Raw genomic sequence first — 57,312 nt, 5'->3', positions numbered from 1 at the left:
TTCGGTGTTACACGGAGAACTCGAACGACCACGAAGGGCGGGTCATCCCGTTGCGCAAACCCGAAGCAGACAGCGGAGCCGGTGTGTTCATGCGAGGGGCCGGTCCCCGAGCGGCGGTGTCAGCCCTGATCCTGGCCCCTGTCCTCACCATGGGGGCTTCGGCGCAGGCCGCACCGGATCCCGCATGCCTGGGTGAGGACGGTGCCACGATCGAGGAGGCACGGGTCACCGAGGCCGTCCCCCAGGAGATCCTGGACCGCTCCGGGCTGACCCCGGAAACAGAAAGCTTCATCCGGGAGCTGTGCGCGGCGCTCGACCTCGAAGCGGCGGGGGCGGTCGTCGAGCGCCACGGTGACGCGCTCTGGCGCACGGCGGTGGACCGGGTCCAGGAGGCCGGCTACGCCGAGGGCGACCTGAGCGCCGGGGACGACCGGCCGCTCTACTGGGCGCGGCTCACGATGACCTCGGCCCTCAACCGCTGGGAACCGGGTTTCGAACTGGACGCCGGAGACCGGGCCGCGCTGGTGGCCGACCTGGAGCGCCGCTCCCGGGGGCACCACGACGCGGACTTCCCCGAGGTCTCCGAAACGGCGGCAGAGCCCGGGAGGGCCTCTGAGGTCTCCCGCGTCATCGTGACCGGGTTCGACCCGTTCGGCCTCGACGACGACATCCGCCAGGCCAACCCCTCCGGCGCGGCCGCCCTGGCCCTGGACGGAGCCATCCTCGAGACCGGTGAGGGCGTCGCGGTGGTCGAGGCCGTGCTCTTCCCCGTGCGCTGGCGGGACTTCACCGACGGCATGGTCGAACACGCCCTCCTGCCGTACTACATCGGTGACCGACCGGTCGACGCCGTCATCACCCTCAGTCAGGGCGGTGCCGACTGGTTCGACCTCGAAGCCCACAACGGCGCCTGGCGCGGCGGTTTCCCCGACAACGAGACGGCCGAGGCGCTGGAGACCATCCCCGTGCCGGACGGCGTGCCCACCCTCACTCCGCAGCCGCAGTGGTCGGACTCCTCACTGGACCGCCCCGCCATCGTGGCGCAGACCCGCGGGGCACCCTTCCCCGTGTTCGACAACACCATGGTGGTGGAGATCCCCGAGGGGGAGAGCGAAGCCGTGCTGAGCCCGGACGGCCCCACCCCCGGTTCCACGGCACGGGCCGGAAGCGGGGGCGACTACTTGTCCAACGAGATCGCCTACCGCAACACCCTGCTGCGCGACGCCACCGGCCGCGACATCCCCGCGGGCCACGTGCACACCCCGTTCCTGGCGCTCGGCCCCGGGGACGCCATCACCGACCCGCAGTTCGAGGAGAACCGCGCGGCCCTCATCGGCCAGATTGAGGACATCATCGCGGCGGCGGTACGCGCCTGACCCCGGACTGAGACCGACCTGACTCCGGAGGAGAAGGCGCACGAAGGCACGGGTGGTGGGTGAGGAAAGCGGGAGGGCACTTTTGGGCAGCAGTCATCACCGAAACCGGAGCCACCACCCCTGAAGCCGCCACCAAGCCAGGTCGTGCCCCTACACCTCTCTCACGGGAGCCCGCTGATCGCGCAGCCGGGCCCGGACCCGGGACACGAACCAGACCGCGGCGACCGAAACCACCAGGCAGTAGACACCCAGCACGGTGACCTGGGCCGGATATCCCGCCCCCGCGTCGATCAGCAACCCCGCAGCACCGGGACCCGCCGCGGAGGCCACGACCAGCACCGCCACGATGACCGACCGGATCGACCCCAGGTACCGGACCCCGTACACCTCGGGCCAGACCGCGCCGAACAACCCGAGGGACAGCCCGTTCGTGACCCCGTACAGGAACATGAACACGGCGATGCTCCACGGGCCCTCGACCGTTCCCAGAACCAGCAGGCCCAGGCCGAGCGGGGTCAGGAAGAGCGGGACGAGCCGGAGCGCGGTCAAGCGGTCCACCAGGAAACCGCCGACGATGTTGAACACCACGGTCGTGACCGCGTACAGCGAGAAGGCGGAGGCGAACAGTGCGGGAGCCCAGCCGCGCAGCTCCGTCAGGTGCGCCTGGTGGAAGAACACGGTGTTGCCGACGAGGGCGGGCGCGGCCATGGCGGTGAGCAGCAGGTAGAAGTAGGGGTCGCGCAGCGCCTCGCGTCGCGTCCAAGCGCGGATGGCGCCCCTCGACCGCTCGTCGGCGGCATCCGCCGGGGCGCGCTCCCGGCGCATCAGAGCCGACATCGGCCAGGTCAGGACCAGGAGCAGAACGACCACCAGCCACTACGCCTCCCGCCACCCGGCCAGGGCCAGGACCGCTACCACCGCGAGCGGCAGCAGGGCCTCCCCGGTGTTCAGCCCGAGCGCGGCCACCGAGGTGGCGCGACCGCGCTCCCGGACGAACCACCGCCCGGTCAGAGTGAAGGAGGTGTGGCTCATCATGCCCTGCCCGAACAGCCGCAGGATGAACAGCGCCAGGAAGAGCACCCACACATGGAACGTCACCGCCATCAGCGCTGCACCCAGCGCCAGCATCAGCATGAGCGCGGGAACGACCCGGTGGGCGCCGTACAGGTCCACCGCCCGGCCCACCTGGGTCATGACCAGGGCGGCGGCCAGCGTCGCGGCCGTGAACAGGGCACCGAACTGCCCGTGGCTGAGCTCGAACTCCCCCCGGAGGTCGGCGGAGAAGAGGGAGACAAAGAAGGTCTGCCCGAACGAGGAGAAGAGAAAGAGCGCGAACCCGCCGATCAGCCAACGCCGGTTCGCGAAGAGGAAGGCCAGATAGGTGCGCATGTCAGGGCGGGGTCCGATCGATCGGTTCCGTTGGGGGGAGCTGAAGCCAAAGGGACCCTACATTCACAGCGCGCAGGGCCGCCGGGAACGGCGGCCCTGCGGCGTTCTCTCGTTCTCCCCTTCCAGGTCCGTGCTCGATCAGGCACGCAGGGGCGTGAAGTCGCGCGCGGCGACGAACCGGGGGCGGCGCTCCCCGGCGGAGAAGGGCTCGACCAGAGGGTTGTCCACGCTGTTGAACACCACGAAGATGTTGGAGCGCGGATGGGGCGTGATGTTGTTGCCGGACCCGTGCATGCTGTTGCAGTCGAACCACAGCGCCGACCCGCTCGGTCCGGTGAACTGCTCGATGCCGTGCCGCCGGGCCAGCTCGGCGATGTCCTCCTCCTGGGGCACGCCGATCTTCTGCGCCTGCAGGGACGACCGGTAGTTACCGTCCGGCGTGCGGCCCAGGCACGGCACGAACGTCCGGTGCGCGCCCGGCATGAGCATCAGACCACCGTTGAAGGGCAGGTTCTCGGTCAGCCCGATGGACAGGCTCACCGCGCGCATCCCGGCCATGCCATCCTCGGCGTGCCAGGTCTCGAAGTCCGAGTGCCAGTAGAAGCCGCTACCCCGGAAGCCCGGCATGAAGTTGACCCGGCTCTGGTGCACGTACACGTCCGATCCCAGGATCTGCCGAGCCCGGTCCAGCACACGCGGCTGCCGGATCAGGCGGGCGATCCGTTCGCTCAGCAGGTGGGCGTCGAACACCGAGCGGACCTCGTCCGTGCCCGGTTCGGTGACCGTACGCTCGTCGGCGAGTACCGACGGGTCCCGGACCATGGCCTGGAGGTCGTCCCGGCAGGCCGCCACCTCCTGGTCGGACAGCAGGTCGCGCTGGATGTGGAACCCGTCGCGCTCGTGCGCGGCCAGCTCCTCGGCGGAGGCGGGCCCTGGGGGCCACCCGGGTGGACAGTGGGCTCCTCGCGTGCGATCCACTCCCGGCCGGTACCGGGGTCCACGCGTGTTGGATAGCGATCCTGGACGGGGGCTTCGACGAGTGTCATGGCAGCCCCTCCTCTCACGTCGTCCGTCGTCTTCCTTTCTGTGGGCGGATTCTGCTGATCTGCCCCTGAGTGCGACACTGCCCTTCGGGGACGCCCGGTAATCATCGCTGGTCGTCAGGTTCCGGTGGCGGTTTCCCTCTTCGGCTTCCGGGCCCCGGGGCCCGCTCACGTTCGGCCATGCACTGGCGCTGGGGACCATTGTGTGCCTGGGATCGGCAGCGGCTGCACCCGACCTGGAAGACCCCCATACAGGTGAGCGCCGCACCAGCGAGCAGCGCCGCGCCGCTCAGCGCCGACCCCGTCCGGCTGCGGCGGCCCACCACCGCACCGACCGCGCCCGTCCGTTGTTCCACGAAGGTGGACACCGCCGTCCCGGCGACCGTCCCGGCGATCGCGAACCAGCGCGCGGGCCCTCTCTGCTCGACCGGTGCGACCAGTAGCCCGATACGGCCTGAGGTGGCTGTGCGGCCCCTGCCTGCGTGGACGGAGCGCTGTGCGGCCACGGGGTCTGGCGGGACCAGGGAGACAGATGATGTTTACGAGATGGACGGTCGGCTAGGTGACCCAGTGCGAGGCAGCCAACGTGAAGGGAGACAGCCATGGTGGACAGCATCGCCGAAGTGATGAACTCGAACGTGCACGCCGTCACCCCGGGCACGACCATTCGGGAAGCCGCCCAGATCATGCGTGACGTCGACGTCGGTACGGCAACTACTGGGTGCTGGCCCTGATCCTGGGCGCGGTCACCCTCTGTGCCGTGGTCCCCTTCATCTGACCCGTCAGAGCGTGCCCTCAGCTGCCCTGGATCTCGCCGCCGGTCGGGGTGAGGGTCTCACCCGTGTAGTAGGACGACATGTGCTCACTCGCGAAGAACACGTAGGAGGGCGCGATCTCGTCCGGATCGGCGGCCCGCCCCATCGGCGCCTGCTTGCCGAAACCCTCCGCCCCCTGCTCACCGAGCGTCGCCGGGATGAGCGGCGTCCACACCGGCCCGGGGGCCACACAGTTCACCCTGATGCCCTGGTCCATCAGCACCTGGGAAAGCGACAGGGACAGGTTCATCACGGCGGACTTGCTGGAGGCGTAGTCGATCAGCGAGTCATTGCCCCTCAGGCCGTTGATGGAACCGGTGATGATGATCGAGCCGCCCTCGGACATGTGCGGGAGCGCCTCACGTACCGTCCAGAAGACCCCCATCACGTTGACGTCGAACGTCCGCCGCAGCTGCTCGGTGGTCAGGTCGGTGAACTTGTCCACCGGGCTCTGGGTGGCGGCGTGCTCCACCAGGACGTCGATTCCGCCCAGTTCCTCCACGGCCCGGCGGACCAGGTGCGCGCAGTGCGACTCGTCGGCCAGGTCACCCCTGACCCCCACGGCCCGGCGGCCCTCCTGCTGGACCAGGCCGACGGTGTGCTGGGCCTCGGCGTCCTCGCTGAGGTAGCCGAAGACCACGTCGGCGCCCTCCTTGGCGAAGGCCACCGCGACGGCCCTGCCGATACCCGAGTCGCCCCCGGTGATCAGCGCTCGTTTGCCCTCGAGGAGCCCCCGACCCTCGTAGCCGCGCATCTCGTCGCGCGGCTGCGGATGCATGGGTTCGGTCCGTCCCGGGTGGGGCTGGCTCTGCGCCGGCGGCTGTCGGTCAGTCATGGCTGTCCTCCTTGCCCTTCTGCCCGGGCCCACCGCTGCCTGGCGCATACCGCTCGCGGCCATGGCCGCGAGCGGCACCCGGTCCGTGTCTTCGCCAACCAGGTCCGATGTGTGGCTGGACGGGGTCGGTCACTCCTCTTCGGTCCTCGCTTCGCGTGGACCACGTTGTGTTCCCTAACCGTCCGCGCCCGCCCGTACACATCGAGAGCACCGTGGACCTGACACGCCCCGAACACTCCGACAGCGACGTGAACGCTGACCGCGAACCCGTGAAGTCCGTCGGTTCATTCCTGGTCACAGCTATAGGTGGGCACTCCTGGCCTGGCTGGCGTCTGCCGTCAGCCAGGGCCGGTCAGCCCGTGCCGCCCCCGGTAGGCGGCGACGGGCGGTACGTTCCACCCCTGCGTGAGAGCGGGGGAGGGGCGGTGGACCTCCACACCCAGGGGACGGCACACGTCGATCGGGTCCCGGGCCTGCGGCCCCCACAGCGGGACCGACAGATCCCCGCCGGGGCAGGTCGAGAGCGCGCACACCAGGTCCTGCTCGGCGAAGAACTCGAAGAAGTCACCCGGCCGGGCGGGGGAGGCCTTCATGAAGTACTGGTCCTGCTCGTTGAGACCGGTGCACTGGAAAACGTTGAGGACGTCGTGCACGTCGAACTCGGTCAGTCCGAAGGGCAGCACCGCGCGGGTCAGGTTCGAGTGGCAGTGCCGGTCGAAGTCCTCCCCGGTCAGCATCCGGTTCACGTATGGATCGCACCTGGTGCCGAGCAGGTCGTGCACCCGGCCGCCGTCCTCGTCCGTCCCGTACCAGTCCAGGCTGTCGCCGGTGATCGTCACCAGGGGGCGCAGGTACGGCAGCGTCGACCACAGCCGGTCGTGCCTGCTCACGTGCGCGCCCTGTAGCTGCCGGGTCCGTGAGGCCCACAGACGCTCACGCGGGTTGTGCCGGTTCCAGATGTTGAGGTCCCCGACCTGTGGGCCCTCCGGCGTGGAGATTCGGCACAGATAACCGGCGGGGACCTCCCAGGCCCGACCGGACCGAATCGGCAGCACGAACCGTTCCACGAGCTCGCGGTCCTCGACGTGTTCGGCGAGCCGGTCGTAGAAGGCGGTGTCGACACTGAAGGCGCTGCCCTCACCGGACTGGTAGGCGGCCTCGGGTGAACCCAATGGAACCCTCGTTTCCAGGCGGGCCCGTGATCCGGGTACGCCCCCAGAGAGCAGATGCGCCTGGGAGCGTACCCCGGTCTCCTTCACGTAAAAGAGGGCCGGTCAGCGGCGGTCGACCAGGAGCCGTCCGTCAGCGGCACTTTCGCCCGCCGGACCGCGGCCGTAGTTGGCCTCGACCCGCGAACGCTCGGAAGCGTTGGGTACGGCGTTGGTGCAGTTCACACCGCCGGTGGAGCCCGACATCAGTGATGAGCACGGGCCGGGTTTGGTGTCGGGCAGGCCCAGGCTGTGGCCGAGCTCGTGCGCGGCGATGCGCACCGCGTCGTAGCCCTCGGCGGTGCCCTGGCGTCCCATCCAGACGGTCACCTGCCCGCCCGGGCGCACCGGCCCCAGGTGGGCGCGCGGCCAGCCGTTGTCGGTGATGATCCGGATTTCGGCGTGCCGGCCGGTGGCGGCGGGCTCCAGGCGGACGTTGTCGACGCTGGCGTTCCACACGTCCACGGCCGAAGAGACGGCGGAGGTGTACTCCGCGGCCCGGCTGGAGTCGTAGTAGAGGATCGTCTGGTTCAGCTGCCGGGCCTGCTCCGAGGGCGCCGCGCTCACCGGCGCGGTTCCCACCAGCGTGAGTGTGAGCGCGCACAGCGCGATGAGTAGGGATGTGAGGAAGCGTCTCAGCATGAGGGGGTCTCCCTGGGGGTGCGGGGCGCTGATGCTTTTAGTGACCCGGTGGGGTCGCGCCGATGCTAAACGTGGTGACTTGACGCCACAAGGAGGGCAAAGCGTCGGATTTCCGGCACTGCGTCCCAGCGGGTCAGACTCCGGGCAGGCGCGACCTGCTGGCTCCGGCGTCTCAGCGGTAGTCGACGGGGGAGGGCCCGCCCTCATGCCGTGCCAGGCTTTCCGCTCCGGACACGCGGTCGGTGTTCTGCGCGGCCACGGCCGTCCAGCCAGTGTCCGACCTGCTCAGCACGAAGGTGAAGACACCTCCGCGGCGGCCGGAAGGGGACCCGTCGGGCAGCACCTGTCCGCTGACCGACCAGCGGCAGTGCACCACGGCCGCCTCCGTGCCGAGCATGCGGGAACGGACGCCTGACACACGCATGGTGGACCCGGGGAAGATGACACGCAGCCCGTATTCGTGGGCATTGCGGATGCTCTCCCGGTCGTGCCACCACAGCCCCACCACGTTCACGAAATCCGCGTCCGGGGCGAACAGCTCCGCGATCCCGTCGGCGTCACCGCGGTTCCAGGCCTGCGCGAAACGGTGCGGGACGCTCTCCGGCCCCTCGTCTCGTTCCATATCTTCCTCTCTGCGATCGCAAGGACGAAGCTCTTCAACGCCCCTGCCAGTGTGGCCCGTCGGTCTCCGGTACATGCTCGAACAGCCGGAGTCGACGGGAAAGCCTGGGGCTGAACAGGATTCGACACTTGTTGACTTCCTACACAACAGGCCCGCCGGATGGTAGGAAGTCAACGCACAGGGTTCCCCCCGTCATCCCCCGCCCGGAGGCTTGCGATGAACCGCCGATGGTCGACCCGTTCACGCACGAAGTCCGCGAGGGCCGCGGTGGCCGCGGGTTCCGCCCTGGTTCTCGTGCTCACCCTCGCTCCGGCCGCCGCCGCGAGTCCCACACACGACGACCCACGCCAACACACCGCGTTCAGCGAGACCGTCGAGATCCCACCGGCTGGCTCGGTCACGCGGGCCGACGCCCCCGAACCCCGGTTGGAGACCTTCAACACCGAACGCCCGGTCGCCCCCGGCGTCACGCTCACCTCGTTCGACGCTTACGGGCCCGACGGGTACAGCGGCACCCCCAGTTGGTTGCAGGCCGACCTGCTGACCACCGACCTCACCGGCGGGGTCAGCGTCGACTACCTCTTCCCCGGCCGGCTGACCGACCCGCAACCGTTGAGTGAACAGGCGGACCGGGCCGAAGCGGTCGCCGCGGTGAACGGCGACTTCTTCGACATCAACGCCTCTGGCGCACCGCAGGGAGCGGGCGTCCAGGACGGTGAGCTGGTCCAGTCCCCGATCACCAACGACTACCGCGAGTCCGCCGCGATCTTCACCCCTGACGGCCTCGGCTCGATCGGCGAGGTGTTCTTCGAGGGCACCGTCGAGCTGCCGAACGGTCAGACACCGTCGCTGGACGCGATCAACAAACCCGCGCTGGGAGCCGATGAGATCGCGGCCTTCACCCCGCTGTGGGGGGAGTACTGCCGCTGCCGGGTGGCCGAGGGCGCGGAGGAGACACTGGAGGTCGTGGTCACCGACGGCGTCGTCACCGAGATCGTGACCGAACCGCGCGAAGGCGAGATCGCCGAGGACGCCTTCGTCCTGGTCGGCCGCGAGGACGGTGCCGAAACACTGTCCGACCTGGCCGAGGGCGATGCGGTCAGCATCGACTACGACGTGCGGGACGGCGCGGACCAGGAGATCCACGCCGCGCTCAACGGCCGCCAGATGCTCGTCGTCGACGGCGAGGTCCAGCGCGCCAGCGAGGGAAACAACGTCCCGGGCGCCCCGCGCATGGCCCTCGGGTTCTCCTCGGACGGCTCCCAGATGTACCTACTCAGCGTCGACGGACGCCAGCCCTCCTTCGCCGAGGGCGTGGGCCTGGACGAGCTGGGTGAGATGATGGCCGAGGCGGGCGCGCACACCGCGGTCAACCTCGACGGCGGTGGCTCGGCCACCATGGTGGCGCGTACCCCCGGCGCGGAGCAGGTGCGGCTGGAGAACCGGCCCTCGGACGGCGAGGAACGACCGGTCCCCAACGGGCTCGCCCTGTTCGCCCCCGAAGGCAGCGGTGAGCTCGACGGTTTCTGGGTCCGGACCCTGATCGAACCCGAACGCACCAACGTCTCCGGCTACGTCGCGCCCAGCCGACCCGACCGGGTCTTCCCCGGGCTGACCCGCACACTCACCGCGGCCGGTCACGACGAGACCTACGCCCCGGCCGAGGCGGACCCGCGCTGGCGCTCCCACGACAGCCGCGTCGGCATCGTGGACCGCGAGGGCGTGTTCACCGCCCATGCGACCGGCACCGCCACCGTCACCGCCATGCAGCGCAGCGCCACCGGCGACATCGAACTGACCGTGCTGGGCGAGCTGGCCCGGATCGAGACCACACCCGAGCGGGTGGGGCTCGCCGACGCCGATGCCGCCACCGCGGTCGAGATGATCGGTTACGACCCGCACGGGTTCGCCGCACCGATCGAACCGGCCGACGTCGAGCTGACCATCGACGAGAGCGTCGCCAAGGCTTCGGTGACCGAGGACGGGCGGTTCGAGATCCGGGCTGCCACCGACAGCGGTGCCACGATCGCCACCGCCCGGGTCGGCGAGGTGGAGACGAGCTTCACGGTCACCGTCGGCCTGGACGAGGTGGTCGTCGCCGACTTCGAGGACGCGGCCGACTGGACCTACTTCGGTGAGCGCGCCGAGGGAGGCGTCGCGGTCACTGAGGGCCGGGACGGCGCCGCGGTGGAGCTGAACTACGACTTCACCACCTCGACCCAGACCCGTACCGGTGGCATCGTGCCACCGGGAGAGTTGGAGATCCCCGGCCAGCCGCAGGAACTGCGCGCGTGGGTGCACGCCGAGGGCAACGGAGAATGGGCCAGCCTGCAGGTGTGGGACGGCGCCGGGCAGCTGCTGCCCGCGCTGCGCGCCGGCTACCTCGACGAACCGGGCTGGCAGGAGCTGGTCTTCCGGGTCCCCCCGGGCACGCAGTACCCGCTGTCGCTGCGCCGTATCTACTTCGCCGAAACCGAACCGGGCGCCAGCTACCACGGCGAGGTGATCGTGGACGAACTGACCGCGATGGTCACGCCCCCGGTGGACGTGCCGCACGCCGAACCGGTCGCCGACCCGATCGTGGCGCCCGGCCGGACGGTGGCCGGCCAGGACTGGCGGTTCGCTGTCCTGGCCGACGCGCAGTTCGTCGCCAGGGACCCCGACAGCGAGATCATCGCCTACACCCGGCGCGCGCTCCGCGAGATCCGTGCCAGCGACGCCGAGTTCCTCATCATCAACGGCGACTTCGTCGACGAGGCCGCGCCCGAGGACTTCGCACTGGCCCGGCGCATCCTCGACGAGGAGCTGGAGGGCGAGCTGCCCTACTACTACGTGCCCGGAAACCACGAGGTGTCCGAGGGGACGCTGGACAATTTCCGGGACGCGTTCGGCGACACCCGACGGGTGGTCGACCACCACGGCACCAGGTTCATCCTGCTGGACACGGCCCGGTTCTCCTACCGGGCCAGCGACTGGTCACAGCTGCCGCTGCTGCGCCGGGATCTCGACGACGCGGCCGACGACCCCGCCGTGACGTCGGTCGTGGTCGCCCAGCACGTGCCCTTCCGCGACCCCCTGCCGTCCAAAGCGAGCGAACTGTCGGACCGCAAGGAGGCGGCCACCGTCGAGGACTGGCTGTCCGAGTTCCAGGCCCAGACCGGCAAGGGCGCCGCTTTCATCGGCGCGCACGTGGGTGTGTTCCACGCCGAACGGGTGGATGGCGTGCCCTACGTCATCAGCGGAAACGTCGGTAAGAACCCCTCTGCGGGACCCTCGGACGGCGGCTTCACCGGCTGGTCACTGTGGGGCGCCGACACCGGCGGAAACCCTGACCAGGACTGGCTGGTGGCCGAGCTGCGCCCCCATGTGGACGGTCTGGAGCTGGACGCCCCGACCTCGATCGGTGTCGGGGAGAAAGCCGAGGTCACCGCGACGGTGGACAACGACGGCACCGACGTCCCGGTCGCCTACCCGGTGAGCGCGGACTGGTCCGGCTCGGAGAACCTGCACATCGGTTCGGCCGATGACGCCGGTCCCGACCACGCGGCCGCCTTCGATCCGGCCACCGGCGAACTCACTGCGATCACGGAGGCCACCATCGTCCTCGACGTGACGGTCAACGGCGTCACCGAAGAGGTCAGCATCGAACTGACCTCCTGATGCCCTGACAGCCTGACCTCCTGTTCGCCGTGCTCGCCCTGCACCTGGTCGCGCCGGGGCCGGTCGGTTTGGACACCTGGGGCTTCGGCCTGCTGATGGCGTCACTGGGATTGGGCGGCCTGATCGGCGCCCTGCTTGCGGGCCGGTTGGCGGCACGGGTGGGCGAGCTCCGCCTCCTCACGCTCTCCTGCGCGCTCATGGCCGCGGACAGTGTCGCGCTGGCTCTCACCACCCAGATCTGGGTGATCGCGGTCGGACTGGTCGTGGGTTCGGCCGCCGCCGCGGTCTTCGGCGTCATGGCGATCACCGCCCTGCAACGCGCGACCCCCGACAGCCACCTGTCCAGGGTGTCGGCGGGCAACCAGTTGATCATGATGAGCGGCACCGCCCTGGGCGGTATCGCCGCGGGTGCCCTGGGGGAGGTCACCGGCGACCTGCGTGTCGGGTTCGCCGTGGCGGCGGTGCTCCTGTTGGCGCTCACTTCGATGCGTGCCGCGATCCCGGCTGCCCCGCCGGTGAGCTTGACCCGGACCGGGTCTGTTGATGGTGGGCGATGGAGCCGCGGCTGACCATCGCCACCCGCGTCCAGGTCAAGTCACGGCGGTGGAACGCAGCCGCTTCGACTCCGATCGCAACGCTGGAGCGGGTGAGGTGTAGGCGCATTGGCCTGAAGGTTGCTTCGGGGTGGTGTTGCGTATCGCACCTGGTCAGGGCGGTTTCAGCCCTGGTCAAAGCCCGGGTCATGACATACGTTGCAGGGGTGAACTTTACTGAACTGATGCCAAAGAGTGTGTTTACCGCGACAACTGGCCTGCTTCTGGCCGGTGGGATCCTCCTGGCGGGGCCGGGTGTGGCCGCCGCCGATGACGGCTCCGACAACCCCGACAAGGGGTGCGCGGCGCTGAGCTCCGACGACAGCGCGAGCGTCTACACCGACGACGACAAGAAGGCCGCCAAGGACCTCAACGGCAAGCTGAGCGACGACATGGCGGGTCACATGGACGGCCACCGCGCCTCCTGCGCCCGTGGCGTGGTCGAAACCGCGAAGGAGCGCGGTCTCGACGAGAAGGCCGCCTCGATCGCGATGGCCACGGTCATCGTTGAGACCCACCTGGAGAACCTCACCGGCGGTGACCGCGACAGTGTCGGCCTGTACCAGCAGCGCGACCACTACGGTTCCGCGGAGTCCCGACTCGACGTCGCCTGGGCCACCGACGCCTTCTTCGACGAGCTGGAGAACGTCTACCCCAACGAGAGCTGGAACGACGCCTCGATCGGTGTCGTAGCCCAGGACGTGCAGCGTTCGGCCTACCCCGACCGGTACGGCTACCAGGCCGATGACGCCAAGGTCATCGTGGACTACTTCTGGTAGAGCGGTCGGCCGGTTCGTTCTGTACCTCGAAGCCCGGTGCCGGGACGGTGGTGGCCCAGTCATCCCCTGGGAAGCAGGGCATGGGACCCGTGCACGTCGAACCGTCCATAATCCTCGACCTGGTCGTCTCATTGCCCCGGTAGCTCCGACGGGGACCCGGTGGCGTTCCCGTTCGGGCTCCTCACGCGTCGACCGCGGCGGCGGACGGCTCAGGGGCTGTCGACGAGGCCGGTGAGCACCCGGCGTACCAACCGTTCGAACAGCACGTGTGTGTCCTGGGGGGCCTCGGTTCCGGTGTCGTGCGCCAACGCGGCGGTGATGAGCGGGTGCCGCTCCTCGGTCGCGGCGGAGGCCAGGTAGGACCCGTGCGCGCGCCGGGGATCGGCGGGCGGGTGCTGTCGGCCGAGTTCGGTTCGGGCGAACAGCGTCACCATCCCGTTCACCAGTCCGATGGTTTCCAGCTGTGCCGGGTAGGGCAGCGATGTCGGGGCCAGGGCGAGCAGCGACCTCTCCAGGTAGTCCATGCCCCTGGGGCCAAGTGTGGGTGCCGCGGATAGATCGAGCAGCCACGGATGGGACAGGTGTACCCGCTTCGCCCGACTCGCGAGCACAGCGAGGTCCTCGACCGGATCCCCGCTCAGCGGATCACCGAGGTCGATCTCCCCAGCGGCGGCATCGGCCATGAGGTCGAGCAGTTCGTCCCTGGTGGAGACATAGCGGTACAGCGATGCGGGACCGGTGCCCAGTCGTTTGGCCACCTGTCGCATGGACACCGCGGCGAGCCCTCCCGCGTCGGCCAGCCCCATCGCGACGGCGGTGATCTGCGCTCGGTCGCGCAAGGGCGCGGGGCCGCGCGTGCCCCGTTCGGGGCGGCTCCACACCGTCCTCGGTTCCTCGGCCACCGGCCCCCCGTTTCGTTCTGTTGCGACCCGCCACCTATCCTAATACTGAGAACGATGATCGCAGTATTAGAAGGGGTGGGCACATGGACCAACGGCAGTGGACCCCGACCAGGTGGGCGCGGAACGGCGATGTCCGGCTGGCATTCGACACACTCATCGGCGCGGACGAGGGCGATCCGCTTCTGCTCATCATGGGTCTGGGCGTCAGTCGACTGTGGTGGCCGGACGGCCTGTGCCGAGTACTGGCAGACCAGCGCTTCGCGGTCGCCCGCTACGACCAGCGCGACGCCGGCGAGTCGACGCTCCTGCCGCCGACGAGGACCCGTCTGCCGGTCACCGCGCTACTGGGCAGACGCGGCAAGGCCTACACGGCCGAGGACATGGCCGACGACGCCATCGCTGTACTGGACGAACTGGGGTGGGACTCAGCACACCTGTTCGGAGTGTCCCTTGGCGGGGCCGTGGCCCAGCGAGTCGCGATCCGCCATCCGCACCGCGTCCGCACCCTGACCTCCATGTCGGCGGTGCCCGCGGACGCGGCGGGGCTGGGCACCTTGCGCTACATCAACATCCGGGCCCTCGCCAGGCTCAGTCGGACGCGTTTCCCCGACACCAGGGAGGGCGCCATCGAAGCCAGCCTCGCTGTCGCCCGGTTCTGTGCCTCACCCCATCAGCCCTTCGACGAGGACGAGGAACGCACGAGGGCCGAACGCCTCGCGGACACCGGGGCCCGCGACGCCCAGGCGCAGAGCCGTCAGATCGGGGCCCAGTGGCACGGCCCGGCGATCAGCACCATCACGGCACCCACCCTGGTGCTGCACGGCCAGGATGATCCCTTGATCCGGCCGCGCGCGGCCACCGCGATCGCCGCTCGTATCCCCGGGGCGCGCCTGGTCATGCTGCCGGGCGTCGGGCACGAGGTCTCCGCGCCGGTGTGGCACACAGTCGCTGCGCAGGTACGCGCGCTCGCGGACAACGCGACGGGCCGGACCGGGCCGGGCTCAGCCGGGACCCTTTGAGGCGCCGTTATCCCACCGTTTCTCAAGGCTGAGCATGGGTTGCACATCCTCGGCCGCGCACCCCGAACGGTCTTGGCCGTGCTGGTTCCCGGCTTACTCAGGCTCCGGGGCGGTGACACGCGTCCTGTGCGTGGTCCGGTCCTGGGAGGCCGGTTTCCTCACGACTCAGTCGTGTGGGTGTGGTCAAGGGTGTGCGGGAGGCCCCGGGCCATCGCTCTGGCGGCAAGGGGGCCCGAACACCGGAACCGCACCCGGTGTCCCGAATCGCACACACCTGGTAACCGCCACTGCGCGGTGCCAGCGGAACCCCCATCGCTGCAGGGACCGCTCATGCACACGTATACACACCCGCACACACTCAACGAAGAGCAGCTCGCAACCCTCCGGGGGCGTGCTGTCCAGGGGCGTGGAGGCGGCTTCGGCAGTATGCTCTTGCACCTTGCGCCCCCGCGCAGCTGCGGCTCCCATGTGCTGCTCCCCTGCGAAGCCCGATGTGGCCAGCGGTTGGCCTGGTTCCACTGGAGGCTGAGGGAGCCCGCGGCGGGCGCTGCGACGACCGAACATGTGACGACCAGGACCCAACGGCCTCGGCCCATGCCGACATGATGGCAGGGACCTCCCCTTCCCTCACCGCCTGTTCCGGCGGTTTGTCCCCCTATGTACAGGGCGTCGCGGGGATGCGCGCACAAGGCCCCGGGTATGCCCGGAGGGACTGTACCCCCGACAACACGTGCCCCCGGCAATCAGGAGAGTGAATGGTGGACACCGGCAGCGAGCCCAGTACGCCCGGTTGGAGCGCGGCGGTCAGCGGGCTGGCCAGCAGGATCCTCGGCCCGGAGCACCGGGCGATCGCCTTTCGTGAACAGGCCGGGCCGGAACGCTTCTTCGAGTACCGCGCCGAGGGCGGGGAACTCACGGTCACGGCTTCCGATGCCGTCGCGGCCGCCGTGGGCCTGCACGCCTACCTGCGCGAGGTCTGCGCCGTCACCGTGGACTGGGACGCGCACCTGCCGCTACCGGTCGCCGAGTTCGCAGACGCTCCAACCACGCGCCGCACCGCCGAGGTCGACCAGGCCTACTACCTCAACTTCTGCACGACCGGTTACACCTCCCCCTACTGGGGCTGGGACGAGTGGGAGCGCGAGGTCGACTGGATGGCCCTGCACGGGATCACCACACCCCTGACCGCGGTGGGGCACGAGGCGGTCCTGCGCGACGCCTACACCCAACTCGGCCTGAGCGACGAGCAGGCGCGCGCGTTCATCGGCGGCCCCGGTTACCTGCCCTGGCACTACATGGGCAACCTGGACAACTTCGCCGGACCGCTGCCCGCCTCCTGGGCCGACAGCCACCTGGAACTGGGCCGGCGGATCCTGAACCGGCAGCGCGAGCTCGGCATGACGCCCGTCCTGCCCGGGTTCACCGGGCACCTCCCGCCCGAGATCGCCCGGGAACGGCCGGGCGAACGCACCCGGACCCGTAGCTGGCAGAAGCTCGTCACCCACGTGCTCGACCCCGCCGACCCCCTGTACGCGGAGATCGGCGCGCAGATCACCCGCAGCCAGATCGAACTGCTCGGCACCGACCACCTGTACGCCATCGACCCCTTCATCGAGATGGTCCCGGTCGACGCCGACATCACCTTCCCCGGAGCCATCGCCGACGCCACCATCGAAGGGCTCGTGCGTGCCGACCCCGAGGCCGTGTGGGTACTGCAGAGCTGGCCGTTCTCCTACCAGCGTTCCTTCTGGAGCGATGAGAGGGTCGCCGCCTTTCTCGACGCCATCCCCGCCGAACGCCTCCTGCTGCTCGACCTGTTCGGTGAGCGCGAGCCGCAGTGGTCGAGATTCGACTCCTTCGGGGACAAGAGCTGGATCTGGTGCGCGCTGCTCAACTTCGGCGGCCGCACCGACCCCATGGCCAACCTTCAGCGCACCCTCGACGGGATCAACGCTGCCAAGGCCGCCCGCAACCGCCCCGCCGGGATCGGGCTGGCCATGGAGGCCACCCGCAACAACCCGGCCTTCTTCGACCTGGTCATCGACCAGGTGTGGCAGCGGAATGAGGGCGTGGCACGGGACTGGCTGCCCGGGTTCGTGCAGCGCCGCTACGGCAGGGGGCACGACCCCGCACTGCTGGAGGGCTGGCGAGGGCTGCTCGCCACCATCCACTCGGTACCGGGAAACTTCCGCTATCCGGCCGACGAGTACGGGGTCCTGGGCCACCGCCCGCACTACCAGGACCTGGCCGACCCCGAGGACCTGCGCGCCCGGGTCAGCGCCCGGCTCTGGTACGACTGGCCGGACCTGATCGCGGCCTGGGAACAGCTGGTCGGCGCGGCCGAGCGCACCCCGGAACTGGCGGAGGGGGCCTTGGGCAGGGACCTGGCCGACGTGGCCATGGCAGTCATGCTCCGGGTCTTCGACCAGCGCTACCTGAACCTCGTCGAGCGGGTGGGCGCGGGCGGTCCCCGATCGGCAGCCGACCCTCGACCGGGAGAGGGGGCCGACCTGACGGAGGCGCCCGGTTTCAAGGAGGAGCTGAACGGACTCCTGGCGGTGGTCGAGGACCTCGATTCGCTCCTGGCCACCCGGCCTGAGTACCACTACCAGCGCTGGGAGGACCAGGCCGTCGCGTGGGCGCAGACCCCGGAGGAGCGACGGGTGCTGGTCGACAACGCCCGCCGGATCCTCACGGTGTGGACCACCATCGGCGACGGAGAGCTCGACGACTACGCCAGCCGCCTGTGGGCCGGGTTGGTCGGCGACTACTACCGTTCCCGCTGGGAGCTGTGGGGCCAGGGGCTGGAGCGGGCCGCGACCGACCGGGCCGGGGCCTCGGACGAGCTGGAGCGGTCCCTGGTCGAGCGGGAGGAAGCCTTCCTGGCGAACGGTGTTCCGCGCCCGCCACAGGCAGACGGTGACGTCGTCACCCGCTCCCGAGCGCTCCTGGACCGCTACGGCCGGACCGAACACCCCTGACCCGGACTCCTTGACCCGGATCCCCTGTTCTCCGGACTCTGCCCCGGTCTTTGGCCCCGGACCCCCTGGTGCGGACCCCTGATCCCGAACCGACTGGTCCAGAGCCGCTGAACTGCTGAACCCGAGCGCCCCCGGCCCCGGGCGTTCGGGTTCAGCCGGAGGGCTCCGGCCCGGGCAGCCCGGAGAAACCGCCCGAGAACAGTCCGGAAAACCCATGGCGGCGGCGCCGGGACGGCACTAGGTTGCCCGCATGGCTGACACTGAACGGACACGGACCGAAGCGGCACCGGTGTGGGACGCCGAGATGGCGCGGAGTTACGACACCCCGGGGGAGGGGATGTTCGCGCCGGAGAAGGTCGACCCGGCGGTCGCCCGGTTAACCGAGCTCGCCGAGGGCGGCGCGGTGTTGGAGTTCGCGGTCGGTACCGGCCGGATCGCGGTGCCGTTGGCGGAGGGCGGGGTCCCGGTCACCGGGATCGAGCTGTCCGAGGCGATGGTCGAGCGGCTGCGGACGAAGGCCGACAAGGACACGGTCCCGGTGGTGATCGGTGACATGGCCACCACCCGGGTGGTGGGTGATTTCTCGCTGGTCTACCTGGTCTACAACACCGTCTCGAACCTGCTCACCCAGGCCGAGCAGGTCGAGTGCTTCCGCAACGCGGCCCGGCACCTGGGGCCCGGCGGACGGTTCGTCGTCGAGCTGGGCGTCCCCAGTCTCAGACGACTTCCGCCCGGCCAGGACGGGTTGGTGTTCGCGCACCGGGACGGGTACGTGGGTCTGGACACCTTCGACCTCAAGCACCAGCACCTGGTCTCGCACCACATTAGCTTCACGAAGGGGCGCGAACCCCGGGTGATCCGGGTGAAGCAGCGGTACATCTGGCCCGCCGAACTCGACCTCATGGCGCACATCGCCGGTTTCGAGCTGGAGTCCCGGCACGCGGACTGGCAGGGGAGCGAGTTCACCGGCGACTCCGGCTCCCACGTGTCCGTCTACCGGCTGCCCGAGCACGAGTCTGAGTAACCGAGTGCGTGCCCGAGCAGGGGCAGGGAGTACTGAGGGCGGCGGAGAGGACCGGGGATCCGTCAGACATCGCGGTGGGTGAAGAGCAGGGCAGCGACGGCTCCCACCGCCAGCAGCCAGCCGCACAGAACCAGGGGCCCGGTCCAGGGCGTGAACACCGTGTCGGCCCCCGGGAGGTAGAGCAGCTGCCCGGCCCGGTCCGGCAGCCAGCGCGCGTGCTCGGTGAGCCCGCCGAGCAGAGGTGAGACGATCAGGACCAAGGCCAGTACCAGTACCAGCGGTGGCAGGAGTGCGCGCGCCACCACCGCGAGTAGGTGGGCCAGCAACCCGAGCAGGGACAGGTAGACCGCCGCTCCGACCAGCCGCCAGGGGGAAGCCCCGCCGAGCAGGCTCCCCTCCGTGACCAGCCATGCGCTTGTCAGCGCGGCACCCACGGCGAGGGCCCCGGTGAGAGCGCTGACCATCAGACAGGCGGCGGACTTGGCCGCCAGCAGTACAACGCGCCGCGGGGTCGCGGCCAGGGTGGTGCGGATCTGGCCACCGGCGTACTCGCTGGCCGTGGTCAGGACCCCCAACAGCACGGTGCCGATCTGGAGGAACACGATCAGACCGAAGACGGTCGAGGCCGCGTCCGCCGGACCGTGCTCAGGGTCGGCTGTGAGCGCTGCCATCCCCGCGGAGACCGCGATCGTGCCCAGCACGGTGGCGCGGGCCGCGGGCAGGGTGACGAGCTTGACCAGTTCGGCGGCGAAGGTGCGCGCGGCCTCGATTCCGGGTTCGGGTTCGGGGAAACGCATGGGTACGGGGACGTGTTCGGCGTCGGAACCCGGCGCGGCACGGCGGCTCATACGTCCCTCCGGTGCAAGACGACGGCGGCGATGACCAGCATCCCGGCTGCCCAGGCCGCCATCACCAGTCCGCCCGGCAGCGGGGCGAGCAGGAGCTCGGGGTCGACGAACAGGTCCGGGTTCGGGCCGAGCATCATGGCGGTCCCGGCGAGGTCCGGCAGGTACCGGGCCAGGCGGGTGACGTCCGACAGCAAGAGCGAGAACGACACCAGGGAGCTGTTCACGATGAGCAGGATCAGCGGAATGATCCCGTTGCGGGTCAGGGTGGTCAGCGCTAGGGCGAGCAGCGCGGTCAGCGCCCAGTAGGCGAAGACGCCGAGCGAGCGGGCCGCGAACTCGTCGGTCCCCACGGTTTCGGTCGCCGCGTCACCGATGACGCTCTGGGCCAGGATGAGGCTGGCCGGGATCGTCACGGCGGCGGTGAGCGCTGACAACGCCGTGACGACGGCGGCCTTGGCTGTCAGCACGGACAGGCGGTTCGGGGCCGCGGTGAGGGTGGCGGTGATCTGCCGCCCGCCACCGGCGTCGCTGCTGTTGGCGGTGTACTCGCTGCTGATGACGACCACCCCGAGGACCACCGCGCCCACGGTGCCCAGCGGTACGGCCGCAAAGACGGTCTCGATCGGCGAGGTGTCGGCGACGAGCTCGGGGTTGCCCGACGCCACGGCGTTGCGGACGCTGAACGAGTTCAGCAGGGTGACCGCGAGCGATCCGAGGATCGCCACCGCCAGCCCGGCGAACACGGCGGGCAGGGTGAGGGCCTTGCGCGTCTCCGCGCTCACCTGACGGAGAAGGTTCACCGGTGGCCCCCGTCGGATGCGTGGGCTCCATCAGTCAGGGCGAAGAAGGCCTCCTCCAGATTCCCGTACCCCGCGGTGACCTCCCGCAGTGGTCCAGTGGTGGCGATCCGGCCGCCGGAGATCACCACGAGGTCATCCGCGATCTCCGCGACCTCGCTCATCAGGTGGCTCGACAGCAGCACCGTGCCCCCGGCGTCGGCGTGTGCGCGCAACAACCGCCGGAGCCACCGGATGCCCTCCGGGTCCAGGCCGTTGACCGGCTCGTCCAGCACCAGAACCCCGGGTTCGCCGAGCAGAGCCGCGGCCAATCCGAGGCGCTGCCCCATCCCCAGGGAGAACCGGCTCACCCGCGTCCGACCCACGTCGGCCAGCCCGACCTGTTCGAGGACCTCCCCGACCCGTTGGCGCGGAATCCCGTTGCTGCGCGCCACCCAGGCCAGGTGGTCGCGGGCGGTCCGGGACCGGTGCGCCCCGGAACCGTCCAGTACCGAACCCACCGTCCGCAGTGGCGAGCGCAGACTCCGGTAGGGGAGCCCGTCGACCAGCGCGCTGCCGCTGGTAGCCCGGTCCAGTCCCAGCAGAATCCGCAGTGTGGAGGACTTGCCGGCGCCGTTGGGGCCGAGGAAACCGGTCACCCGGCCGGGCTCGGCGCGGAAAGTCACGTCGGAGAGGATGACGCGGGACCCGCGCCGTTTGTTGAGGTTGTCTATGGACAGCATGGCGCCATGCAAACACCGCGGCCCGGGGCCGGGCATCGGGCCGTGGACCGGACCTGGCCGCCCGACCAGGACCCCGGTCTCTCAGACCCAGGTCCGATGTCCAGCCGGAAGTGCGCTCCTAGAATCAGGACAGTGCAGAACCTCAGACCGTCCCGAGCCCCGCGCCTGTGGCTGATCCCCGTACTTGCGCTCTGCGCCGTGGCCCTGGTGGCCCTGACCACGGGCAGCAGCGGCAGCGGCACCGCCGTCCTCGCCCTGATGGCGGTGGTCGCCACGGCCGCCACCGGGGTGACGACGTGGACGGTGCTGCGTGCCCGCCGCCAACGTGAGGAGTACGAACAGCGACTGGCGGCCTGGGCGGGGGAGCGGGCCGTCCAGGAGGAGCGGATCCGGATCGCCCGTGACCTGCACGATCTGGTCTCCCACGGGCTCGGCACCGTCACCGTGCGCGCTGCGGCGGCGGCCAGGGCGACCGGCCCGGCGGGTCCCGAGGAGCGGGTCACCGCGCTGGCCGACATCGAGGAGGTCAGCAGGCGCACCACCACCGAGCTGCGACGCATGCTCACCGTGCTGCGCTCCACCGACCCCGAAACTGCCCCGGTACGGCCCGCCGAGACCCTGGAATCCCTGCCCGGGATCGTCCGGGCAGCACAGGAGCAGGGCCTGACCGTCACCCTCGATCTGCCTGAACTCGGCTCGGTCTCACCCGGGGTGCAACTCACACTCTGCGCCGTGGTCCGCGAGGCGCTCAACAACACCGCCCGACACGCGGGACCCACCACGGTCCGGGTGAGCGTGCGCCGAGCGGACCGCTCGATCCTGGTCTCCGTGGCCGACGACGGACCGGCAGCTGACTGGGAACCCCGCCCGGGCGCCGGTTACGGGCTCATCGGCCTGCGCGAACGCGTCCGTGCCCTCGGCGGTACCCTCGACACCACCGGCCCCGGGGGAGAGAGTGCAGCGGGCTCGGACTCCCCGGCCACCAGTTCCGCCGAACTTGATTCCACGGGTACGGCCTCCACGGGCATCGGCTCCTCGAACTCTGGTTCTCCGGAGACCGGTCCTTCGGGCACCGGCTTCGTGCTCACCGCGCGGATCCCCGACCGGGAGGCGTCGTGACCGGGACCGACCTCGACACCAGCACCAGCAGCACCGCGAACCCGGCCCTAAGGGTGCTGGTCGTGGACGACCAGCCCCTGCTTCGGCACAGCCTCACCCTGCTCATCGACGCCGCCCCCGGCATCTCCGTGGTCGGCCAGGCGGGCACCGGGCGCGACGCCGTGGCGCTCAGCCGCGACCTGGCCCCCGACGTCGTCCTCATGGACATCCGCATGCCCGGCGGCGACGGGATCGAGGCCACTCGGTCGATCACCGCCGACCCCGACCAGGCCCGAACCAGGGTGCTGGTGCTGAGCATGTTCGAACTTGACGAGTACGTCCACGCGGCCCTGCGAGCCGGGGCCAGCGGGTTCCTGCTCAAGGACGCCCACCCCGACCAGCTGGTCGACGCCATCCGCCGCACCCACGCCGGGGAGTCCCTCCTGGCGCCCAGCATCCTCACTCGGGTGGTCGAGCATTTTTTGCACGGCCCCGGCGCAGCCCCCGCGCGAGGGCTCGACGGTCTCACCGAACGCGAAACCGAGGTCCTGGCCCTGGTCGCCCGCGGGCTCTCCAACGCCGAGATCGCCGCCGCACTCACCATCTCTGTCAAGACCGTCAAGACCCACATCGGTAACCTGCTCGCCAAACTCGCTGCCCGCGACCGCGCCCAGCTGGTCATCGCCGCCTACGACAGCGGCCTGGTCACCCCGCCCTGAACCGGTTCCCTGTACCCCGGTACGAGGCGACTGCGGAAGGGACGGTGCTGACGCCCCCGGGGTCGGTCACTCCGGTCGGCTGCGCCCGAGGGCGGGGCGCGATCAAGGGGAGTGGACTGACCCTGCCAGGTCGGCCATCCGGCGCGCCGAGCCCAGGTCATTGCGTTCGTTCATGTGTCCCTTCTCGTGAGCGGAGGCGGGAGCGGGCAGCGTGTTTCCCTGGGAGGTGTTCCCCCGGAAGGGGGAGGGGACCCGCTTCCGGGGGAGGCGGGGTAGGGGCCGGGCCAGCACTCTGGGGGCAGATCCGACCACGACCAGGGAGTGAAGAGATGGCGTTCAGTTCCAGGAGCCCGAGCCCCGGAAATCAGGGGTTGCGGGGGCAGCGGCCACACGGGCCGGTGCGGTGGCCCGCGTACACGATGGCTGTGCTGTTCCTCGGGTACGCGCTGGGCAAGGCCGTCCGCGCCGTGCAGGGGCGGCTCGGCTTCCCGGGCGGGCCGGACCCCTCCGCCGGGGACTACGAGCGGTACTCCCAGGTGGTCGATGTGGCCACAGCTCAGTGGATGGCTGTGGCCACGGGACTCTTCGCCGCCGCACTGGTCCTGGCAACGGTGATCACTGCGGGCCGCCGGATTCCGCGCCCGCTGATGCTGGTGCTGCTGGCCCTGGTCCTGCTGGGGGTCGGATCGGGTGCCGTGATGGTCGCGGCCGGAGGGTTCTTCGGCCTCGGCGCGGACTGGGAGTGGTACCAGGCGCTGGCCGGGATCTGTGTGACGGCCCTGTTGGCGGTGACCACCTGTTCCTACGCCAGGGCGACCGCGCCCGTGCCGGGACCCGCCGAAAAGGACCTGACCGAGACCGGCACACCTGGCTAGAGTGCGGCTTTCGGGCCGAGAACGCGGCAAGAAGGCGGGAGCGTGAAGCAGCGGGTACGGGTGCACAAGGTCAGGACGCGCGGTGACGAGCTTCGGGTGCTCCGGGCCGAACCCGGACCGGGGCGATTGGCGCTGCGCGATGACCACTACTGGCTCTCGATGTACGCGGATGGGTTCGGAACAGCGCAGCTCATCGCTTTGTGGTCACTGGCGGCCCGCTCCGCCTACTCACTGGTCTACCTGCCGATCCGGGCCAACCAGGCTCCTGGCGGCGGTGAGAGCGAGAGTGAGCCGGTCATGCTCGACCTCGTCCTGGCCCACCACAGCCTCCAGTTCCCGGCCTCCTCCTGGAAGCGGGTGCGCGCAAGGCTCGGCAGGGGCGTACCCCACACCGCCTCCACCCCGGACGACGACATACCCGGCTACTCTGACATCGACCACGCACGACACTGGTACCGGGAGTACCGGGACCACTTCGACTTCGATATCGCCGCGCACACCCTCTTCATCAAGGGCAGCGCCCGCGCCTTCCGCGAGTACGGCGCCGAACTGCGCCGACTTGCGGACGACGGCCCCGCCCAACTGCAGTACGTCTCGGAAACCGGATACTTCGACGTCGAGCTCTACCACGGCAGTCCGCACGGGTACTCCTGCAAGAACGTCCCCGGAAGCCTGTACATCCATTACTGCGCACCCTGGCAAGTCTGATCGGCACCTTCGCTCCCGGATTCCGGGAACTGACTTCGGGGAAGGGTCCTTGAGGCATCGGACGTCGACGCGAGGGGGCGTGATGGCCAGGCGTGAACAGGCCCGGTACCCGGCCGGGGTGCCCTGCTGGGTGGAGCTCACCGAAGCCAACGGCGAACTCTCGACCTCGTTCTTCGGGGACCTGCTGGGATGGCGGTTCGAGGACCGCGCACCCGAGGGCGCGGCGGCGCCGTACTTCGTGGCGAGCCTGCCCGACCAGGACGGAGACGTCGCGGGGTTCGGCTCACTGCTGGCCGAACCCGTCCAGAACCCGGTGTGGACCACCTACGTGCGGGTGGACAGCGCTGATGAGTCGGCCGAGCGGGTGAGCACGGCCGGTGGCACCGTCCTCCAGGGGCCGACGGACGTCGAGGGCATCGCCCGGGTGGCGGTCTGCACCGACCCCGCGGGGGCCCGGTTCGGCCTCTGGGAAGCGCGGGGGAGCGGCGGCGCCCACCTGGTGAACCGGCCCGATACCTGGAACTTCAGCAACCTCGTGACCTCCGACCCCGAGGCGGCGGCCGACTTCTACGGGAAGGTGTTCGGCTGGCGGACCCAGAACGTGCGGTTCGGGGGCGGGGCACAGGACGCCACGATGCTGCTTCTGCCGGGATACGGCGACTTCCTGGAGGAACTGGCGCCGGGAACCAAGGACCGGCACACCGAGTCCGGTGCACCCGAGGGGTTCTCGGACGCGGTTGGCTGGCTGTCCGCGGTGCCTTACGAGGCTCTCGCCGAAACCGTTGCGCAGTGGGCGGTGGAGTTCTCCGCCGCCGACGCGGAGTCGGTCCTGATCCGCGCGGCACAGCTCGGCGGCACCGTCGTCACACCCCTGGCCGACATGGGCGGTATGCGCTACGGCGCCTTCCAGGACCCGAGGGGCGCGGCCATGGCGATCAACGAGTTCCACCAGCCGCCGACCTGAGCGGGGCGGAGACCCGAGGCGCCGTGTTCAACGATACGCGCGCGGTGTCTCCCGCTGCTCCGCGTCCCGAATCCTGTGGCGCGGGGCTGATCGGCCAGTGCAGGGGCACGAGTCCGGAACCGGGCCGGGTGGAGTTATCCACAGGCGAAAGATCGCCCCTTGCCGCCGGTGAACCCGCTGCGCAGACTTGGATTCGGGAGGGCCGTCCATCCCGCCTCTCCCCTCCATCGAGCAGTAGGGACGGTCATGCCGGAAGCCATGTTCGACACGCACGCCTGCCTCGACGCGGTCGTGATCTACACCGACCGGGTTGAGGAGTGCCGGGACTTCTACGCCTCGCTCGGCCTGTCCTTCGGCGAGGAGCGCTACCCCCTCGCCGACGGGCTGATGCGCTACTCCTGCCGGATGCCCCTGGGCCCCGTCCTGGAGATCCACCCGACCACGCACGACCACCGCACCAGCGACCTTCGGCTGAGCCTCGCCCTGGCGAGGGCTGATACCAACCCACCGCTCTCCCCGGGCGAGCACCTGCTCACCGACCCCGACGGCCGCAAGGTGGACGTGACCGTCCTGTGAGCCCGCGCCCCTGCCCCCGTCCCGTACCCCGACCTCGAACCCGTTGCCCTCCCCGGCACCAGTCCTCGCACCCTCCCTGGCCGCCGCCTCCTCACTGGTATTCGTGCCTGCCTGGGGTCAGCGCTGGGTGAGTTTCGGGGAGACGGTGGTCCACACGTCGGCTCGGCAGGTGAGTCCGCAGGAGCCGGGTCCCGGTGCCGAAACCCGGCCGGTCCTGGGCCGCCGGGTATGTGAGAACGGTCTGACCGCCCACGCCGAGGCCGAGGACCAGGGTGTTCCGGTGGGGCGGACCCGGTGTGTTCGCTGATCCGGGCTCTGGCTATGGTTTCTCGAAGTCAGAGAGTGAGGGGTGGCCATGCCGACGAACACCGGAACCACCGCGGGGGCGCGGGACGTCCACACGCACCAGCGCGGGGCCTGGCGGTCCCTGCTCGTCGTGTGCCTGGGCATGATGATGACGTTCGTGAACATCACCGCCACGTTCGGTGCGCTGGCCTCCATCCAGCGCGACCTCGCCCTGACGCCGACCGCCGTGGTCTGGGTGACCAGCGCCTACTCCCTCGCGGTCGCCAGCCTGGTGCTGTCCGCGGGAACCCTCGGCGACACCCTCGGGCGGCGCGCGGTGTTCGCCGCTGGGGTCACCCTGATGGGGCTGGGCAGTCTGGGCGCCTACCTCAGCGACTCGGCACTCCCCCTGATCTCCGCGCAGGCGGTCATGGGCGCGGGCGGCGCACTGGTCCTCCCCAACAGCCTGGCCCTGGCCGCCCACCCCTTCCGCGAACCCCACCGGCGGACCCAGGCGATCAGCGCGTGGGTGGCGTGCTCGGGGCTGGGCCTGGCCGCCGGCCCGGTCGTGGCGGGCGCGCTGATCGCCCTGTACACCTGGCACGAGGTCTTCCTCATCAACGTCGTCCTGGCCGTGGTCGTCCTGGCCCTGATCCCGTTCCTGGTGCTGGACAGCCGTCAGCCCGGGCGGACCCTGGACCTGCCCGGACTGATCCTGGGCACCCTCACGGTCACGGCGCTGACCTACGCGGTGATCGAGGGCGGCGAGGCCGGGTACGCGTCCGCGTGGGTGCTGACCGCCTCCGCCGTCTTTGCTTTCGCCCTGGCCGGGTTCGTGTCGGTCGAACTCCGCCGCCGCGGCCCGATGCTCGACCTGGGCCTGTTCCGCTCGGCGTCGTTCAGCACCGTGATGGTCACGGGTGCGACCGCGATGTTCGCGTTCACCGGGGCGCCGATGGTCCTGGTTCTGTACCTGGACCGGGTCCAGCAGGTCTCCGCCCTGGGGGTGGGTCTGCGGGTACTGCCGTTGTTCTGCGTGTACATCCTGGTCAGCCTCCTGGCGGCGCGGGTGGTGCGCCGCTTCGGCTTCCGGGTGACCCTCACGACGGGTCTGCTCGTGTGCTCGGCCGGGACCCTGCTCCTGTACGCCTGGTTCGCCACCGGCGCGGGGGTGCCGCTGTGGGCGGCGCTGTCGGTGATCGGCCTGGGCGGAGGGCTCACCCTGGCCCCGACCACGGCGGCCGCGGTGGCCGGGGTCGAACACGACCGGGGCGGGATGGCCAGTGCCACCGTCAACATGTTCCGCCAGTTCGGCGCGGTGCTGGGGGTGAGCGTGCTGGGCACGGTCCTGGCCGTCACCGGGTCCTACACCCTGACCCTGCTGATTCCCTGCGCGCTGATGGCGGTCACCGCGGTGGGTACCGCCGCGCTCGTGGAGGGGCGTCTCGGTAGGTGAGCGCTTTTGTGAGCACTCACAAGAGGGCCTGTGTGAGTGCCCGGAGAGAGCGCGGCGGAGCGCTCAGAGGTCGCGGGTCACCTGAGGCACGGACTCCGCTCGGGCGACGTCGGCGCTGATCTCTCCCGCCGCGGCCAACAGCAGCGGCAGATGGTGCTGGATCAGGTGGTCCAGCGAGGTCTCGGCGGAGTGGGTGTTGACGTTGACCGCCGCGAACACCCGGCCCTGGCCATCTCGCAGCGGAGCCGCCACTGAGCGGATCCCCAGTGCCAGGTGTTCGTCGGTCAGCGCCCACCCGCGGGCCCGCACTTCGCGCAGCACCGCGTCGCGCTCGTCCTGGTCGGGCCGCCACCGGGGCTCCAGCCCCGAGCGGGTCGGCTCGTCGAGCACCCCGGCCACCTCATCGGCGGGCAGCGCGGACAGCAGCACCTTGCCCAGGGAGGTCGGCAGCGCCGGGAAGCGCGTGCCGATCTGCACGGCCAGGGTGACGATCTTGGGCACCGCGACCCGGGCGACGTAGACGATGTCGGACCCGTCCAGCTGCGCGATCGAACACGACTCACCCGTGCCCTCGGACAGCTTCTCCAGGTGCGGGTGGGCGATCTCCCACAGTCCGGTCGAACGCACGTAGGCCATGCCCAGCTCCAGCACCCGCGGCGTGAGCGCGAACCCCGCGCTGTCCGGGCGCACGTACCCCAGCTCCTGCAGGGTGAGCAGGATCCGCCGTGCCGTCGGCCGGGCCAACCCGGCCTCCTTGGCGACCTCCGTCAGCGTCATCACGGGCCGCTGCGGATGGAAGGCCCGGATCACGTCCAAGCCTCGTGCCAGGGCCTCGATGAAGTCAGGCCCGGTACCCTCGCGCGGCATGCTCTCCCCCGTCGGTGTCATGGATGCGCCAGCATATCCGCGGGCCGTCAGGGAGGTCGGACGCCCCGATACCACATGGTTCACGCGGTCTTCGCCGTCCTCCTAGCCGGCGTGGGTGCTCGCGTCTCGGTAGTCGGTGTAGGTGTAGGGATTGTCCAGCACCTTCGACTCGGGGATGTCCGGGTTCATGCCCGCGGCCCACTCCTGCTCGCCGATGGTGGAACGCAGATAGTCGACGGTGGCGCCCACATCCGCGCGTACCGCCGCCAGGTCCGCGTCCACGAGCCGGTGCTTGTACTTGACCACCCGGCCGTCCACCAGCACCGTGTGCACGTCACCGCGCTGAGCCTGGAAGACCACGTGGCCGTAGGGGTTCAGGATCGGGAACGAGACGGGCGAGTCGTCGTTGCGGATGAGCACGAGGTCGGCCTTGGCCCCGGGGGCGATCCGGCCCAGGTCGTCGCGGCCCAGCGCGGCCGCCCCGCCCCGGGTGGCCCACTCCGTCACCTGTGCCGCTCGCAGCGCCGAGTGCGTGACGGTGTTCCCCTGGCGCTGCGCCTCCAGGTGCTCGCGGGAGCGGTCGGCGCTCAGCGTGGAACGCATGGCGCTGAACAGGTCGCCGCTCCACCACATACTCGTGTCCATGGACAGCGACACCGGGATGTCGTGCCTGCGGATCGTCCAGGTCGGCGGGTAACCCTGACCGGCGCTCTGCTCGCTCTCGGTGGACACCGACACCGAACCCCCGGTCGCGGCGATGCGCTGGTAGGAGTCATCCGACAGCGAGGCGGCGTGCACGTAGACGGTCTCGGGTCCCATGAAACCGTTCTCGTGCATGAGCTTGATGCTGTTGTCGCCGGTGGCGCCCCACACCCCGGCGTGCGTGGTGACGGGCAGTCCCAGCTCCCGGGCCACCTCGAAGGCGGGCTTCTCGGGGAAGGACGGGTCGCCGGTGACGTCGAAGGCGATCTGGAGGTCGAACAGGTCACCGCCGCGGTGGCGCTCCACGAAGGACCGGAACTCGGGGGTCGCGCTCCACTCGGCGGGTGCCTGCTGGATGTTGCCGTAGGCCAGCACGTAGCGGCCGGGCACCGACTTCAGGCCTTCCACCGCGGCTTCGGCGTGGTCCGGGGTCTGTAGCCCGTGGGACCAGTCCACGACCGTGGTCACCCCGGCCTCCAGCGCCTCCAGGGCGGCGAGGGTGTTGCCCGCGCGCACGTCCTGGGGGCGGAAGTGCTTGCCGTGCTCCAGGTAGTTCCATACGAAGTACTGGGTGAGGGTCCAGTCGGCGCCGTAACCGCGCATGACCGTCTGCCACATGTGCCGGTGGGTGTCGATCATCCCTGGCATGACGATGCCGCCGCGTGCGTCGATCTCCGCGGTGCCCACGGGAACCGACAGGTCCGGGCCCACCGCGCTCACCCGGTCGTCGACGACCAGGACGTCGGAGCTTTCCAGGACTGTTCGTGCGGCGTCCATGGTCAGGACCGTGCCGCCGCGCAGTACGACGGGGCGGCCTGAAGGGAAAGCGGTATGCGCGTTCATGGGGGAGTCTCTCCTCGATGTTGAAGCTCTCCTGGTTGACGCTATCCGGCTGAGGCACGGCTGCATCACCGATGTTTCGGACGAAGGTCCGCTGTGCGAAGGTGTTCCCCGCAGTGTCCCCACTCGCCGGCGTCCGTCAGGACAACACCGCACTCCGGAAAGCGGCCACCGGAATCGGTATGAACCACCTGCGCGAAATGACCCTCAACGGCGGTCCGCGAATGGTTTTCGGGTTCCCTGGCCCCGCGGTGGCCGGGTGGCTTTTTCGGTCCCCTGTCCGGGGATGATCTTGCTACCAGGAGCAAGTTCGGCGCCGAACTTGCTCCTGGTAGCAAGATCACCGGGGATCTGAGGGTTAGGGAAACAGCGGACCGTCCCGAGCGCGGGTTTCGGGCACCCGTACCTACCCTGTACTGCCCCCGTACCCGTACAGCAACAGCAACAGCCAGGGGATGAGGTGCCCGGCCGGGGCGGAAGAGGGTGCTGTGGTATCGGGAAGAGTGATCGGCCGTGACACGAGTGCCGATGGGCGCAGAGCTGGGGAGCTCCCTCTGAAGCTGCCGCTTGTCGGTCTGGGGAGTTCCTCGGCCGACTCCGGACCAACGGAGGTCACGTGGCCCGCTACCGGGGTGAGCTGCGCCGGGTGGTGGACGAGCAGGAGGCGCTGACGCGCGTCCGTCTCACCGAACTCATCGCCGAAGGGTAGGAGGAGGCCGGTGAGTTCACCGCGGCCGACCCCGAACGGGGCCCTCGTCATCCTGGTCGTCATCGACGGGCTGCACGCCTTCGCCAACAGTGACACCCGGGTCGAGCACCCGGTACTGAACGGACTGGTGCAGTCCGTGGCCGAACACGAACTGGACCTGCCCCGGGCACACTGAAGCCGCGCTGAGGGCTCTGCCCCCAGCGCGGCTGATCATCTTTCCCTCCCCGGCTTCTACCGCAGGCGCGGGGTACGGGGCGGTTCCTGGCGGCGCTCTCCCGTCGCCTCGAAAGCCGCCGCGATGCGCAGCAGGCGCGCGTCGTCGTAGGCGCGTCCGGCGAAGGTGAGTCCCACCGGCATGCCGGTGTCGGGCATCGTGCCCATCGGGACCGTCACCGTGGGGATGCCCAGGTGGCGCCAGACCAGGTTGCCGTTGGCCACCCACACCCCGTTGCGCCAGGCGATGTCGGCGGACTCCGGGTTCACGTCGGCGTCGGCCGGAGCCACGTCGGCCACTGCCGGGAAGGCGATCGCGTCCAGGCCCAGCTCGTCCAGCCAGTCCTCGAAGTCGATCCGGCGGGTGCGCTCCAGGCCCCGGACGCCCTCTTCCAGGTGTGGGATATCGGTGAACGACGAGATGCCCGTGCGGCGCACAAACTCCGGGTAGGCGGCGATGTCGTCGTCGAACCCGTGGTAGCGGTCCGGCAGCGCGCCCGGGACGTCCGGGAAGATCCGCGTGCCGTCCACCTGGCCCAGATCGTTCAGCTTCGGGTCGCCGTTGGCCTGGAGGAAGTCCTGCCAGGCCCACGCCGACAGGTCCAGCAGCTCGCGGTCCAGGTACTCCCGGCTCACCAGCCCCCGGGACTTGACGGTGGGGGAGCCCGGGCGGTCGCCCTCGTAGTTGGTCACCACGGGCAGGTCGGTGTCCTGGACCGAGACCCCGGAGGCCTCCAGGTCGGCCCGGGCCTCCTCCCACAGCCACAGCACGCTGGGCCGGGTGGCCACCCGCTGCCCGGTCGGCCCGCCGATACCGGGGTTCTCCGCGGTACCCGCCTCCGGGTCCCGGCCCGTGTAGAGCCGTGGCGCGCCGATCCGCAGCCCGGACAGCACCTGCCGCCCCGCGTCGGCGTCGGCCACGGCCAGGTCGGAGAAGCGGGCGGGCCGCACCCTGGACGCCGGAGGGATCTCGATCCACGGCTGGCAGCGCCAGAAGTCCCCGCGGCTCTCGGTGTCGTCCGCGACGACGACCTCCAGCAGCTCCAACATGTCCGCCATGGTGCGGGCGTGCGGAACCACCACGTCCATGGTGGGCACCAGCGGCCAGTTTCCCCGGATGGAGATCGCGCCCCAGGACGGGGTGTAGGCGCACAGCGCGTTGTTGGACGCGGGCGCGCGCCCGGAGGACCAGGTCTCCTCGGCCAGGCCGAAGGCCGCGAAGCTGGCCGCGGTGGCGGTCCCCGAACCGTTGGAGGAACCGGAGGCGAAGGCCGAGGTCAGATAGTCGCCGTTATAGGGGCTCTCAGCGCGCCCGTACACACCGCGCTGCATGCCACCGTTAGCCATGGGCGGCATGTTGGTCAGCCCGATCAGCACCGCCCCGCTCTCCCGCAGCCGTCCTACGGTGAACGAGTCGCGCTGGGCGATCAGGTCCTCGAAGGCGGGCGACCCGGCCGCGACGGTCAGACCGCGGGCCTGGTAGCTGTCCTTGGCGGTGAAGGGGATGCCGTCCAGCGGGCCCAGGGCCTGCCCGCGCGCCCGGCGTTCGTCAGACTCCCGGGCCTCGGCGAGGGCCTCGGGGTTCATCACCACCATGGCGTTGAGCCGGATCCCGCCCTGGTCGTAGGCCTCGATCCGGGCCAGGTAGGCGCGCACCAGCGCCTCGCTGGTGACCCGTCCCCGTTCCAGGTCCGTGCGCAGCTGCGCGATCGGGGTCTCGACGACGTCGTAGTGCTCGGTCATAGCGTTGTTCTCGGTCACAGGGTCCTCCACTGGGCTCGCGGGGCGGGCTGCTGCTGGGTGATGCAGTGGATGCCGCCACCGAAAAGGAAGATGTCGCGGGCGTCGACCAGTTCGATCCGGCGACCCGGGTAGGCCTCGGCCAGGATGCCTGCGGCGACCTCGTCCTGCGGGTCGTCGAAGGCGCACAGCACCACGACCCCGTTGGCGACATAGTGGTTGATGTAGGACCAGTCGACGAACTCGCCGTCCTCGTCCCGGATCTCCTTGGGTGCCGGTACGTCCACGATCCGCAACGGCTCGCCGTCGGCGTCCACGGCCTGCTCCAGAACCCCGCGCAGGTCCCGGGTGACTTGGTGGTCCGGGTGGCGTGGGTCGTCCTGGCGGTGCAGCAGCACGGTGCCCGCTTCGGTGAAGGCGGCGACGATGTCCACGTGCCCGCGGGTGCCGAACTCGTCGTAGTCGCGGGTCAGCCCGCGCGGCAGCCACACGGCGTGGGCGGTGCCCAGCCTGGCGTGGACCTCCGCCTCGACCTCCGCCCTGCCCAGGTCCGGGTTGCGCCCCGGGTCCAGCTGGACGGTCTCGGTGAGCAGGACCGTGCCCGAACCGTCCACGTGGAAGCCGCCGCCCTCGTTGACCAGCGTGCTCGGCATCCGCCAGACCCCCGCGAGCTCGGCCATCCGACCGCCCACCAGCCGGTCCGACTCCCAGGCCGCCCAACCCTGGGCGCCCCAGCCGTTGAACACCCAGTCCACACCCCGGACCTCACCGCCCGGCCCGTGTACGAAGGTCAGCCCGATGTCGCGCATCCAGGCGTCGTCCAGCGGCATCACCGCGGTCTCGATCCCGCCGCCGAGCAACGCCCGGGCCGCCTCGGCGTCCTCGGGTGCGACCGCCACCGTCACGGGCTCGTGGCGGGCGATGGTGCGCGCCACCGTCGCCCACGCCCTGCGGGCCCGCTCCAGGGTGTCGCTTCCGGGCCGGCCGAAGGTGTCGTTGGCGGGCGGGAACGCCATCCACGTGCGTTCGTGCGGTGCCCACTCCGGCGGCATCACCGTGGCGGGCGAGGCGCCGCCGGACTGGTCGGCGGACTTGTGAGCGAACATCTCAATCCTTGTCATGGAACAGGGCGCCGGTGGTCCCGGGACCCGGAGCGGGGCCGGACCCGTGACGGATCCGGCCCCTGCACGTCGAGCCGCTAGCTCTCGGTGGGGTACTCCGTGGTCTCGAACCGGCGTCGGAAGAACTCGGGGCTGCGCAGGTACTGCACGACCATGGCCGCGCCCCCGATCACGAAGATGGCGACCCCCAGGACGAACACCAGCCCTACCCCGCCGATCTGCGATCCGGAGCCGTAGGCCGGGTCCATGGAGTCCCAAGCGGTCTGGAAGAAGAAGACGAGTAGCAGGAGCCCGCCCAGCAAGGGTGCCACCACCTTGGTCGCCAGGCTCCGCAACGACGCGGTGGCCTCACGGCGGAAGTACCAGACGCACGCGAGGGCGGTCACGCCGTAGTAGAAGCAGACCATCATGCCCAGCGTGGTGATGGTGTCCCACAGGACGTTCTCGGAGACCACGCGCATCACCGCGTAGAAGACCGAGGCGATCACTACCGCCACGACCGTCGCGTACCCGGGTGTCTTGTGCACCGGGCTGACCCGGGCGTACTTCGGGGAGAGCGCCCCGTAGTGGCCCATCGCGAGCATCGTGCGCGCCGGGGAGATCATGGTGGACTGGAGTGAGGAGGCCGAGGAGGACAACACCGCCAGCGACATCAGGACCGCGAAGGGACCCATCACCGGACCGGCCAGCGCCGCGAAGATGTTCTCCTGGATGTCGGGGTTGCCCAGGCCGAACTCACCGTCGGAGACACCCGCGAAGGAGAGCGTGGCCACCGACACCGCCATGTAGAGCGCCACGACCACCAGGATGGTGGCGATGGCCGCCTTGCCCGGGGTGCTCGTCGCGCCGCGGCTCTCCTCGTTCATCGTCACGACCACGTCCCAGCCCCAGTAGATGAAGACCGAGAGCGCCACTCCGGCGGCGAAGGCGGAGAAGGACTCGACCCCGAACGGGTTGAACCACTCCAGCCGCACCGGGGTGGCATCGAACGCAGATCCAGCTCTGACCTGCATGAACGCGGCGATCGAGAACCACGCCAGCACCACCAGCTGGAAGGTGACCAGGATGTACTGGAAGGCCTTGGTGGCCTCCAGCCCCCGGTAGGAGATCCATGCGGCGGCCGCCATGAAGGCCAGGCAGGTCGCGATGTTGATCGGCACGTTGCGGGTCAGGGCGGCGATCTGCTCCTGCCCGGTCAGCTGCGCGATCGCCAGGTAGAAGAAGTCGACCGCGATGCCCGCGAGGTTGGACAGCACCAGGATGGTCGCGGCCAGCAGGCACCAGCTGGCCATCCACCCGATCCAGGGGCCGAAGGCCCGGGAGCCCCACGTGAAGGTGGTGCCCGAGTCCGGCATGGCCTTGTTGAGCTGCCGGTAGCCGATCGCCACCAGCAGCATCGGAACGAAACCGACCAGCAGGATCGCGGGCAGGTGCTCACCGACGGCCGAGGCGGTCGGGCCCAGGGCACCGGAGAGCGTGTAGGCCGGGGCGATGGTGGAGACGCCGATGACCAGACCTCCCAGGAGCCCGATGGCTCCCTTGCTGAGGCCCTTCCAGTTGTTCGGAGTGTCGGCACCTGCCTGCGCGGGCCGATCGGTGGTGTGGGTCATGGGTACTTCCTGATGGTCGCCGGGATGGGTGTCGGCGCCGACGGAGCGACGCCGCGGGAACCGGTGAGCGGGGTGGGCCGAGCTCACCAGGGGGTGGGGTTCACGCGCCGTTGCGCTTCCCCAGGTATGGCGGGTGTCCGGTCGCGATCTCACCGAACACTCACCCGGGTCATCCGTCTCAGCCGTTCGCGGCGAGGATGGCCTCCGCGGCGCGACGGCCCTGGCGCAGCGCCCCGTCCACGTGCTGGTAGCCCTCGGCGGCCAGGTCCGAGCAGGCCCAACTGATCGGACCCACCGGGGTGCTCTGGTCGGCCCCGTAGCGGTGCAGCCCGCCCAGGTCGTAGCTGGCGGCGTAGGCGCCGCGGGTCCACTCCTCGGAGGCGAAGTCCGACTCGAAGTACACGGTCGGCTCCAGCGCCTCCTCACCGAGGTAGTTGGCAAGGGAGCGCAGGATCGCGGCGCGGCGCTGCTCCGCGGGCTGACGGAAGAGGCCGTCGGCGATCTCGTCGGAGACGAAGGCGACCAGGGTGCCGCTGGTGTCCCCGTGGTTGGTGTTGTCGTACACCTCCTGGCACAGCTCCTTGGCGCCGAAGCCGGTGCCGGACAGGCCCTTGTCCCGCCAGAACGGGCGCTCGTAGACGGCGTGCACCTTGATGACCAGACCCATCGAGGTGTGCTGGTGCATCTGCTGCTGGAGCCACGGCAGGGCGGGCTCGAAGGAGATCCGCGAGTAGAGGTTGGGCGGCACGGCCACGACCACGTGGTCGGCCCGCACGGTCACGCGCTCGGACCGGACCAGGACCCGGCCGTCGGCCTCGTCCTCGCTCCAGCGGATGGTCCGCACCGGGGTCTCCAGGAAGACCGTGCCCTCCTCCAGGGCGGCGGCGATGTTCTGCGAGACCGACTGCATACCGCCCACCACACGGCGGTCCAGGATGAAGTCCTCGTCCACGAGGTTGGAGAACGACCCGGCCGAGGCGGCCATCAGGACCGCCTGGAGCGCGGAGAACGCGTGGGCGGGCTTGGTGAGCATGCCCCCGGCCATGAAGATGCCGATGTTCTCCCGGGCGGCCTCGTCGTCGGTCTGTTGGCGCAGCCACTCGGTGAACGTGACGGTGTCCAGCTCGCGGGCGAGCGGATGGGCCCAGGGGCGCTCGACGCCGATCTCGGCGACCAGCTTGTCCAGGGTCGCGATGACCCGCTCCATCTCGGCCTCGGTGTGTTCACCGGCGGGGAACATGTCCCCGTTGAACTCGTGCCGGGAGCCATCGGCGGCCAGGTAGACGCTCGAACCCTCGCGGTGGCGGGGGTAGGTGCTCATCCCCAGCTCGTCCAGGAGCCCGAGGAGCTCGGTCTGGTCGGGCGAGACCCACTGGCCGCCGATCTCCAGGAAGGCGCCGTCGATCTCGCGGGACCAGGTGCGACCGCCCACGCGGTCCCGGGCCTCCAGGACCGCCACGGACCGGCCGGAGGCCTGGAGGGTGCGTGCGGCCATCAGCCCAGCGGGGCCGGCGCCCACGATCACGACATCACGATCGAGGATCTCGTCGCTGCCGATGACGTGTGTGCCACTCATGGGTGTGCTCCTTCGAACATCAAAATGAACTGCATTCATTAACGGATAAGACGTCCCCGATGTCAAGTGGCTCACACTCGCCATCAGGGGGTCGAAGAGGCCGGTCAGCGGGCTGAAGGCCCGCCATCGCGCCGATCTGACGCGTTCGCGTCGCTTCTACACTTGAGGGGGAATCTGGTTGGTGCCCGGTCGGACGGACAACAGGAAGTAGGCGTCAGTGACCCAGCAAGCGCGCAGCGGACGAGGAAGGGGCAGGCCCTCCTCACCCATCCTGTCCCGCGAACGCGTCAGCCAGGCGGCGATCCGGATCGTCACCGACCAGGGCTACCGCCACCTGACCATGGCCTCACTGGCCCGCGAGCTCGGTGTGGCGGCCTCGGCCCTGTACAACCACGTCGCGTCCAAACGCGACGTGCTGGTGCTCATCCAGGACCGCATCAACGAACAGATCGACTGCTCGTCCTTCGGTACCGAACCCTGGGACCAGGCGCTGCGGGACTGGGCGCGCTCCTACCGGCAGTGCTTCATGGAGCACACCGCGCTGATCCCGGTCATGGCGGTGCTGCCCGTGGCTGACTCGCCCCAGACGCTGCGCATGTACGAGCGCGTCACCCGCGCCCTGCACGACGCCGGGATCGTCGGCGCGGACGCCGTGGACATCATCGTCGGCATCGAGGCGCTGGTCTTCGGTGCCGCCTACGACGCCACCGCCCCGACCGACATCTTCGATCCAGGCAGCCTGGAGGACCTGGCCCCGACCTTCATCCGCTTCGCCGCCCAGCGCTCGCCGGACCCCCGGGCGGCCGCCGACCGGGCCTTCGAGCTCGCGCTCGACGCCTTGATCAGCGGCCTGCGCCAGAAGTTCACCGGCACCGGAGCCGACTGAGGCCCGGGCCGCCGAGTCAGGCCGTTGTCACGCCTCCAGGGCGTGCATGACGTGCTTGACCCGGGTGTACTCCTCCACCGAGTACAGCGACAGGTCCTTGCCGTAACCGGAGGACTTGAAGCCGCCGTGCGGCATCTCCGCGGTGAGCAGCACGTGCGTGTTCACCCAGACGCAGCCGAAGTCGAGGTCGCGGGTCAGGCGCATGGCGGCGCCGTGGTCGGCGGTCCAGACGCTGGAGGCCAGCGCGTACTCCACATCGTTGGCGAGCCGGACGGCCTCCTCCTCCGAGCTGAAGGTCTGCACGGTCAGGATCGGCCCGAAGGTCTCCTCCTGGACCAGCTCGTCGTCCTGGCGCACGCCGGTGATCACGGTCGGCTCGACGTAGAAGCCCTTGGAGCCCTCGACGGCCCTGCCGCCGGTGACCACGGTGGCGTGCTCGGGGAGCCGCGCGAGCTTGTCGGTGACCGAGGCGAAGTGGCGGGCGTTGTTCAGCGGGCCGAAGTCGTTCTGGGACTCGTCGGGGTTACCGGTCCGCGTCGCACGCGCGGCCTCGGCGAGCAGCTCCACGAACTGGTCGTGCGCACTCTCCTCAACCAGCACCCGGGTGACGGCGGTGCAGTCCTGGCCGGCGTTGAAGGTGCCGAACTCCACCAGCGCCTTGGCGGTGGCGGGGAGGTCGGCGTCGGCGAAGACCACCGCGGGGGCCTTGCCGCCCAGCTCCAGGTGGCCGCGCTTGAGGTTCTTGGCGGCTGAGGCGGCCACGTGCTGGCCCGCGCGGACCGAACCGGTGATCGAGACCATCACGGGCTCGGGGTGCTCCACCATGAGCTGTCCGGTACTGGCGTCGCCCAGGACCACGTTGAACACGCCGGCCGGGAAGATCTCCCCGATTAGCCGGGTGAGGACCAGGGTGGACTCAGGGGTGGTGTCCGAGGGCTTGAGCACGATGCAGTTGCCCGCGGCCAGGGCGGGGCCGATCTTCCACACCGCCATGAGCAGCGGGTAGTTCCACGGGGCCACCTGGGCCACGACGCCGACCGGCTCGCGGCGGATATAGGAGGTGTGGCCCTCCATGTACTCCATCGCCGCGCGGCCCTCCAGGGTGCGCGCGGCCCCGGCGAAGAAGCGCAGGTGGTCCACGCCCATGCCGATCTCCTCCTGGGAGATGAGCCAGCGCGGCTGACCGGTGTTGCGGTGCTGGGCCTCGACGATCTCGTCGGTATGGGCCTCCACTGCGTCGGCGAGCTTCAGCAGCAGGCGCTGGCGCTCGCCGGGCGTGGCCTTCTTCCAGGTGACGAAGGCGTCACGGGCGGCGCCGAAGGCGGCGTCGACGTCGACCTGGTCGGAGACAGGGGAGACGGCCACCGTCGTTCCGTCCGCGGGGTTGACGACGTCGAGGTGCCCCTGTCCGTGTGCGTCGACGAATGTGCCGTTGATGAAGTTCTGCAGGCGGCTGCCCATGATGTCTCCTAGGCCACAGTTAAATGATCACCATTCATTTTAGGGGCAGATGTAGTGAGCGGCAACACAACACTCTGTCGAGGGGCCGCACACGGGCCCCGAATCCGCCTCAATGCCACGGTCCCGCCGGAGGTCGCGGAGCATCTGGATCCTGGGGCGCGGGGGCGGTGAAAGCGGCCGCTGTCCGGTCGCCGGTCTGTGCCAGACTCTGCTGCGTATCGGGGTGAAAACACCCCGAACCAGACGGGAAGAGGGTCGGGTTCGGTGGCCAGGCGGATCGAACGGCACACGGTGGGCGACAAGGCTCTGGAGGAGGCCGCCGAAGGCTTCTTCGACGAGGTCAGCCGTGATGTCCGGTACCAGCAGGAGAGCGGGCGCAGCGGCTCCGGGTGGAGGATGATCGCCGACGACCTGCTGGACTACGCGGGCGCGTGTTCGGTGGCCGTGCCGCGAACCGACGCCGACATCCGCGTCGCCCTGTACTCCGCGGCCGAGGCGCGCGTGGGCGGACTCAAACTGGACGGGGCGCCCAGCTCCGCCGAGTTCTCGGTCCACCTCACCTACACCGGCACCGGCGTCTTCTACCAGTACTTCGACGAGGAGAGGGAAGAGGAACCCCGGGGCCAGACCAGGGTCTTCCTCCCGGACTGGGCCGAGGCGCTCTACCTGTGTGTCATCGCCGACCTCCATGACAGCAACGAGGGCACCTTCATCCAGTTCGCGGCCGCCTTCGCGGAGAACGAGGTCCTGCACCGCGCGCTGACCTACTACCTCTTTCCGAGGCTGGGCGCCGAGCGGGAACAGGTTCTGCGCTACGCGGAGGCTGCGATGGAACCCTTCTTCGCCTCCCTGGGCAGGGAACTCGGGGAACGGCACCCCGACTACGACTCGGTCAGTTCCGACCTGCTCTTCCTGCACGCCCTGCTCTCCCGGAACGAGGAGGGTTTCTGGGAGCTCATGGCCTTCCGCCTGGAGTGGCTCCGGGAACGGCTCCAGGGCGGCGGGTCACCGAAGTCCCTGCTGCCGGTGCCCGAACTCGCCTTCGCGGCCATGGCTGTACGGATCGAGGGTTGGCAGATGCCGTTCGAGTCCGACTACCTGCCCAGGCGGTTGGTCGAGGGGGAGCGCCGGTACAGCAGCGCCCGGGTCGGTCCCTACGGGGCCGACAAGGATCCCGAGGCGCTGCGCAAGCGAGAGAACGGGCGGCTGACGGTCGAACGTCCGACCGGAAGCTTCGCCACGGAGCGGGGCGTGGAGAACCTCTTCAGGTACCAGGACCGGGACCTCCAGCAGGTCCAGGAGCTCGCGGACCGCCCCGACCGGCTGGTACACGAGTTGCAGCACCACGCCGCACGCGAGTTCTCCGGCTTCCGGGTCTACTCGGTGGTCGACCCGCAGGCACGGCACCCCCGGCAGATCGCCGCCCTGAACCACGCCTCGCAGTACACCGCCGCGGTCTTTGCGAGCGTGACGGGGAAGCGTGGTGAGACGGTCGAGGCGACCATCGGCGAGACCGCGGTGACCCTGCCCTGTGCCGAAACGACCCAGGAGATCTCCGAGTACGCGCGCCGGTCCGCAATCGAGTACGCCCTGCTCTCGGGCTCGCTGGAGCGCCTGGACACCCTGGTGGGCCACCCCCTGAACGCCTTCCTGGCCGACGGGGAAGGGCGTTGCAACGAGGTCAACACCCTCTACAGCATCGCGCTGCTCTCCGTCCTGAAGGCGGAGCGGGCGCGCGGCTGGCGACGCTGGACCGGGAACGAGACCCGGCCCGGGAACGGAGCGGTGCGGGCGGCGATGGACGACGCCGTCGCCGCGCTCGCCGACTACCGCGTGCCGGACTACCCGCCCCCGCCGGTGGTGCTGCTCTCCCAACTGGTGGCGGGGGACCGGGAGGGGTTCGACCTTGCCCTGACCGACGCCCTGGAGGTCCACCGGGACGTGTGCGGTATCGGCAACCGGGTCGACGACTCCGACAGCCTGATCAACCCGCACGTCCTGGCGCTTGTCTGCCTGGCCCGGGCCCAGGGCTGGGAGGTCCGGCTCGACAGCGACTACCTGCCCCAGGGGGTGCTCGACCGGGCCGCCGCGATGTTCGGCTGAGCGATCCCCTCTGGCGCGGGTCCTGGTGCACGCACCCGCCGAAGCGGTACCGCCCGCCCTGGGAACCGCCGAACCGGTCGACGCCGCCTCGTGCCGGTTGCACACCGCCGCGGACACTCCCGAATACCTCGCCTACCGGATCGCCGTGCTGGGCTTCGAGTTCACCCTGCTGGGACCTCCCGAGCTCGTGCCGCACCTGCGCGCCGTCGAGGGTCACGCGAAACCGCAGGGAAGATGACCGTTTCGCCTGGTCACAGCCATCCTGAAAAAACTTCTGAGAAAAACTGAACCGAACCTGTCGGGCATCCGTGTACCGGGTGACAACGAAACTTCGGGTCGGGACTCAGCAGCCGCGGATTCTGATCGCAACCCGGAACGGGAAACGACGGAAGGACGCGAAGCATGCGTGCGAAGAGGTTCCACTCCCTGGCCGCGGGAGCGCTCGGCCTGGCCCTGCTCACCGGCTGCGGGAACGCCGCCCCGACCACCACCGACCCCTATGCCGCAGACCCTCCGCAGGAGCAGCCCGCCGAGGACACCGGGGCCGAGGACACCGGCATCGCCGACGGCGTGCTGAACCTGGTCCTGCGGGGGCACGAGACCCTCGGCGAGCTGGTCACCGACGCCGCCGGTCACACCCTGTACCGCTTCGACGAGGACTCCCCGGACGAGGAGACCTCGGCCTGCTACGGCGACTGCGCCGACAATTGGATCCCGGTCGCCGCGGCGCAGGAGATGACGATCCCCGGCGGCAACGAGCTGTTGGACAGCTTCGAACGCGAGGACGGCATCGAGCAAGTCACCCTAGACGGATGGCCGCTGTACCGCTACGCGGCTGACGCCGGCCCCGGCGACACCAACGGGGAGGGTGCCCAGGAGGCCTGGTACGCCGCGAGCCCGGTGGGCACCAAGGCGCAGGACGAGCCCTGGACCGACGGCTACTGCCCGCAGGGCTTCCAGGTGCGGCAGGATCCGGAACTGGGCGACATCGTGGTCGACGACGAGGGCTTCACCCTGTATCGCTTCGAGGAGGACTCCGCCAACCCGCCCGAAGCGACCTGCTTCGACGAATGCGCCGAGATCTGGCCCCCGGTGCTGGCCATGGCCCAGTTCGACTTCGGCCAGGGCCTCGACCCCGCCTTGTTCGGCGAGGTGGAGCGGGAGCACCGGCTGTCCCAGGTGACCCTGAACGGATGGGCGCTGTACCGCTACGCCGAGGACAACGCCCCCGGCGAGGTCAACGGCCACGGGGTGGGCGACGTCTGGTACGCGGTCACCCCGGAGGGCGCGATCGCTGGTGGCGGAGCCGACAGCGGCAACGCCGGTAACGACGACACCGGCGACAGCGACAGCGGCTACGGCGACGATGACGACTCCGGCAGCGGCTACTGACCCCGCGCACAGCGCGTACCCACGGCCTCTGGGCGGGGACCGACTCCCTCCCCCGCCCAGAGGCCCCCGCCCGTCCTCCGACTCGGCTCCTCCCGACACATCTCGCCCCGACCCACCAGAGGGATTGCGTTCGCAACCCCACTCCGCAAAGCTTGGGGCTCTAACGTCGAGGGAGGAGGGATGGATGGCGTTGTGGGGTTCGCGTCGTCGGCGTGAAGCCGAGGACGAGGCGCTGATCCGTTCGCTCTACAACGAGCACGGCAGGGCCCTGATCGCCTACGCCACCCGCCTGACCGGTGACCGGGCCGCGGCCGAGGACGTCGTCCAGGAGACCCTCATCCGGGCCTGGCGCAACCCCGACGCGCTGGTGAACTCCAAGGGCTCGGTGCGCGGCTGGCTGCTGACCGTGGCGCGCAACATCGTCATCGACCGGGTCAGAGCCCTCCAGGCACGACCCGCGGAGGTGGCCCCGGCTGCGGGAACCGAGCCGACACAGGACGATCACGCCGACTCCGTGGTGAACTCGATGGTGGTGATGGAGGCGCTGGAGAGCCTCTCCGAAGACCACCGCGCGGTCCTGATGGAAGTATATTTCCGCAGGCGTAGCGTGGCGGAGGCCGCCGAGGCACTGGGGGTACCGCCGGGAACGGTCAAGTCACGCTCCCACCACGCTCTCCAGGCGCTCAGACGCCGTTTCGGCAGACGCACACCGCGAGGGAAGGGGTGACCCGGTGACATCAGGTAACCACGACCCGAAGCCGTTGGGCGCCTACGCCCTGGGCACACTGAACGCGGAAGAGGCCGCCTCCTTGGCGGCCCACCTCGCGGGCTGTGAACCGTGCCGGGCGGAGCTGCGCGAGCTGAACGCCGTCCGCGACACCCTGGGTGAGCTGCCCCCCGAAGCCCTGTTGGACGGCCCACCGCCCGAGGGCGGCCAGACCCTGCTGCGCGCCACAGTCGAGCGGGCGGGGGCCGAACGCGCCGTCGGCCGTCGCCGCCGCGCACTGCGCCTGGCCTTGGCCGCGGCCCTGGCCGGAGCTGTTCTCGCCGGGGCCGGGGGCATCGCCGGGCGGGCGTTGGCGCCCGCACCGGAGCAGGGAGAGGTGACCCAGCTGGCGGCGGGGACCGTGATCGCCGCTCAGGAGGACCCGGACACCGGAGCGAGCGCCACGGTGCGGCTGGAGCCCGAAGGCGCGGGCCTGCAACTGCAGTCGTTCATCATCGGCATCCCGGAGGGTGAGGAGTGCGAGCTGGTCATCCTCACCGAGGACGGCCGTACCGAGGTCGCCGCGGTCTGGACGGTCTCCGCCGAAGCCGAGGCCGGAGGCAGCCGCCCCGGTGGGTTCGCCGACATCGACCCGCAGGACGTGGCCTCGGTGGTGGTGCGCAACACGGCCGACACGGAGTTCGTGAGCATCACCTTCTGAGCCGGGTCCGGCCATGGGAAACAGGAGGGGCGGTGACCGGTTCGCCCGGCCACCGCCCCCTCCTTGCTACCGTTCACCTCTAGTGCGCGCCGGTCTCCTGTACGCCGGGGGCGTTCTCCGCCTCGGCGCCCTCGGCGCCCTCGGCGCTCTCCTCGTCCTGGCCGGGCTCGGACCGGCGGACCAGGAAGGTCGCGAAGAACGCCAGCGTGGCGATGACCGCGCCCAGGATGAAGGCCACGTGGATACCGCCCGCCTCGGTGGTCACGGCGTCCGCACTCTCATCCAGCTGGGTGGCGGCGCCCGCGGACATCACCGTGATGAAGGTCGCGGTGCCCGCCGCGCCCGGACCGGTGCCGGTCAGAGGAGGCAAGTGAGCGCTCGGCTCAGCGCCCGGGCCCGTGCGAAGCACGAGCCACCAGCGGCGCCCCGATACCAATCGGCTCCGCGCGGGGCGTGCGCGCGTCCGGGCCCGTGGGTATGAGCAACACAGGCCCCGGCAGGGGTGAGCCGGTCGGCAGCCGATCCGGGCCGAAGGCCGGTACGGCGTGTGCCCCAGGTCCCTGGTCCGGTCCCGCCTGTCGTGTGAGGCTGAGAGCCCGGACGTGTACGCGGAGCCGAGGCCTTACCGACTACGGGCCGATGCCGCGGAGGTGGTGCAGCAGTGACGAACAGCAGGAGACCCGTTCTTCCCCTGGCCGAGATCGAGGCGGTCGCCTTCGACATGGACGGGGTCGTCACCGACACCGCCTCCGTGCATGCCACCGCGTGGCAGCGGACCTTCGACACCCTGCTGAGCACGCTGGAGCCGGGCCCGAACACGCGGCCCTTCGATCCTGTCGGCGACTACCTCACCCACATGGACGGCCGTTCCCGCACCGACGGCATCCGCGCCTTCCTCGCCGCCCGCCGGATCGACCTCCCCGAGACCTCGGAGGGGCACTCCGGTACCCCCAGCGTCGCCTCCCTGTCCCGCGACAAGGACCGCTTCTTCCTCGAACAGGTCGCCGCCCACGGGGTGAGGGCCTTCCCCTCCACCCTGGACCTGGTCCGCGCCCTGCGCACCGCCGGAGCGGGCGTCGCGGTGGTCACCGCCAGCCGCAACTGCTCCGTGGTCCTGGAAGCCGCCGGGGCCGCCGACCTGTTCGACGCCCGCGTCGACGGAGTTGAGGCCGCCCGGCTCGGCCTGCCCGGCAAACCGGACCCCGCCCTCTTCCTGGAGGCCGCGCGCAGGCTGGGCCGACCCGCCTCCCGCACGGCAGTGGTGGAGGACGCGCTGTCGGGGGTGGCGGCCGGGGCGCGCGGCGGGTTCGCGCTGGTCGTCGGCGTGGACAGGTCGGCCCCCAACGAAGCGGGACACCGGGAACAGTTGTACCGGTACGGCGCCGACGTCGTTGTCACCGACCTGGCCGAGCTGAGGATCGAGGCGGCTTCGCGGTGAGCGCATGGACACTGGTCCACGAGGGCTTCGACCCCGAGGAAGAAGGGCGGCGCGAAGCCCTGCGCACTCTGGGCAACGGGTACTTCGCCACCCGCGGCGCGGCCCCCGAGGCGCGGGCGGACGGGGTCCACTACCCCGGTACCTACGTCACCGGGTGCTACAACCGCCTCGTGTCCCGCGTCGACGGGCGGGCGGTGGAGAACGAGGACCTGGTCAACGCCCCCGACTGGCTCTCCCTCACCTTCCACCTGCCCAGTTCACCCTGGCTGGTCGGCGGCGACCCGCGCGTCCGGGACCAGCGGACCGAGCTGGACATGCTCCGGGGCCTGCTCACGCGCACCTTCGTCGTGACCGAGGACGACGGGCGTAGCACCCGGGTGTGCCAGCGCAGCCTGGTCTCGATGGCCGATCCCCACTTGGCCGCGATCGAGACGACCTTCCTGCCCCGGAACTGGTCCGGGACCCTCACGGTCCGCTCCGGCCTGGACGCGCGGGTGACCAACGATGGAGTGGCTCGCTACCGGCAGTTGGACGGACACCACCTGCGCGCCCACGGGAGCGGTGGCGCCACCCCCGACCTGACCTGGCTGCTGGTGCGCACCAGCGCTTCGGACATCACGCTCGCCATGGCCGCGCGCACCCGGGTTGCTCAGGGCCCCGCACCGGCCTCGGGACGGGTCGAAACCCACGACGACCTGGTCACCGCCGACCTCGGCATCGAACTCACCCGGGGGGCGGGGGTGACCGTCACCACCACCGTCGCCCTGCACACCTCGCGCGACACGGCTGTCAGCGACCCGCTCACGGCGACTCGCGAGAGGGTGGGATCGGCTCCGGGCTTCGAGCAGCTCCGTACGGAGCACGCTCTGGCCTGGCGGCACCTGTGGAACCGGTGTTCGGTGGACGTGGGCGACGAGGACGACCAGCGCGTGCTCAACCTGCACCTGTTCCACCTGCTCCAGGTCCTGTCCCCGCACATCGTCGACCTGGACGCGGGGGCGCCCGCCCGGGGACTGCACGGGGAGGCCTACCGTGGGCACGTCTTCTGGGACGAGGTGTTCGTCTTCCCGCTCCTGGACCTGCACTTTCCCGAGACCGCCCGTGCCCTGCTCCGCCATCGGTGGCGCAGACTGCCCAAGGCGCGGGCCGCCGCCCGCGAGGAGGGCCTGAGGGGAGCGCTCTTCCCCTGGCAGAGCGGCAGCGACGGCCGTGAGGAGACCCAGCGCGCCCACCTGAACCCGATGTCGGGCCGCTGGCTGCCCGACCACTCCCACCTGCAACGCCACGTGAACGTTGCGATCGCCTACAACGTGTGGCAGCACCACCAGGTCACCGGCGACCCCGGCTTCCTCGCCGACTTCGGCGCTGAACTGCTGCTGGAGACCGCCCGCGCCCTGGCGGACCTGGCCGTCTACGACCCCGAGCTGGGCCGCCACGTCATCCGGGGTGTCATGGGCCCCGACGAGTACCACCAGGGCTACCCCGACCGCGCCGACCCCGGCCTGGACGACAACGCCTACACCAACGTCATGACCGCCTGGGTGCTGCTGCGCGCCCTCGACGCCCTGGAGGCCCTGCCGCGGGCGCGCCGCCGTGAGCTGGTGGCGGAGATCGGCCTGGACGAGGAGGAGGTCGAACGGTTCACCGTGCTCACCCGCACACTCCGAGTGCCCTTCCACGACGGTGTCATCAGCCAGTTCGCGGGCTACGAGGACCTGGCAGAACTGGACTGGGCGGGGCTGCGCGCGGAGTACGGGGACATCCGGCGCCTCGACCGGATCCTGGAGTCGCGGGGCGACAACTGCGACCGCTACAAAGCGGCCAAACAAGCCGACGTGCTCATGCTCTTCTACCTGCTGTCAGCGGAGGAGCTCGGCGACATCCTCAGACGGCTGGGATACCCGGTCGACCCCGAACTGATCCCGCGCACCGTCGCCTACTACCTGGAGCGCACCTCCCACGGCTCCACCCTCAGCTCCGTGGTGCACTCCTGGGTGCTCGCCCGTACCGACCGCGAGCACTCGTGGCGGTTCTTGCGCGAGGCGCTGCGCTCCGACATCGACGACACCCAGAACGGTACCACCGCCGAGGGCGTGCACCTGGGGGCCATGGCGGGCACCGTGGACCTGCTCACCCGCTGCTACACGGGCCTGAGCACCTGCGACTGCGTCCTGGACCTGAGCCCGATGCTGCCCGAGGAGATCAGTGAACTCTCCTTCGACCTGCGCTACCGGGGGCACTGGGGGGTCCGCCTGCGCGTGCTGCGCGACCGTGTGGAGGTGGCGGTGCCGCCGTCGAGCCTGCCGCCCCTGGAGGTGCGGGTCAAGTCGCGCACGGCCACCGTGTACCCGGGGACCTCCTGCTCGCTGCCCATCCGCTGAAGACTCGCCCGGACCGTCCGGGCCGTTCCTGAAGGAGGCGTTCCCATGCTGGTCGCACAGGTCATGCGTACCCCGGCGGTGCTGTTGACCGAGGAGAGCCCGATCCGCGAGGCCGCGGCGGAGTTCGTGGAACAGGGGGTGATCTGCGCTCCCGTGGTAGACCACGCGGGCGAGCTCGTGGGGATCGTGACCGAGATCGACCTTCTGCGCCACGGGTTCCTGACCGACCCCCGGGCCACAGCGGTACGCGGGCCCGAACCCCGACAGGACCCGCCGCGCACCGTGGGGGAGGTGATGACTCGTACGGTGGTCACGACCCAGGAGAACCGCGACGTGGCCGAGCTCACCGAGCTCATGATGTGTGAACGCGTCCGGACCGTACCCGTGGTCCGGGGCGGCCGCCTGGTCGGGCTGGTCGGCCGTACCGACCTCCTGCGCGCCCACAGCAGCCCCGACGCCCACGTCGAGGTGGCCCTGGACGAAGCGCTGTCCGTGGGGGCGCCCTACGTCAAGGGGTGGAAGGCCGCCGTCACCGCGGGCACGGCGCGGATTTCCGCGCCCGGTACCAACGCCGCCGAACAGGGGCTGCTCGCCCTGGTCGCCCGGACGGTACCGGGAGTGAACCGGGTCCTGGTCACCGACGGGGCCGAGGAAACCGCCAGCGCGGAGGAGGCCGTGACGGGCACACACTCGGAGCCGGCCGACGAAGGGTAGGCGATCATGTCCACGACGACCGGGTTCGCGACGGCCGAGTTCGTGACGGGCACCATGGCCGCTTGGGAGGTGGCCGAACCCGGACCCATCGAGTCCGAGCCCCTGCGCCCGGTGCGCAGGCCGGTACCCGAGCCCGGACCGGACGAGCTGCTGATTCGCGTCCTGGCCTGCGGTGTGTGCCGCACCGACCTGCACGTCAGCGAGGGGGACCTTCCGGTACGCCGGCCCCGGGTGGTGCCCGGACACGAGGTCGTCGGTGAGGTGGTCGGCACGGGCAGCGACGCGCAGGGCGCGCCGGTCGGCTCGCTGGTGGGCGTGGCCTGGCTCCGCCACACCTGCGGGCGGTGCCGGTTCTGCCTGCGGGGTGACGAGAACCTGTGCCCGCGCTCGCGCTACACGGGCTGGGACGCCGACGGCGGATACGCCGAGTACACCACGGCACCGGCCGCCTACACCTACCGCCTCCCGGCCGGGGCCGAACCACGAAGGACCGCGCCGCTGCTGTGCGCGGGCATCATCGGCTACCGGGCGCTGGAACGCGCCTGCCTGCCCGAGGGCGGCCGCCTGGGCGTCTACGGGTTCGGCGGCAGCGCTCACCTGGCCGCCCAGATCGCCCTGGCGCGCGGGGCCCGGCTGCACGTGCTCACCCGCGACGAAGCGGCGCGGCGGCTCGCTCTCGAACTCGGCGCGTCCTCGGCACGGGGCGCCTACGACCAACCGCCGGAGAAGCTCGACTCCGCGGTCCTGTTCGCCCCGGTCGGCGACCTGGTCCCCGTAGCGCTGAGCGCACTCGACCGGGGCGGGGTGCTGTCCGTGGCCGGGATACACCTGAGCGATGTGCCCCCGCTCAACTACCAGGAGCACCTGTTCCAGGAACGGGAACTGCGCAGCGTTACCTCCAACACCCGGGCCGACGGCCGCGCCTTCCTTGAGGAGGCCGACCGTGCCGGTGTTTCGGTGACCGTCACGACCTACCCGCTCGGGCAGGCGCAGCAGGCACTCAAGGACCTCAAGGCGGGCCGGTTCGCCGGAGCAGCCGTCCTGGTCCCCGACACTGGCTGACGGCGGATCCGGGTGGCCTTGCCCCTGGTTCACTGCTCCATGCGCAGGGTCAGTTCGCTCAGGCCCGGACCGCTCAGCCGGTCCAAGTAGGCGGGACGGCCCGCCATCACCATCACGAGAGCGAGCAGCGGTCCCTCCACCACGGGGAGCGAGGGGTCGTTCGTGCTGAAGTTCCCCTCGGTGGCCCGCAGGTGCAGGCCCTTGACCTGGGATCTGCTGTTGACCGCGAAGTCACGGCCGGCGAAGAACTTCGCGACCACGGCCAGCGCCTCGGGAGCGGGTTCGTGCTCCAGCCCCAGCGGGTGGCGGATGTCCTGGCCGTGCACGACGAGCTCCCCGAGCCAGGGCGGCAGGTTCTTCGTGGGCCAGCGCACGGGCTCGCCGTGCTCGCTCCCCAGGTCGGCGAACCGGGCCAGGGTCCGGGCGGGCTCTGGGCGGGCGAAGCGTTCGAGCTGTCTCCGGTTGTGAACCTCCGGGCGCAGGCCCGCGCGCAGGATGGACCTGATCCACCCGAACGTGCCGATGGTCATGGCCGATCCCAGGTGGGCGAGGACGTCGTGGACGGTCCATTCCGCGCACAGTGAGGTCTGTTCCCACTGCTGCTCGGTCAGACCCTTGAGGTCGGCCGCCAACGCGGCGTGTTCGGAGGCGATGAGTCGCTTGGGGTCGGTGGTCTCCATTTTCGTACTGTACGGACCGATGGGGACATTTTCCGGGGCACTTCGGAAATCTACGACATAAAGGCGGCAGTTTTGTTAACTCCTCAGTGAGCCGGAACCGACACACACGCCAGTTCGGTCTCCTCATCCGCCGTCAGCTCGCCGGGGGAGTCCTCCGGAACATGCAGGAGGTCGCCGGGGCCCGCCGTGAGGGTACGCCCACCGGTGCGCAGGGTCAGTGCACCGGTGATGACCACCCACACCTCCGCGTAACCTGCTGGCAGCGCGGCCGTCTCGCCCCTGCCGAACCTCGCGTAGTAGGCGCTCAGGGGGCCGTCCTCCGCCTTCTCGATGAGCGGACCGATCTGGATGGCGTGGCCGTCCATCCCCTGCCAGTGCCCGACCCGACTGGGGGAGAAGCACCGGACTGTTCCTTGGGCCGTTCCTTCGTGGTGCGACATGATGTTCTCCTGGGGTGCGCCTGTGCGTCCCCGAACAGTGCAGCACCTCAACCAGCGTTGAGGTCAAGACTTCGGGGCGTCCTCGAATTTTTCGGCACCCCGAAGCCGAGGGCGCTCTGGTCCCCGGAGGGGACGGCAGGGGAAGATGTCCCCATGGACTTCTCCGATCTCCTACCGAACACCACAAGCGAGGACGAGGGCGCCAGGGCGGCCCGGATCGCGCTGCTTCCGGTGGGCAGCCTCGAACAGCACGGACCCCACCTGCCGTTGACCACGGACACCGTCGTTGCCTCGGCCCTGGCCCAGAGCCTGGCCGACGCCTACCCCGGGCTGCGGGTCCTGCCCCCGATCACCTTCGGCTGCTCCCACGAACACGAGGCCTGGCCCGGTACGGTCAGCGTCTCGGCGCCCACCCTGCACGCGATGGCCGCCGACATCGCCGAATCCCTGCGCCGGGCGGGCACCCCGAAGCTGGTCCTGGTCAACGGGCACGGCGGCAACCACGTCCTGGCCAACCTGGTCCAGGCCTCCCACGGCGACATGGCGCTCTTCCCCGGACCTCACGACTGGGAGAGCGCCCGCACGGCGGCGAAGATGAGCACCGACAACGACCGCGACATGCACGCCGGGGAACTGGAAACCTCGGTGCTGCTGCACGTGCGCCCCGACCTGGTCCGGCCCGGTTACGAGGAGGCCGACCACATCGCCGACCGTCGCGACCACCTGCTCACCGCCGGACTGTCCCGCTACACCCGCTCCGGGGTCGTGGGCCAGCCCTCACGAGCCGCCGCGGCCGAGGGCCGGGACCTGCTGACGCACCTGGTCAAGGTCTTCGCCGGGTACCTGAACGTGCTCGACCCGCAGCAGGCGCCACACCAGCACCAGCCCGCCGGGAAGAGCGGCGATCAGGGCAAGAAGCCCGTACGTCACTGACACCGTCAGGCCCTGTTCCGAACCCAGCCCGGCCGCGCCGAAGGCCAGCGCCGTCACCGCCTCACGCGGCCCCCAACCGCCCACGTTGGCCGGGATGCCCATCGCCACCAGCGCCAACACCAGCAACGGGAGTAACGCCAGGGTGGCGGCGGTGGTCCCCGCGGCTCGGGCCGCCACCAGGAACAGGGCCAGGTGCCCGGCCAGCGCGGCCAACGACAGCAGTACCACGCCCGGGCCGGTGGTGAGCGTCAACAAACCGGCTCGGGTGTCGGCCACCGTCGCCGACAGGGCCCGCCACCAGCGCGAACCACGTCGCCGCCCGACCACCCAGCCGATGGCGACCACCAGCGCCACCACCGCGAACACCGCCACGGAGGCGGCCACCGCGAGCAGCCCCGGGCCCAGCAGAGCGGCGGGCAGGGTGAACAGCAGCATCGCGCAGATCCCGGCCAGTACCAACTGCCCGGCCATCCGCTCCAGTACCACGGCTCGCACACCCCGGGCCAGGTCACCGGCGTAACGGCCGTGGCTCACCGCCCGGTGCGCGTCACCGAGCACCCCGACGGGCAGCACGGCGTTCAGGAAGACGGCACGGTAGTAGTCGCCCACGGCGCGGAGCCACGGCAGGCACAGCCCCACCCCCCGTGCGACCAGCACCCAACGCGCCGCACACAGCACGGTCGTGGCCAGCCCGATACCCAGCGCGGCCGCCACAGAACGACTGTCGACCGCGCCGAACGCGTCGGTGAAGGCCTCCAGCGGGTACCACCACAGCAACCAAACCAGGAACGCCACCCCGACCAGCGGACGCAGCAGACCCGAACGCCGCCACCAGGGACGGGACCCTTCCGGAACGGAAGTCCCCTCCCAACGCGATGCCCCCGTGCTTCTCATGGGCGCTCCGCGCTCTCCCCGGGTATCACCAGCAGGTCGGTGTGGTGCACGACCACGCCCAGTTCGCCCCGTTCGCACTCACCGAGCCGACGCTCCAGGTAGCCGGTCGCGGCGGCCTGCGGATCCTGTTCCAGGGCGGCCCCGACCCAGCCCCGCAACCAGGCCGTGGTCAGCGGGATGCGCTCGGGGCACAGCCGCCAGGGGCTCGGGAAGCTCGAGGTCCCGTAACCCAACTCCGCGAAGACCTCACCGGCCGCCCCGACTGCGTCCGGCCCCAACCGGTCGGCGCGCCGCTGGTGTTCGTTGAAGGCCTTCGCGAGCGCGGGATCGTCCGGATCACTGGGGAAGAGTTCCACCCGGCCCACCACCGACAGCGTGAACAGAGCAGCGCAGCCCGCTTCGGCCACTGCCCCGGCGACGGCCTCCAGCTCCTCGCGGGTGAGCAGGTCCAACAGTGCGGAAGCGGTGACCAGGTCGAACCCGGCCAGGTCCGGCGCGGTGATCGAACCCAGATCCCGCAGGCACATCCGAGCACTCACTGGGGAACCGTCCGCGGCCCGGGCGGGCATCCGGACCCCGGCCAGCGACAGCAGCCCTGGATCGATGTCGTACAGGACCCACTTCTGCGCCCCGGAGAGTTTGGGCGCCAACCAGCGTCCCTGGGAGCCGGTACCGCAGCCCAGGTCCGCGACCCTGATCGGCCGCGCGGACGGCCCGGCGCCGCGACCGGCCAGGTGGACCCGCAACGGGTCCAGCGGCGCGGTCGCACGGGCGTCGGCGTCGGTCTCCTCACGCAGAGCCAGCCAGTCCGGCTCAAAGGCCGGAAGCGGGTTGTCGGAAACAGAGCTCAACGGGACTCCTCCCGGTGGAGTACGGCAGCCAGCGGACGGTTGCCTCCCTTAGAGTGCCAGCTCGACCGTGCCCGGGCGGTCCGAACACGGAAGCTTTTGCCCGGGTCTGTCTCTGTGGTCCTACCCGGTCCCGTCCGCCCCTACTTGGTCCGAGCCCGGCTGTGCTGGCCCGGACGGTGGGGACTCAGACCTTCTTGGCCAGGCCCGCGTACTGGGGGACGTCGCGGACGGTGCCGACATCGGCGGGTTCGGGGCGCCAGCGGAAGACCGAGACGGCGCCGGGCTCGACCAGTTCGTAGCCGTCGAAGAACTGGGCGAACTCTTCCACGCTGCGCATGTAGTAGGTCTGGGCGACCTGCTCCTCCCAGATCCGCATGCCCTCGGCGGCGCGCTCGGCATCCTCGACCTCCATGTGGGCCATCACGCCGTCGCACAAGGCGAAGAAGCTGCCCGGAGCCAGACGGTCCGTGTAGGCGCGGACCCAGCGGAGGGCTTCCTCGAACTCGAAGTGCCCCATCGTGCCCATCAGGGTCAGACCGATCGGCTTGTCGAAGTCCAGGGTTTCCCTGGCGGCTTCGATGACCTTTTCGACATCGCGCAGATCCGCGTCCACGAACTGGGTCTTCCCGGTGTCCGTGCCCACGAGCAGAGCACGCGCGTGGGTCAGGACCAGGGGGTCGTTGTCGACGTAGACCACGCGGGTTTCGGGATCGAGCGCCTGGGCGACCTCGTGGGTGTTGTTGGCGGTGGGCAGGCCGGTGCCGATGTCGAGGAACTGGGTGACGTCCTCTTCCCGGACGAGGTGGCTGACCGCGCGGCGCAGGAACAGCCGGTCACCCTGGGCGACCTCCGCCACTAGGGGGAACAGCTCCTTGACCCGGTCTCCCACCTCGCGGTCGACGGGGTAGTTGTCCTTGCCGCCGAGCCAGTAGTTCCAGACTCGGGCGGTGTGCGCGACGGTCGTGTCGATGTGTGTGTCCGTCATGGGGGCCTCTCACCAGCGGAGGGGATCTGGGGTGATCCGGGGGTTTTCTGCATCCGAAGTCTGCTGTGTCGTGCCCGAGCGCGCAACCCGAAACCCTTCTGCCACAGGGCTTTCGGACACGACACCGGCCCCACCGGTCGGGACCGGATGGGATCGAGTGGGGCACGCTGATCAGGCGGAGAGGGTGCTCCTGTCGTGCCGTGGCTCCGGTTCGGGGGTCTCCTCGACCATGTCCACGGTGTCGCGTAGCTGGACCCGGGGCAGGAAGAACACCACCACCAGGCCGACCAGGGCGATGCCGGTGGCCACGAGGAAGATGTCGCCGGTGGAGGAGCCGTAGGCGCTCTCGACGATCTGGCGCAGGAAGGCGGGCATACCGGCCAGGTCCAGGGTGCTGCCGTCGGCCCCGCCGGCGGGGATGTCCACGCCCGAGGCGGTCACTCCCTCGGTGATGTTGGTGCTCACCCGGCTGGCGAGGATCGCGCCGAGCACCGAGACCCCGATGGTGCCGCCCAGAGAGCGGAAGAACGTGATCGCTCCGCTGGCCGCGCCGAGTTCGCGCAGCGGTACCGAGTTCTGCACGACCAGGACCAGGTTCTGCATGGACAGACCCACGCCCACACCGACCCCGAGCATACCCAGGGAGACCACGAGCAGCGAGGTGGTCTCGTCGATGGTGGACAGCAGCCCGAATCCCAGGGTCAGAAACACCAGGCCGGTGACGACGTAGGACTTGATCCGGCCCGAGCGCGAGATCATCCAGCCCGAGACGGTCGAGGCGGCCATCATGCCGAGCATCAACGGGGTGGTGAGCAGCCCCGCGGCGGTGGGGGAGTAGCCGCGGGCCAGTTGGAAGTACTGGCCGAGGAAGACGGCGCCGCCGAACATGGCCATGCCCACCGCGACGCTGGCCACGATAGCGATCATCGGCTCACGACGGATCACCAGGTGCAGCGGGATGACCGGCTCGGCGACTCGGTTCTCCACCCACACGGCCAGGGCGAGCAGGACGAGGCCGCCGGCGACCATGGCGCCGGACTGCCAGGAGATCCACGCGAAGCTGCCGCCGACGAAGGTCACCCACAGCAGCAGGGTGCTGACCCCGGCGGCGATGAGGGTGGCGCCGAGGTAGTCCACGCGCACGTCGGTGCGGTGTTCCTCGGTCAGGTGCAGGGTGCGCGTGAGTACGACCAGGGCGAACAGCATGAACGGTACGCCGATGAAGAAGCACCAGCGCCAGCCGAGCCAGGAGATGTCGGTCAGGGCACCGCCAATCAGCGGGCCACCCACGGTGGCCACGGCCATGATGGCGCCGATGATCCCGTTGAAACGGCCGCGTTCCTTGGGGCTGACCAGGGCGGCGATGGTGGCCTGGACCAGGACCTGGGAGGCGCCCATGCCCAGCCCTTGTAGGGCTCGGAAGGCGATGAGCTGTTCGGTGGTTTGCGCGAACCCGCTGAGCAGGGAGGCGACGATGAACAGGACGATCGAGATCTGGAGCAGGCGTTTCTTGGGGAACAGGTCGGCGAGCTTGCCCCAGATGGGGGTGGAGGCCGTGGACGCCAGCAGCGTCGCGGTGACGACCCAGGTGTACTGGGACTGGGTGCCCTGGAGGGACCCGAGGATCTGGGGCAGCGCGACCGAGACGATCGTGCCGCTGAGCATCGTCACGCCGAGGACGATCAGCAGTCCGCTCAGGGAGCGCATGATCGGTGTACGTGCGGTGCCCTGGGACTGTGCAGTACTCAAGGCTGGCCTCTGTCGGGAGTGAATCTGGAGAGTGAGCGCAGGTGGAGGAGGCCTGCTGCGGCGGCAAAAATGCAGTATAAGAATTTTTGCACTCTATGCAGATTATCATCGGGGGTGGGACGCGAGCCAGGCTCCCGGGGGATGAGAGCGCCCACATCCGGGCCCGGGAATGCGCGGAGAGCTACGGTCGGGGACCTGCCTTGATGTAGCGAGAGCGCCTCGGCCTTCAGGCCGGGGGTGAATCGCGTTGCTCCTTGAGGGGGTGTCTGCGGCGCCATTCCTCCAACGGATCGCCCAGCCACATGAGGGTGCGGCCGAACCGGTCCGGTTCGGGGAAGTCGTCGTAGTCCCGGGCGTAGTAGTAGACCGTCCGCTCGGACACTCCGAGCAGTTCAGCGGCTTGTTTCGTCGTCAGGTACTCCATACCCAACAGTGTAGGGTAAGCTTTGCCCAAGAGAATTGGGTGAGGGGGGTGGGTGTGGAGATTCAGCGCGGCATCAAGTACCGACTGTGCCCGACCCCCGAACAGGCCGAGACCCTGGACGGGCAGGGGCCTGCCGCCCGCGCCCTGTGGAACGCACTCCACGACTGGTGGACCATGG

At 70.2% G+C, this 57,312-nt stretch carries 52 protein-coding genes and 2 pseudogenes; 28 read left to right on the top strand and 26 right to left on the bottom strand.

Going from position 1 to position 57,312, the window contains the following annotated elements; all coding sequences use genetic code 11:
* Positions 1-89: 89 nt before the first annotated feature.
* Positions 90-1,376 (top strand): pyroglutamyl peptidase, encoded by a 1,287-nt coding sequence (locus D457_RS0118370; RefSeq protein ID WP_039831472.1) that lies wholly within the window; start codon positions 90-92, stop codon positions 1,374-1,376.
* 150 nt (positions 1,377-1,526) lie between these two features.
* Here the strand turns inward: D457_RS0118370 and D457_RS37125 are convergent, their stop codons facing one another.
* The 3 genes and pseudogenes from D457_RS37125 to thpD all read right to left on the bottom strand — a co-directional run bounded on the left by D457_RS37125 (position 1,527) and on the right by thpD (position 3,811).
* Positions 1,527-2,246, bottom strand: a complete 720-nt coding sequence (locus D457_RS37125) for an MFS transporter (RefSeq protein WP_017582135.1) — start codon at positions 2,244-2,246, stop codon at positions 1,527-1,529.
* A gap of 6 nt (positions 2,247-2,252) precedes the next feature.
* Positions 2,253-2,765, bottom strand: coding sequence for an MFS transporter (locus D457_RS37120; RefSeq protein ID WP_017582134.1), 513 nt, complete (start codon positions 2,763-2,765; stop codon positions 2,253-2,255).
* A 138-nt stretch (positions 2,766-2,903) separates the two neighbouring features.
* Positions 2,904-3,811 (bottom strand): annotated as a pseudogene (gene thpD, locus D457_RS32855) (ectoine hydroxylase).
* 599 nt (positions 3,812-4,410) lie between these two features.
* Between thpD and D457_RS34895 the strand changes: the two are divergent.
* A complete protein-coding gene (locus D457_RS34895) occupies positions 4,411-4,542 on the top strand; it encodes a CBS domain-containing protein (protein ID WP_017582132.1) in 132 nt (43 codons plus the stop codon).
* Between the two features lie 61 nt (positions 4,543-4,603).
* Here D457_RS34895 and D457_RS0118350 read toward each other — a convergent pair whose 3' ends face one another.
* From D457_RS0118350 to D457_RS0118335, 4 genes are all read right to left on the bottom strand, one after another.
* Positions 4,604-5,458 (bottom strand): SDR family oxidoreductase, encoded by an 855-nt coding sequence (locus D457_RS0118350; protein ID WP_017582131.1) that lies wholly within the window; start codon positions 5,456-5,458, stop codon positions 4,604-4,606.
* A gap of 338 nt (positions 5,459-5,796) precedes the next feature.
* On the bottom strand, positions 5,797-6,630 hold the full coding sequence (locus tag D457_RS0118345; RefSeq protein ID WP_017582130.1) for an urea carboxylase-associated family protein: 834 nt from the start codon (positions 6,628-6,630) through the stop codon (positions 5,797-5,799).
* 102 nt (positions 6,631-6,732) lie between these two features.
* Positions 6,733-7,308, bottom strand: a complete 576-nt coding sequence (locus D457_RS0118340; RefSeq protein ID WP_017582129.1) for a snapalysin family zinc-dependent metalloprotease — start codon at positions 7,306-7,308, stop codon at positions 6,733-6,735.
* 172 nt (positions 7,309-7,480) lie between these two features.
* Positions 7,481-7,930 (bottom strand): SgcJ/EcaC family oxidoreductase, encoded by a 450-nt coding sequence (locus D457_RS0118335; protein ID WP_017582128.1) that lies wholly within the window; start codon positions 7,928-7,930, stop codon positions 7,481-7,483.
* A 216-nt stretch (positions 7,931-8,146) separates the two neighbouring features.
* Here D457_RS0118335 and D457_RS0118330 point away from each other — a divergent pair, with 216 nt between their 5' ends.
* The 3 genes from D457_RS0118330 to D457_RS0118320 all read left to right on the top strand — a co-directional run bounded on the left by D457_RS0118330 (position 8,147) and on the right by D457_RS0118320 (position 12,962).
* A complete protein-coding gene (locus tag D457_RS0118330; protein WP_039831453.1) occupies positions 8,147-11,590 on the top strand; it encodes a phosphodiester glycosidase family protein in 3,444 nt (1,147 codons plus the stop codon).
* A gap of 29 nt (positions 11,591-11,619) precedes the next feature.
* Positions 11,620-12,159, top strand: coding sequence for an MFS transporter (locus D457_RS0118325; protein ID WP_017582126.1), 540 nt, complete (start codon positions 11,620-11,622; stop codon positions 12,157-12,159).
* A gap of 209 nt (positions 12,160-12,368) precedes the next feature.
* Complete coding sequence (locus D457_RS0118320; RefSeq protein WP_051072963.1) at positions 12,369-12,962, top strand: hypothetical protein; 594 nt, start codon at positions 12,369-12,371, stop codon at positions 12,960-12,962.
* Positions 12,963-13,171: 209 nt separating this feature from the next.
* Here the strand turns inward: D457_RS0118320 and D457_RS0118315 are convergent, their stop codons facing one another.
* Positions 13,172-13,864: a TetR/AcrR family transcriptional regulator gene (locus D457_RS0118315; protein ID WP_017582124.1), complete on the bottom strand. Its 693-nt coding sequence runs from the start codon at positions 13,862-13,864 to the stop codon at positions 13,172-13,174.
* An 83-nt stretch (positions 13,865-13,947) separates the two neighbouring features.
* On the opposite strand from D457_RS0118315, the gene D457_RS0118310 reads away from it, so the two are divergent.
* The 3 genes from D457_RS0118310 (at position 13,948) to D457_RS0118300 (ending at position 18,888) form a co-directional block, all read left to right on the top strand.
* Entirely contained in the window at positions 13,948-14,883 is a 936-nt protein-coding gene (locus D457_RS0118310) for an alpha/beta fold hydrolase (protein WP_017582123.1), read from the top strand.
* A 755-nt stretch (positions 14,884-15,638) separates the two neighbouring features.
* Positions 15,639-17,864 (top strand): alpha-N-acetylglucosaminidase, encoded by a 2,226-nt coding sequence (locus D457_RS0118305; protein WP_017582122.1) that lies wholly within the window; start codon positions 15,639-15,641, stop codon positions 17,862-17,864.
* 250 nt (positions 17,865-18,114) lie between these two features.
* Complete coding sequence (locus D457_RS0118300; protein WP_039831451.1) at positions 18,115-18,888, top strand: class I SAM-dependent DNA methyltransferase; 774 nt, start codon at positions 18,115-18,117, stop codon at positions 18,886-18,888.
* 62 nt (positions 18,889-18,950) lie between these two features.
* On the opposite strand, the gene D457_RS0118295 is transcribed toward D457_RS0118300, so the two are convergent.
* Genes D457_RS0118295 through D457_RS32850 form a run of 3 tightly spaced genes read right to left on the bottom strand, consistent with a single transcriptional unit; the run spans position 18,951 to position 21,255 of the window.
* The gene (locus D457_RS0118295) at positions 18,951-19,736 is read right to left on the bottom strand and encodes an ABC transporter permease (protein WP_017582120.1); all 786 of its coding nucleotides are present in this window, start codon (positions 19,734-19,736) and stop codon (positions 18,951-18,953) included.
* Complete coding sequence (locus D457_RS0118290; protein WP_017582119.1) at positions 19,733-20,518, bottom strand: hypothetical protein; 786 nt, start codon at positions 20,516-20,518, stop codon at positions 19,733-19,735. Before D457_RS0118290 ends, D457_RS0118295 begins: the two co-directional genes overlap by 4 nt.
* A gap of 14 nt (positions 20,519-20,532) precedes the next feature.
* Positions 20,533-21,255 carry an ABC transporter ATP-binding protein gene (locus D457_RS32850; RefSeq protein ID WP_017582118.1) on the bottom strand — a complete coding sequence of 241 codons (723 nt, stop codon included), beginning with the start codon at positions 21,253-21,255 and terminating at the stop codon, positions 20,533-20,535.
* A 132-nt stretch (positions 21,256-21,387) separates the two neighbouring features.
* Here D457_RS32850 and D457_RS0118280 point away from each other — a divergent pair, with 132 nt between their 5' ends.
* The 7 genes from D457_RS0118280 (at position 21,388) to D457_RS0118250 (ending at position 27,936) form a co-directional block, all read left to right on the top strand.
* On the top strand, positions 21,388-22,374 hold the full coding sequence (locus D457_RS0118280) for a sensor histidine kinase (RefSeq protein ID WP_017582117.1): 987 nt from the start codon (positions 21,388-21,390) through the stop codon (positions 22,372-22,374).
* Positions 22,371-23,072, top strand: a complete 702-nt coding sequence (locus D457_RS0118275; protein WP_017582116.1) for a response regulator — start codon at positions 22,371-22,373, stop codon at positions 23,070-23,072. The genes D457_RS0118280 and D457_RS0118275 overlap by 4 nt, the downstream gene beginning before the upstream one ends.
* Positions 23,073-23,491: 419 nt before the next feature.
* Positions 23,492-23,947: a hypothetical protein gene (locus tag D457_RS0118270; protein ID WP_239646144.1), complete on the top strand. Its 456-nt coding sequence runs from the start codon at positions 23,492-23,494 to the stop codon at positions 23,945-23,947.
* Between the two features lie 42 nt (positions 23,948-23,989).
* Positions 23,990-24,655, top strand: coding sequence for a hypothetical protein (locus tag D457_RS32845; protein WP_017582114.1), 666 nt, complete (start codon positions 23,990-23,992; stop codon positions 24,653-24,655).
* Positions 24,656-24,737: 82 nt separating this feature from the next.
* A complete protein-coding gene (locus D457_RS0118260) occupies positions 24,738-25,619 on the top strand; it encodes a VOC family protein (protein WP_017582113.1) in 882 nt (293 codons plus the stop codon).
* Between the two features lie 246 nt (positions 25,620-25,865).
* Positions 25,866-26,195: a hypothetical protein gene (locus D457_RS0118255; RefSeq protein ID WP_017582112.1), complete on the top strand. Its 330-nt coding sequence runs from the start codon at positions 25,866-25,868 to the stop codon at positions 26,193-26,195.
* A 355-nt stretch (positions 26,196-26,550) separates the two neighbouring features.
* The gene (locus D457_RS0118250) at positions 26,551-27,936 is read left to right on the top strand and encodes an MFS transporter (RefSeq protein WP_017582111.1); all 1,386 of its coding nucleotides are present in this window, start codon (positions 26,551-26,553) and stop codon (positions 27,934-27,936) included.
* 63 nt (positions 27,937-27,999) lie between these two features.
* On the opposite strand, the gene D457_RS0118245 is transcribed toward D457_RS0118250, so the two are convergent.
* Both D457_RS0118245 and D457_RS0118240 read right to left on the bottom strand, forming a co-directional pair.
* Positions 28,000-28,824: an IclR family transcriptional regulator domain-containing protein gene (locus D457_RS0118245; RefSeq protein WP_239646143.1), complete on the bottom strand. Its 825-nt coding sequence runs from the start codon at positions 28,822-28,824 to the stop codon at positions 28,000-28,002.
* 81 nt (positions 28,825-28,905) lie between these two features.
* Positions 28,906-30,348, bottom strand: a complete 1,443-nt coding sequence (locus D457_RS0118240) for an amidohydrolase family protein (protein ID WP_017582109.1) — start codon at positions 30,346-30,348, stop codon at positions 28,906-28,908.
* Positions 30,349-31,064: 716 nt separating this feature from the next.
* On the opposite strand from D457_RS0118240, the gene D457_RS36230 reads away from it, so the two are divergent.
* Complete coding sequence (locus D457_RS36230) at positions 31,065-31,229, top strand: hypothetical protein (protein ID WP_017582107.1); 165 nt, start codon at positions 31,065-31,067, stop codon at positions 31,227-31,229.
* A 56-nt stretch (positions 31,230-31,285) separates the two neighbouring features.
* Here D457_RS36230 and D457_RS0118225 read toward each other — a convergent pair whose 3' ends face one another.
* The 4 genes from D457_RS0118225 to D457_RS0118210 all read right to left on the bottom strand — a co-directional run bounded on the left by D457_RS0118225 (position 31,286) and on the right by D457_RS0118210 (position 37,314).
* Entirely contained in the window at positions 31,286-33,028 is a 1,743-nt protein-coding gene (locus D457_RS0118225) for an amidase (RefSeq protein ID WP_017582106.1), read from the bottom strand.
* Complete coding sequence (locus tag D457_RS0118220) at positions 33,025-34,113, bottom strand: agmatine deiminase family protein (protein WP_017582105.1); 1,089 nt, start codon at positions 34,111-34,113, stop codon at positions 33,025-33,027. Before D457_RS0118220 ends, D457_RS0118225 begins: the two co-directional genes overlap by 4 nt.
* A gap of 92 nt (positions 34,114-34,205) precedes the next feature.
* Positions 34,206-35,738 carry an APC family permease gene (locus D457_RS0118215; protein ID WP_017582104.1) on the bottom strand — a complete coding sequence of 511 codons (1,533 nt, stop codon included), beginning with the start codon at positions 35,736-35,738 and terminating at the stop codon, positions 34,206-34,208.
* 178 nt (positions 35,739-35,916) lie between these two features.
* Complete coding sequence (locus D457_RS0118210) at positions 35,917-37,314, bottom strand: flavin monoamine oxidase family protein (protein WP_017582103.1); 1,398 nt, start codon at positions 37,312-37,314, stop codon at positions 35,917-35,919.
* Positions 37,315-37,531: 217 nt separating this feature from the next.
* Between D457_RS0118210 and D457_RS0118205 the strand changes: the two genes are divergently transcribed.
* Positions 37,532-38,200, top strand: a complete 669-nt coding sequence (locus D457_RS0118205) for a TetR/AcrR family transcriptional regulator (protein WP_017582102.1) — start codon at positions 37,532-37,534, stop codon at positions 38,198-38,200.
* A gap of 27 nt (positions 38,201-38,227) precedes the next feature.
* On the opposite strand, the gene D457_RS0118200 is transcribed toward D457_RS0118205, so the two are convergent.
* Entirely contained in the window at positions 38,228-39,661 is a 1,434-nt protein-coding gene (locus tag D457_RS0118200; protein ID WP_017582101.1) for a gamma-aminobutyraldehyde dehydrogenase, read from the bottom strand.
* A gap of 264 nt (positions 39,662-39,925) precedes the next feature.
* On the opposite strand from D457_RS0118200, the gene D457_RS0118195 reads away from it, so the two are divergent.
* The 5 genes from D457_RS0118195 to D457_RS0118175 all read left to right on the top strand — a co-directional run bounded on the left by D457_RS0118195 (position 39,926) and on the right by D457_RS0118175 (position 44,583).
* Positions 39,926-41,764: an immunity 49 family protein gene (locus D457_RS0118195; protein WP_017582100.1), complete on the top strand. Its 1,839-nt coding sequence runs from the start codon at positions 39,926-39,928 to the stop codon at positions 41,762-41,764.
* Positions 41,765-41,789: 25 nt separating this feature from the next.
* On the top strand, positions 41,790-42,002 hold the full coding sequence (locus D457_RS0118190; protein ID WP_017582099.1) for a WYL domain-containing protein: 213 nt from the start codon (positions 41,790-41,792) through the stop codon (positions 42,000-42,002).
* A 164-nt stretch (positions 42,003-42,166) separates the two neighbouring features.
* Positions 42,167-43,156, top strand: a complete 990-nt coding sequence (locus tag D457_RS32840) for a hypothetical protein (protein WP_017582098.1) — start codon at positions 42,167-42,169, stop codon at positions 43,154-43,156.
* A gap of 184 nt (positions 43,157-43,340) precedes the next feature.
* On the top strand, positions 43,341-43,883 hold the full coding sequence (locus D457_RS0118180) for a sigma-70 family RNA polymerase sigma factor (RefSeq protein ID WP_017582097.1): 543 nt from the start codon (positions 43,341-43,343) through the stop codon (positions 43,881-43,883).
* A gap of 4 nt (positions 43,884-43,887) precedes the next feature.
* Positions 43,888-44,583, top strand: a complete 696-nt coding sequence (locus D457_RS0118175) for an anti-sigma factor family protein (RefSeq protein ID WP_026116772.1) — start codon at positions 43,888-43,890, stop codon at positions 44,581-44,583.
* A gap of 79 nt (positions 44,584-44,662) precedes the next feature.
* Here the strand turns inward: D457_RS0118175 and D457_RS37115 are convergent, their stop codons facing one another.
* Complete coding sequence (locus D457_RS37115; protein WP_017582095.1) at positions 44,663-44,953, bottom strand: hypothetical protein; 291 nt, start codon at positions 44,951-44,953, stop codon at positions 44,663-44,665.
* Between the two features lie 291 nt (positions 44,954-45,244).
* Between D457_RS37115 and D457_RS0118165 the strand changes: the two genes are divergently transcribed.
* From D457_RS0118165 to D457_RS0118150, 4 genes are read left to right on the top strand one after another with little or no spacing between them, the layout of a single operon-like run.
* Positions 45,245-46,021, top strand: a complete 777-nt coding sequence (locus D457_RS0118165; RefSeq protein WP_017582094.1) for an HAD family hydrolase — start codon at positions 45,245-45,247, stop codon at positions 46,019-46,021.
* The gene (locus tag D457_RS0118160; protein ID WP_017582093.1) at positions 46,018-48,402 is read left to right on the top strand and encodes a glycoside hydrolase family 65 protein; all 2,385 of its coding nucleotides are present in this window, start codon (positions 46,018-46,020) and stop codon (positions 48,400-48,402) included. Before D457_RS0118165 ends, D457_RS0118160 begins: the two co-directional genes overlap by 4 nt.
* 45 nt (positions 48,403-48,447) lie before the next feature.
* Positions 48,448-49,116, top strand: coding sequence for a CBS domain-containing protein (locus tag D457_RS0118155; RefSeq protein ID WP_017582092.1), 669 nt, complete (start codon positions 48,448-48,450; stop codon positions 49,114-49,116).
* A 6-nt stretch (positions 49,117-49,122) separates the two neighbouring features.
* Positions 49,123-50,178, top strand: coding sequence for a zinc-binding alcohol dehydrogenase family protein (locus tag D457_RS0118150; protein ID WP_017582091.1), 1,056 nt, complete (start codon positions 49,123-49,125; stop codon positions 50,176-50,178).
* 29 nt (positions 50,179-50,207) lie between these two features.
* Here the strand turns inward: D457_RS0118150 and D457_RS0118145 are convergent, their stop codons facing one another.
* Together D457_RS0118145 and D457_RS0118140 are read right to left on the bottom strand one after the other, a co-directional pair.
* Positions 50,208-50,858, bottom strand: coding sequence for a maleylpyruvate isomerase family mycothiol-dependent enzyme (locus D457_RS0118145; RefSeq protein WP_017582090.1), 651 nt, complete (start codon positions 50,856-50,858; stop codon positions 50,208-50,210).
* An 83-nt stretch (positions 50,859-50,941) separates the two neighbouring features.
* Complete coding sequence (locus tag D457_RS0118140; RefSeq protein WP_026116770.1) at positions 50,942-51,298, bottom strand: AraC family ligand binding domain-containing protein; 357 nt, start codon at positions 51,296-51,298, stop codon at positions 50,942-50,944.
* A gap of 153 nt (positions 51,299-51,451) precedes the next feature.
* Here D457_RS0118140 and D457_RS0118135 point away from each other — a divergent pair, with 153 nt between their 5' ends.
* Complete coding sequence (locus D457_RS0118135) at positions 51,452-52,231, top strand: creatininase family protein (protein ID WP_017582088.1); 780 nt, start codon at positions 51,452-51,454, stop codon at positions 52,229-52,231.
* A gap of 21 nt (positions 52,232-52,252) precedes the next feature.
* Here D457_RS0118135 and D457_RS34890 read toward each other — a convergent pair.
* From D457_RS34890 to D457_RS34885, 5 genes and pseudogenes are all read right to left on the bottom strand, one after another.
* Positions 52,253-53,125 (bottom strand): annotated as a pseudogene (locus D457_RS34890) (lysylphosphatidylglycerol synthase domain-containing protein); the annotation flags it as partial.
* Complete coding sequence (locus tag D457_RS0118125; protein ID WP_017582086.1) at positions 53,122-53,976, bottom strand: class I SAM-dependent methyltransferase; 855 nt, start codon at positions 53,974-53,976, stop codon at positions 53,122-53,124. The gene D457_RS0118125 and the pseudogene D457_RS34890, both read right to left, overlap by 4 nt.
* Before the next feature lie 184 nt (positions 53,977-54,160).
* On the bottom strand, positions 54,161-54,961 hold the full coding sequence (locus D457_RS0118120; RefSeq protein WP_017582085.1) for an SAM-dependent methyltransferase: 801 nt from the start codon (positions 54,959-54,961) through the stop codon (positions 54,161-54,163).
* A 171-nt stretch (positions 54,962-55,132) separates the two neighbouring features.
* The gene (locus D457_RS32835) at positions 55,133-56,668 is read right to left on the bottom strand and encodes an MFS transporter (RefSeq protein ID WP_017582084.1); all 1,536 of its coding nucleotides are present in this window, start codon (positions 56,666-56,668) and stop codon (positions 55,133-55,135) included.
* Between the two features lie 268 nt (positions 56,669-56,936).
* Positions 56,937-57,134: a helix-turn-helix transcriptional regulator gene (locus D457_RS34885; RefSeq protein ID WP_017582083.1), complete on the bottom strand. Its 198-nt coding sequence runs from the start codon at positions 57,132-57,134 to the stop codon at positions 56,937-56,939.
* Positions 57,135-57,173: 39 nt separating this feature from the next.
* On the opposite strand from D457_RS34885, the gene D457_RS37545 reads away from it, so the two are divergent.
* The coding region (locus D457_RS37545) for a helix-turn-helix domain-containing protein (RefSeq protein ID WP_338043087.1) at positions 57,174-57,312 on the top strand (139 nt) is incomplete at its 3' end.

Source organism: Nocardiopsis valliformis DSM 45023 (assembly GCF_000340985.1).
GTDB lineage: Bacteria > Actinomycetota > Actinomycetes > Streptosporangiales > Streptosporangiaceae > Nocardiopsis > Nocardiopsis exhalans.
This window is presented reverse-complemented; position numbering and strand designations above follow the sequence as displayed.

Excerpts from the sequence above, each read along its gene's own strand:
- D457_RS0118370 (WP_039831472.1), top strand. The coding sequence starts at position 90 with ATGCGAGGGGCCGGTCCCCGAGCGGCGGTGTCAGCCCTGATCCTGGCC.
- D457_RS37120 (WP_017582134.1), bottom strand. The coding sequence starts at position 2,765 with ATGCGCACCTATCTGGCCTTCCTCTTCGCGAACCGGCGTTGGCTGATC.
- D457_RS34895 (WP_017582132.1), top strand. The coding sequence starts at position 4,411 with ATGGTGGACAGCATCGCCGAAGTGATGAACTCGAACGTGCACGCCGTC.
- D457_RS0118350 (WP_017582131.1), bottom strand. The coding sequence starts at position 5,458 with ATGACTGACCGACAGCCGCCGGCGCAGAGCCAGCCCCACCCGGGACGG.
- D457_RS0118340 (WP_017582129.1), bottom strand. The coding sequence starts at position 7,308 with ATGCTGAGACGCTTCCTCACATCCCTACTCATCGCGCTGTGCGCGCTC.
- D457_RS0118335 (WP_017582128.1), bottom strand. The coding sequence starts at position 7,930 with ATGGAACGAGACGAGGGGCCGGAGAGCGTCCCGCACCGTTTCGCGCAG.
- D457_RS0118330 (WP_039831453.1), top strand. The coding sequence starts at position 8,147 with ATGAACCGCCGATGGTCGACCCGTTCACGCACGAAGTCCGCGAGGGCC.
- D457_RS0118320 (WP_051072963.1), top strand. The coding sequence starts at position 12,369 with ATGCCAAAGAGTGTGTTTACCGCGACAACTGGCCTGCTTCTGGCCGGT.
- D457_RS0118310 (WP_017582123.1), top strand. The coding sequence starts at position 13,948 with ATGGACCAACGGCAGTGGACCCCGACCAGGTGGGCGCGGAACGGCGAT.
- D457_RS0118305 (WP_017582122.1), top strand. The coding sequence starts at position 15,639 with ATGGTGGACACCGGCAGCGAGCCCAGTACGCCCGGTTGGAGCGCGGCG.
- D457_RS0118300 (WP_039831451.1), top strand. The coding sequence starts at position 18,115 with ATGGCTGACACTGAACGGACACGGACCGAAGCGGCACCGGTGTGGGAC.
- D457_RS0118295 (WP_017582120.1), bottom strand. The coding sequence starts at position 19,736 with ATGAGCCGCCGTGCCGCGCCGGGTTCCGACGCCGAACACGTCCCCGTA.
- D457_RS32850 (WP_017582118.1), bottom strand. The coding sequence starts at position 21,255 with ATGCTGTCCATAGACAACCTCAACAAACGGCGCGGGTCCCGCGTCATC.
- D457_RS0118270 (WP_239646144.1), top strand. The coding sequence starts at position 23,492 with ATGGCTGTGCTGTTCCTCGGGTACGCGCTGGGCAAGGCCGTCCGCGCC.
- D457_RS0118260 (WP_017582113.1), top strand. The coding sequence starts at position 24,738 with ATGGCCAGGCGTGAACAGGCCCGGTACCCGGCCGGGGTGCCCTGCTGG.
- D457_RS0118255 (WP_017582112.1), top strand. The coding sequence starts at position 25,866 with ATGCCGGAAGCCATGTTCGACACGCACGCCTGCCTCGACGCGGTCGTG.
- D457_RS0118250 (WP_017582111.1), top strand. The coding sequence starts at position 26,551 with ATGCCGACGAACACCGGAACCACCGCGGGGGCGCGGGACGTCCACACG.
- D457_RS0118245 (WP_239646143.1), bottom strand. The coding sequence starts at position 28,824 with ATGACACCGACGGGGGAGAGCATGCCGCGCGAGGGTACCGGGCCTGAC.
- D457_RS0118240 (WP_017582109.1), bottom strand. The coding sequence starts at position 30,348 with ATGAACGCGCATACCGCTTTCCCTTCAGGCCGCCCCGTCGTACTGCGC.
- D457_RS0118220 (WP_017582105.1), bottom strand. The coding sequence starts at position 34,113 with ATGTTCGCTCACAAGTCCGCCGACCAGTCCGGCGGCGCCTCGCCCGCC.
- D457_RS0118215 (WP_017582104.1), bottom strand. The coding sequence starts at position 35,738 with ATGACCCACACCACCGATCGGCCCGCGCAGGCAGGTGCCGACACTCCG.
- D457_RS0118210 (WP_017582103.1), bottom strand. The coding sequence starts at position 37,314 with ATGAGTGGCACACACGTCATCGGCAGCGACGAGATCCTCGATCGTGAT.
- D457_RS0118200 (WP_017582101.1), bottom strand. The coding sequence starts at position 39,661 with ATGGGCAGCCGCCTGCAGAACTTCATCAACGGCACATTCGTCGACGCA.
- D457_RS32840 (WP_017582098.1), top strand. The coding sequence starts at position 42,167 with ATGCGTGCGAAGAGGTTCCACTCCCTGGCCGCGGGAGCGCTCGGCCTG.
- D457_RS0118180 (WP_017582097.1), top strand. The coding sequence starts at position 43,341 with ATGGCGTTGTGGGGTTCGCGTCGTCGGCGTGAAGCCGAGGACGAGGCG.
- D457_RS0118155 (WP_017582092.1), top strand. The coding sequence starts at position 48,448 with ATGCTGGTCGCACAGGTCATGCGTACCCCGGCGGTGCTGTTGACCGAG.
- D457_RS0118150 (WP_017582091.1), top strand. The coding sequence starts at position 49,123 with ATGTCCACGACGACCGGGTTCGCGACGGCCGAGTTCGTGACGGGCACC.
- D457_RS0118145 (WP_017582090.1), bottom strand. The coding sequence starts at position 50,858 with ATGGAGACCACCGACCCCAAGCGACTCATCGCCTCCGAACACGCCGCG.
- D457_RS0118140 (WP_026116770.1), bottom strand. The coding sequence starts at position 51,298 with ATGTCGCACCACGAAGGAACGGCCCAAGGAACAGTCCGGTGCTTCTCC.
- D457_RS0118135 (WP_017582088.1), top strand. The coding sequence starts at position 51,452 with ATGGACTTCTCCGATCTCCTACCGAACACCACAAGCGAGGACGAGGGC.
- D457_RS0118120 (WP_017582085.1), bottom strand. The coding sequence starts at position 54,961 with ATGACGGACACACACATCGACACGACCGTCGCGCACACCGCCCGAGTC.
- D457_RS32835 (WP_017582084.1), bottom strand. The coding sequence starts at position 56,668 with ATGCGCTCCCTGAGCGGACTGCTGATCGTCCTCGGCGTGACGATGCTC.
- D457_RS34885 (WP_017582083.1), bottom strand. The coding sequence starts at position 57,134 with ATGGAGTACCTGACGACGAAACAAGCCGCTGAACTGCTCGGAGTGTCC.